The sequence below is a fragment of the Microbacterium sp. HMH0099 genome (assembly GCF_049384025.1).
In the GTDB taxonomy this organism is placed as follows: domain Bacteria; phylum Actinomycetota; class Actinomycetes; order Actinomycetales; family Microbacteriaceae; genus Microbacterium.
The window spans coordinates 271853-328190 of record NZ_JBMRJR010000002.1 but is presented as its reverse complement, the minus strand read 5'-3'; the positions used below and the strand labels follow the sequence as shown (position 1 = coordinate 328190).

Annotated in this window: 53 protein-coding genes and 1 tRNA gene (2 of these 54 cut by a window edge); 33 read left to right on the top strand and 21 right to left on the bottom strand. The window is 72.0% G+C overall.

Going from position 1 to position 56338, the window contains the following annotated elements:
• The 3 genes from gndA to ACO03V_RS05320 all read right to left on the bottom strand — a co-directional run.
• On the bottom strand, positions 1-1226 hold the 5' portion of the coding sequence (gene gndA, locus ACO03V_RS05330; RefSeq protein WP_387053559.1) for an NADP-dependent phosphogluconate dehydrogenase. 370 nt of this gene lie to the left of the window's left edge; the window shows 1226 of its 1596 coding nt (coding positions 1-1226); it begins with the start codon at positions 1224-1226; its stop codon lies beyond the left edge, outside the window.
• Between the two features lie 89 nt (positions 1227-1315).
• Complete coding sequence (locus ACO03V_RS05325) at positions 1316-1831, bottom strand: gluconokinase (protein WP_367726368.1); 516 nt, start codon at positions 1829-1831, stop codon at positions 1316-1318.
• Between the two features lie 64 nt (positions 1832-1895).
• Positions 1896-2591: a FadR/GntR family transcriptional regulator gene (locus ACO03V_RS05320; RefSeq protein WP_367726369.1), complete on the bottom strand. Its 696-nt coding sequence runs from the start codon at positions 2589-2591 to the stop codon at positions 1896-1898.
• Between the two features lie 146 nt (positions 2592-2737).
• Here ACO03V_RS05320 and ACO03V_RS05315 point away from each other — a divergent pair, with 146 nt between their 5' ends.
• From ACO03V_RS05315 to ACO03V_RS05305, 3 genes are read left to right on the top strand one after another with little or no spacing between them, the layout of a single operon-like run.
• Positions 2738-4126, top strand: coding sequence for a GntP family permease (locus tag ACO03V_RS05315; RefSeq protein ID WP_367726370.1), 1389 nt, complete (start codon positions 2738-2740; stop codon positions 4124-4126).
• Complete coding sequence (locus tag ACO03V_RS05310) at positions 4123-4902, top strand: SDR family oxidoreductase (RefSeq protein WP_423136868.1); 780 nt, start codon at positions 4123-4125, stop codon at positions 4900-4902. Before ACO03V_RS05315 ends, ACO03V_RS05310 begins: the two co-directional genes overlap by 4 nt.
• Positions 4903-4920: 18 nt before the next feature.
• Positions 4921-5922, top strand: coding sequence for a zinc-binding dehydrogenase (locus ACO03V_RS05305; protein WP_423136867.1), 1002 nt, complete (start codon positions 4921-4923; stop codon positions 5920-5922).
• 50 nt (positions 5923-5972) lie between these two features.
• Here ACO03V_RS05305 and ACO03V_RS05300 read toward each other — a convergent pair whose 3' ends face one another.
• Positions 5973-6884: an NAD(P)-dependent oxidoreductase gene (locus tag ACO03V_RS05300; protein WP_423136866.1), complete on the bottom strand. Its 912-nt coding sequence runs from the start codon at positions 6882-6884 to the stop codon at positions 5973-5975.
• A 111-nt stretch (positions 6885-6995) separates the two neighbouring features.
• On the opposite strand from ACO03V_RS05300, the gene ACO03V_RS05295 reads away from it, so the two are divergent.
• The 4 genes from ACO03V_RS05295 to ACO03V_RS05280 all read left to right on the top strand — a co-directional run bounded on the left by ACO03V_RS05295 (position 6996) and on the right by ACO03V_RS05280 (position 11304).
• A complete protein-coding gene (locus ACO03V_RS05295) occupies positions 6996-8051 on the top strand; it encodes a D-2-hydroxyacid dehydrogenase (protein WP_423136865.1) in 1056 nt (351 codons plus the stop codon).
• Positions 8052-8091: 40 nt separating this feature from the next.
• On the top strand, positions 8092-8886 hold the full coding sequence (locus ACO03V_RS05290; protein ID WP_423136864.1) for an IclR family transcriptional regulator: 795 nt from the start codon (positions 8092-8094) through the stop codon (positions 8884-8886).
• 230 nt (positions 8887-9116) lie between these two features.
• Positions 9117-10532, top strand: coding sequence for an MFS transporter (locus tag ACO03V_RS05285; protein WP_423136863.1), 1416 nt, complete (start codon positions 9117-9119; stop codon positions 10530-10532).
• 34 nt (positions 10533-10566) lie between these two features.
• Positions 10567-11304 (top strand): fumarylacetoacetate hydrolase family protein, encoded by a 738-nt coding sequence (locus ACO03V_RS05280; protein WP_423136862.1) that lies wholly within the window; start codon positions 10567-10569, stop codon positions 11302-11304.
• Between the two features lie 180 nt (positions 11305-11484).
• On the opposite strand, the gene ACO03V_RS05275 is transcribed toward ACO03V_RS05280, so the two are convergent.
• Positions 11485-11610, bottom strand: coding sequence for a hypothetical protein (locus ACO03V_RS05275; protein ID WP_367726378.1), 126 nt, complete (start codon positions 11608-11610; stop codon positions 11485-11487).
• A 305-nt stretch (positions 11611-11915) separates the two neighbouring features.
• Between ACO03V_RS05275 and ACO03V_RS05270 the strand changes: the two genes are divergently transcribed.
• Together ACO03V_RS05270 and pth are read left to right on the top strand one after the other, a co-directional pair.
• Positions 11916-12557 carry a 50S ribosomal protein L25/general stress protein Ctc gene (locus ACO03V_RS05270; RefSeq protein WP_367726380.1) on the top strand — a complete coding sequence of 214 codons (642 nt, stop codon included), beginning with the start codon at positions 11916-11918 and terminating at the stop codon, positions 12555-12557.
• Positions 12558-12667: 110 nt separating this feature from the next.
• Positions 12668-13252, top strand: a complete 585-nt coding sequence (gene pth / locus ACO03V_RS05265; protein ID WP_367726381.1) for an aminoacyl-tRNA hydrolase — start codon at positions 12668-12670, stop codon at positions 13250-13252.
• A 73-nt stretch (positions 13253-13325) separates the two neighbouring features.
• On the opposite strand, the gene ACO03V_RS05260 is transcribed toward pth, so the two are convergent.
• Positions 13326-13820, bottom strand: coding sequence for a hypothetical protein (locus ACO03V_RS05260; protein WP_423136861.1), 495 nt, complete (start codon positions 13818-13820; stop codon positions 13326-13328).
• Between the two features lie 172 nt (positions 13821-13992).
• Positions 13993-14490, bottom strand: coding sequence for a hypothetical protein (locus tag ACO03V_RS05255; RefSeq protein ID WP_423136860.1), 498 nt, complete (start codon positions 14488-14490; stop codon positions 13993-13995).
• Positions 14491-14644: 154 nt separating this feature from the next.
• On the opposite strand from ACO03V_RS05255, the gene mfd reads away from it, so the two are divergent.
• The gene (gene mfd / locus ACO03V_RS05250; RefSeq protein WP_423136859.1) at positions 14645-18235 is read left to right on the top strand and encodes a transcription-repair coupling factor; all 3591 of its coding nucleotides are present in this window, start codon (positions 14645-14647) and stop codon (positions 18233-18235) included.
• A 69-nt stretch (positions 18236-18304) separates the two neighbouring features.
• On the opposite strand, the gene ACO03V_RS05245 is transcribed toward mfd, so the two are convergent.
• The gene (locus tag ACO03V_RS05245) at positions 18305-20974 is read right to left on the bottom strand and encodes a phosphoenolpyruvate carboxylase (RefSeq protein WP_423136858.1); all 2670 of its coding nucleotides are present in this window, start codon (positions 20972-20974) and stop codon (positions 18305-18307) included.
• Between the two features lie 339 nt (positions 20975-21313).
• Between ACO03V_RS05245 and ACO03V_RS05240 the strand changes: the two genes are divergently transcribed.
• Together ACO03V_RS05240 and hisS are read left to right on the top strand one after the other, a co-directional pair.
• A complete protein-coding gene (locus ACO03V_RS05240; RefSeq protein ID WP_367727533.1) occupies positions 21314-21910 on the top strand; it encodes a MazG family protein in 597 nt (198 codons plus the stop codon).
• Between the two features lie 204 nt (positions 21911-22114).
• The gene (hisS, locus tag ACO03V_RS05235; protein WP_423137124.1) at positions 22115-23362 is read left to right on the top strand and encodes a histidine--tRNA ligase; all 1248 of its coding nucleotides are present in this window, start codon (positions 22115-22117) and stop codon (positions 23360-23362) included.
• Positions 23363-23567: 205 nt separating this feature from the next.
• Here the strand turns inward: hisS and ACO03V_RS05230 are convergent, their stop codons facing one another.
• Positions 23568-24425: a helix-turn-helix transcriptional regulator gene (locus ACO03V_RS05230; protein ID WP_423136857.1), complete on the bottom strand. Its 858-nt coding sequence runs from the start codon at positions 24423-24425 to the stop codon at positions 23568-23570.
• A gap of 122 nt (positions 24426-24547) precedes the next feature.
• Here ACO03V_RS05230 and ACO03V_RS05225 point away from each other — a divergent pair, with 122 nt between their 5' ends.
• The 10 genes from ACO03V_RS05225 to ACO03V_RS05180 all read left to right on the top strand — a co-directional run bounded on the left by ACO03V_RS05225 (position 24548) and on the right by ACO03V_RS05180 (position 34809).
• Positions 24548-25996 carry an MFS transporter gene (locus tag ACO03V_RS05225; protein ID WP_423136856.1) on the top strand — a complete coding sequence of 483 codons (1449 nt, stop codon included), beginning with the start codon at positions 24548-24550 and terminating at the stop codon, positions 25994-25996.
• Positions 25997-26375: 379 nt separating this feature from the next.
• The gene (locus ACO03V_RS05220) at positions 26376-27260 is read left to right on the top strand and encodes an SGNH/GDSL hydrolase family protein (RefSeq protein WP_423136855.1); all 885 of its coding nucleotides are present in this window, start codon (positions 26376-26378) and stop codon (positions 27258-27260) included.
• Between the two features lie 140 nt (positions 27261-27400).
• Positions 27401-28087, top strand: a complete 687-nt coding sequence (locus ACO03V_RS05215; RefSeq protein ID WP_423136854.1) for an O-methyltransferase — start codon at positions 27401-27403, stop codon at positions 28085-28087.
• 387 nt (positions 28088-28474) lie between these two features.
• Positions 28475-29755, top strand: coding sequence for a phosphopyruvate hydratase (gene eno, locus ACO03V_RS05210; protein WP_367726390.1), 1281 nt, complete (start codon positions 28475-28477; stop codon positions 29753-29755).
• Positions 29756-29931: 176 nt separating this feature from the next.
• Positions 29932-30492 (top strand): FtsB family cell division protein, encoded by a 561-nt coding sequence (locus ACO03V_RS05205; protein WP_423136853.1) that lies wholly within the window; start codon positions 29932-29934, stop codon positions 30490-30492.
• 74 nt (positions 30493-30566) lie between these two features.
• A complete protein-coding gene (locus tag ACO03V_RS05200) occupies positions 30567-31085 on the top strand; it encodes a DUF501 domain-containing protein (RefSeq protein ID WP_367726392.1) in 519 nt (172 codons plus the stop codon).
• Positions 31082-32506 (top strand): S8 family peptidase, encoded by a 1425-nt coding sequence (locus ACO03V_RS05195; protein WP_423136852.1) that lies wholly within the window; start codon positions 31082-31084, stop codon positions 32504-32506. The genes ACO03V_RS05200 and ACO03V_RS05195 overlap by 4 nt, the downstream gene beginning before the upstream one ends.
• An 8-nt stretch (positions 32507-32514) precedes the next feature.
• The gene (locus ACO03V_RS05190) at positions 32515-33912 is read left to right on the top strand and encodes an NAD(P)/FAD-dependent oxidoreductase (protein ID WP_423136851.1); all 1398 of its coding nucleotides are present in this window, start codon (positions 32515-32517) and stop codon (positions 33910-33912) included.
• A gap of 124 nt (positions 33913-34036) precedes the next feature.
• Positions 34037-34109: transfer RNA gene (locus tag ACO03V_RS05185), tRNA-Leu, on the top strand.
• A 130-nt stretch (positions 34110-34239) separates the two neighbouring features.
• Complete coding sequence (locus tag ACO03V_RS05180; protein ID WP_387053603.1) at positions 34240-34809, top strand: LemA family protein; 570 nt, start codon at positions 34240-34242, stop codon at positions 34807-34809.
• 149 nt (positions 34810-34958) lie between these two features.
• Here ACO03V_RS05180 and ACO03V_RS05175 read toward each other — a convergent pair whose 3' ends face one another.
• Entirely contained in the window at positions 34959-36212 is a 1254-nt protein-coding gene (locus ACO03V_RS05175; RefSeq protein ID WP_423136850.1) for a winged helix-turn-helix domain-containing protein, read from the bottom strand.
• Positions 36213-36542: 330 nt separating this feature from the next.
• Here ACO03V_RS05175 and ACO03V_RS05170 point away from each other — a divergent pair, with 330 nt between their 5' ends.
• Both ACO03V_RS05170 and ilvA read left to right on the top strand, forming a co-directional pair.
• Positions 36543-37733 (top strand): AI-2E family transporter, encoded by a 1191-nt coding sequence (locus tag ACO03V_RS05170; RefSeq protein ID WP_423136849.1) that lies wholly within the window; start codon positions 36543-36545, stop codon positions 37731-37733.
• Positions 37730-38959: a threonine ammonia-lyase gene (gene ilvA, locus ACO03V_RS05165; protein WP_367726398.1), complete on the top strand. Its 1230-nt coding sequence runs from the start codon at positions 37730-37732 to the stop codon at positions 38957-38959. Before ACO03V_RS05170 ends, ilvA begins: the two co-directional genes overlap by 4 nt.
• A gap of 138 nt (positions 38960-39097) precedes the next feature.
• On the opposite strand, the gene greA is transcribed toward ilvA, so the two are convergent.
• Complete coding sequence (greA, locus tag ACO03V_RS05160) at positions 39098-39589, bottom strand: transcription elongation factor GreA (RefSeq protein WP_367726399.1); 492 nt, start codon at positions 39587-39589, stop codon at positions 39098-39100.
• A 116-nt stretch (positions 39590-39705) separates the two neighbouring features.
• A complete protein-coding gene (locus ACO03V_RS05155; protein ID WP_367726400.1) occupies positions 39706-40101 on the bottom strand; it encodes a DUF4307 domain-containing protein in 396 nt (131 codons plus the stop codon).
• Positions 40102-40164: 63 nt separating this feature from the next.
• Between ACO03V_RS05155 and ACO03V_RS05150 the strand changes: the two genes are divergently transcribed.
• Complete coding sequence (locus tag ACO03V_RS05150) at positions 40165-40440, top strand: hypothetical protein (protein WP_367726401.1); 276 nt, start codon at positions 40165-40167, stop codon at positions 40438-40440.
• A 70-nt stretch (positions 40441-40510) separates the two neighbouring features.
• Here ACO03V_RS05150 and trhA read toward each other — a convergent pair whose 3' ends face one another.
• Positions 40511-41203, bottom strand: coding sequence for a PAQR family membrane homeostasis protein TrhA (gene trhA / locus ACO03V_RS05145; RefSeq protein WP_423137123.1), 693 nt, complete (start codon positions 41201-41203; stop codon positions 40511-40513).
• Positions 41204-41349: 146 nt separating this feature from the next.
• Here trhA and ACO03V_RS05140 point away from each other — a divergent pair, with 146 nt between their 5' ends.
• Together ACO03V_RS05140 and ACO03V_RS05135 are read left to right on the top strand one after the other, a co-directional pair.
• Positions 41350-42132: an isoprenyl transferase gene (locus ACO03V_RS05140; protein WP_367726402.1), complete on the top strand. Its 783-nt coding sequence runs from the start codon at positions 41350-41352 to the stop codon at positions 42130-42132.
• Positions 42133-42461: 329 nt separating this feature from the next.
• Positions 42462-43748, top strand: coding sequence for a PhoH family protein (locus ACO03V_RS05135; protein ID WP_367727536.1), 1287 nt, complete (start codon positions 42462-42464; stop codon positions 43746-43748).
• Positions 43749-44041: 293 nt separating this feature from the next.
• Here ACO03V_RS05135 and ACO03V_RS05130 read toward each other — a convergent pair whose 3' ends face one another.
• The 7 genes from ACO03V_RS05130 to xseA form a co-directional block, all read right to left on the bottom strand.
• Positions 44042-44698, bottom strand: a complete 657-nt coding sequence (locus ACO03V_RS05130; RefSeq protein ID WP_423136848.1) for a response regulator transcription factor — start codon at positions 44696-44698, stop codon at positions 44042-44044.
• The gene (locus ACO03V_RS05125) at positions 44695-46119 is read right to left on the bottom strand and encodes a sensor histidine kinase (RefSeq protein ID WP_423136847.1); all 1425 of its coding nucleotides are present in this window, start codon (positions 46117-46119) and stop codon (positions 44695-44697) included. Before ACO03V_RS05125 ends, ACO03V_RS05130 begins: the two co-directional genes overlap by 4 nt.
• Positions 46120-46208: 89 nt before the next feature.
• Complete coding sequence (locus tag ACO03V_RS05120) at positions 46209-47603, bottom strand: class II fumarate hydratase (protein WP_423136846.1); 1395 nt, start codon at positions 47601-47603, stop codon at positions 46209-46211.
• A gap of 34 nt (positions 47604-47637) precedes the next feature.
• Complete coding sequence (locus ACO03V_RS05115) at positions 47638-48267, bottom strand: carbonic anhydrase (protein ID WP_387053823.1); 630 nt, start codon at positions 48265-48267, stop codon at positions 47638-47640.
• Between the two features lie 35 nt (positions 48268-48302).
• Positions 48303-48935, bottom strand: a complete 633-nt coding sequence (locus ACO03V_RS05110; RefSeq protein WP_367726406.1) for a DUF4245 family protein — start codon at positions 48933-48935, stop codon at positions 48303-48305.
• Positions 48935-49171 (bottom strand): exodeoxyribonuclease VII small subunit, encoded by a 237-nt coding sequence (locus ACO03V_RS05105; protein ID WP_387053619.1) that lies wholly within the window; start codon positions 49169-49171, stop codon positions 48935-48937. Before ACO03V_RS05105 ends, ACO03V_RS05110 begins: the two co-directional genes overlap by 1 nt.
• 1 nt (position 49172) lies before the next feature.
• Positions 49173-50531: an exodeoxyribonuclease VII large subunit gene (xseA, locus tag ACO03V_RS05100; protein WP_423136845.1), complete on the bottom strand. Its 1359-nt coding sequence runs from the start codon at positions 50529-50531 to the stop codon at positions 49173-49175.
• Positions 50532-50591: 60 nt separating this feature from the next.
• Here xseA and ACO03V_RS05095 point away from each other — a divergent pair, with 60 nt between their 5' ends.
• The 5 genes from ACO03V_RS05095 (at position 50592) to ACO03V_RS05075 (ending at position 54209) form a co-directional block, all read left to right on the top strand.
• Positions 50592-51653, top strand: coding sequence for a 4-hydroxy-3-methylbut-2-enyl diphosphate reductase (locus ACO03V_RS05095; protein WP_367726409.1), 1062 nt, complete (start codon positions 50592-50594; stop codon positions 51651-51653).
• A complete protein-coding gene (locus ACO03V_RS05090) occupies positions 51650-52207 on the top strand; it encodes a DUF6264 family protein (RefSeq protein ID WP_387053625.1) in 558 nt (185 codons plus the stop codon). Before ACO03V_RS05095 ends, ACO03V_RS05090 begins: the two co-directional genes overlap by 4 nt.
• A gap of 73 nt (positions 52208-52280) precedes the next feature.
• On the top strand, positions 52281-52787 hold the full coding sequence (locus ACO03V_RS05085; RefSeq protein WP_387053626.1) for a sigma-70 family RNA polymerase sigma factor: 507 nt from the start codon (positions 52281-52283) through the stop codon (positions 52785-52787).
• Positions 52784-53470, top strand: coding sequence for an anti-sigma factor family protein (locus ACO03V_RS05080; RefSeq protein WP_423136844.1), 687 nt, complete (start codon positions 52784-52786; stop codon positions 53468-53470). Before ACO03V_RS05085 ends, ACO03V_RS05080 begins: the two co-directional genes overlap by 4 nt.
• 193 nt (positions 53471-53663) lie before the next feature.
• The gene (locus tag ACO03V_RS05075) at positions 53664-54209 is read left to right on the top strand and encodes an MOSC domain-containing protein (protein WP_423136843.1); all 546 of its coding nucleotides are present in this window, start codon (positions 53664-53666) and stop codon (positions 54207-54209) included.
• Positions 54210-54263: 54 nt separating this feature from the next.
• On the opposite strand, the gene fbaA is transcribed toward ACO03V_RS05075, so the two are convergent.
• Positions 54264-55292: a class II fructose-bisphosphate aldolase gene (gene fbaA, locus ACO03V_RS05070; protein WP_423136842.1), complete on the bottom strand. Its 1029-nt coding sequence runs from the start codon at positions 55290-55292 to the stop codon at positions 54264-54266.
• A 188-nt stretch (positions 55293-55480) separates the two neighbouring features.
• On the opposite strand from fbaA, the gene glpX reads away from it, so the two are divergent.
• Positions 55481-56338, top strand: partial view of a class II fructose-bisphosphatase gene (glpX, locus tag ACO03V_RS05065; protein ID WP_367726415.1) — the 5' portion only. 129 nt of this gene lie beyond the right edge of the window; 858 of the gene's 987 nt are visible here — the first part of the coding sequence; the start codon lies at positions 55481-55483; its stop codon lies beyond the right edge, outside the window.

The window sequence follows — 56338 nt, the reverse complement described above, 5'->3', positions numbered from 1 at the left end:
GACACGGCACCGAGGTCGATGTTCCAGTCGTACTGGGCCGCACCCGCGCGGATCTCGTCGAAGCCCTGCGAGTAGGCGACGATCTTCGAGGCGTAGAGCGCCAGGCGCACCTGCTCGATGAAGGCGTCGGCGTCCTCGCCCGAGAGCTGCTCGGTGCCGGACGGACCGGGCAGCTCGCGGGAGACCTCGCGCTGCTCGGGGTGGCTGGACAGCGACCGGGCGAAGGTGGCCTCGGCGATGCCCGAGACGGGGACGCCCAGGTCGAGGGCGGTCTGCACCGTCCACGCGCCGGTGCCCTTGGCGCCGGCTTGGTCGAGGATGACGTCGACGAGTGGCTTGCCGGTGTCGGCGTCGGTCTGCCGCAGCACCTCGGCGGTGATCTCGATGAGGTAGGACTCCAGCTCGCCGCGGTTCCACTCGGCGAACACGTCGGCGATCTCGGCCGGGGTCTTGCCCGTGGCGCGGCGGATGAGGTCGTACGCCTCGGCGATGAGCTGCATGTCGGCGTACTCGATGCCGTTGTGCACCATCTTCACGAAGTGGCCGGCGCCGTCGTGGCCGACGTGGGTGACGCACGGCTCGCCCTCGGCGACCGCGGCGATGGACTTCAGGATGGGTCCGAGCGTGGCCCAGGCCTCGTCGGAGCCGCCGGGCATGATCGAGGGGCCGAGCAGCGCGCCCTCCTCGCCGCCGGAGACGCCCATGCCGACGTAGTTGATGCCGGTGTCGCGCACGGCCTTCTCGCGGCGGATGGTGTCGGTGAAGAGGGCGTTGCCGCCGTCGACGATGATGTCGCCCGGCTCGAAGACCTTCACGAGCTCGTCGATGACGAAGTCGGTGGGGCGTCCGGCCTTGACCATGATGATCGCGGTGCGCGGCACGCTGAGCGACGCGGCGAAGTCCTCGTACGAGAACGAGGCGACGAACCCGGCCTCGGGGTGCGCGTCGACGAGGTGCTCGGTCTTGTCGCTGCTGCGGTTGAACACGGCGACGGTGTTGCCCTCGCGGCTGGCGAGGTTGCGGGCGAGGTTCGAGCCCATGACGGCCAGACCCACGACGCCGATGTTGGCCTGTCCGCTGCCGGAGCCCTCGGGCGCCGAGTCGGCCTCGGCGGTGGGGCGCTCCACCTCTTCGGGACCGGGTGCACCCTCGTGCACCTGAGCGGCCTGGTGGGGCGCCTGGTCCTGGTCGGTCGAGGGTCCGGTGGGAGAGGGGGTCGACGTCATTCGTTGCTCCGTGTTCGGGTGCGAGGAAGGGTGGGCGGGGTTCCGGGCGGGCCGCCTCCGCCACTGTATCGGCTCGGCCCGCGGCTGTTTCAGGACGCGTCGGACAGGTGCAGTCGGGCGACGATCTCGTCGACCTGCTCCCGCGGCGTCATGTCGAGGTCGACGCGGATGGCCTGCTCATCGGCGTCCGGGATCTCCAGGGTCTCGAACTGCGAGGTCAGCAGCGACGGCGGCATGTAATGACCCTGTCGGCGCAGGAGGCGTTCGAGCACGAGGGCGGGGTCGCCCATGAGGAGCACGAACGTCACGTCGTCGCGGCGGAGGACGTCGCGGTAGCTGCGCTTGAGGGCGGAGCACGTGATCACGCCGGGGCGCCCCGCGTCGATCTGCCCGTCGATCCAGGCGGCGACCCGGTCGAGCCAGGGCCAGCGGTCCTCGTCGCTGAGCGCGTGGCCGGCCGCCATCTTGGCCACGTTGGCCGCGGGATGCAGGTCGTCGCCCTCCTGGAACTCCCACCCGAGACGCCCGGCGAGCATCCCGGCGACGGTGGACTTGCCCGTTCCGGCGGGGCCCATGAACACGAGGACGGGAGGGGTGGATGCCATGGACTCTTCCTTCGTCGGGAGCGGCGGTGGGGTGGGGACGGGGCGGGCCGGCGATGCCGGCGGGTCAGAGGGTGAGGCGGACCTCGCTCAGCACCGCGGCGACGTAGAGGCGCGCGTGCTCCTCGGCGGCGTCGGCGTCGGCGCGGGCGATCGCGGAGGCGGCCGCGATGTGGTTGTCGAGCGCGTCAGGGTTGGGGACGCCGGGGGTCAGACCGTGCCAGGAGCGGCCCTCGATCGCGGCGGCGATGGGGGCGCGGGCCGCCGCGAGCATGAGGTTGCCGCTGGAGAGCAGGATGAGGTCGTGGAAGGCGATGTCGGCCGCCAGGTACTCGGGGGAGTTCCCCCGTCCCTCCGCTCCGAGGCGCGCGAGCTCGTCGGCGAGGCGGAGGATCTCGCCGCGCTGGACGTCGGTCGCGCGACGCGCGCTCAGCCGGGCCGCCACGGGCTCGATCGCCGCGCGGAGCTCCGTCGTGTTGACGATGAGCTGATCGCGTCGGCGGCCGGCCAGCTGCCAGCCGATCAGGCGGGTGTCCAGCGCTCTCCACTCGTCGGCCGGACGCACGGTGATGCCCACGCGACGGCGCTGCGCGAGCATGCCCATGGCCTCGAGGACGCGGACCGCCTCGCGGACGACCGTGCGGGAGACGCCGTACTCGGACTCGAGGGCGGCGAGGGTCAGGACCTGGCCGGCGGAGAGATCGCCGTCGACGATGCGGATGCCGATGGCATCCAGCACGGTGCCGTGCGACGCGCCTGCCATGACCCCTCCTTAGGTCGTTTGATACGACCATATCTTGTCAAAAATATGATCATTGTGTGAGGATTCTGCGGAACCCCCCTCGGCGATCGTGGATCGAGCCGAGTATGCCCGATGCCGCGCATCCCCCTGTTATCGACGGAGATCTCTTGGACGACTGGACTCAAACCCTCGGCACCGCGCCGTTGCTCGCCATCGCGGCGGGCGCGATCGCGCTGATCCTGGTGCTCATCATCTGGCTGAAGGTGCACGCGTTCCTCGCGCTCATCATCGTGTCGCTCGTCACGGCGTTCGTCGCCGGCATCCCCGTGTCGGCCATCGTGTCGACGCTCACCGGAGGATTTGGCGGCACCCTCGGCACGGTGGCCCTGCTCGTGGCCCTCGGCGCGATGCTCGGGCGCCTGATCGAGCACTCGGGAGGGGCGCAGTCGCTCGCCGAGACGTTCGTGCGTATCTTCGGCGAGAAGCGGGCGCCCTTCGCGCTCGGCATCGTCTCGCTGATCCTCGGGTTCCCGATGTTCTTCGACGCCGGGCTCGTCATGATGCTGCCGATCATCTTCGCCATCGCGCGCCGGGTGTCGGGGAACAACGTGCTGCTGTTCGGTCTGCCCGCCGCCGCCGCGTTCTCGGTCATGCACGTCTTCCTGCCGCCGCACCCCGGTCCCGTCAGCGCCACCGAGCTCTACGGCGCGAACCTCGGTCTCGTGCTGCTGGTCGGCCTCATCATCGCCTTCCCGATCTGGTACCTGTCCGGTTACCTCTGGGGCAAGTTCGTCGCGCGCCGCATCATCCTGCCCGTGCCGGCGCTCTTCGGCGACGTCGACGCCGACCAGCCCCACAACCCGCCGAAGCCGATCACCGTCATCGCGGTCCTCCTCCTGCCTATGCTGCTGATCTTCCTCAACACCGGTCTCACCACCCTCGGCTCGGCGGGGGTCGTCGACACCGAGAACACCGTCATCCAGGTGCTCGTCCTGCTCGGCAACTCGCCCGTCGCCCTCCTCATCACCGTGCTGGTCGCCACCGTCGTGTTCGGCTTCCGCCGCGGCGAGAACGGGACGGCCCTGGAGAAGGTCGTGGACTCCGCGCTCGGGCCCGTGTGCTCGGTCATCCTCATCACCGGCGCCGGCGGCATGTTCGGCGCGGTGCTCCGTGCCTCCGGCATCGGCGACGCGCTCGCCGACAGCCTGAGCGACCTCGGTCTCCCGGTCATCGTGGCGGCCTACATCATCGCGGTGATCCTGCGCCTGGCGCAGGGGTCGGCCACGGTGGCCCTCGTCACCGCCGCGGGTCTGGCGGCCCCGGCCGTCATGGCGGGCGACTTCTCGCCCCTGCAGGTCGTCGCGATCACCATCGCCACCGCTGCCGGCTCGGTCTTCGCCGGTCACGTCAACGACTCCGGCTTCTGGCTCGTCGGCCGCCTCATGGGCATGGACGTCAAGACGACGCTGAAGACGTGGACCGTCCAGCAGGCCATCGAGTCCGTGCTGGGCTTCGCCGCCGCGCTGCTCGTCTTCGCGATCGGAGCGGTCCTGTGACCGGCTCGAACGCCGACCTGTTCGACGTCGCCGACCGCCTGGCCCTCGTCACCGGGTCGTCCCGCGGCCTGGGCCGTGCGCTCGCGCTCACCCTGGCCCGCGGGGGCGCCCGCCTCATCGTGCACGGCCGCGACGCGGCCGCGGTCGAGCAGACCCGAGCCGAGGCCGAGGAGCTCTCGGGGCGCCCGGCGCAGGCGGTGACCTTCGACGTGACCGACGCCGCGGCCGTCGAGAGCGCCGTCGGCACGCTGCTCGCCGAGGTCGGCACTCCCGAGATCCTCGTCAACAACGCCGGCGTCCAGCGCCGTGCGCCCATCCACGAGTTCGCCGTCAGCGACTGGGACGACATCGTCGCGGCGAACCTGTCCGGCGTGTTCTACGTCTCGCGGTTCGTCACGCCCGCGATGGTCGCCCGCGGCTCGGGCAAGGTCGTCAACGTCGCCTCGGTGCAGTCGCGCCTCGCGCGCCAGACGATCGCGCCGTACTCGGCGACGAAGGGCGGCGTCGCCCAGCTGACCGCCGGGATGGCCGCGGATCTCGCTCGCCACGGCATCCAGGTCAACGCGCTCAGCCCCGGGTACTTCGCGACGGAGATGAACCGCGCCCTCGTGGAGGATCCCGAGTTCACGCGCTGGCTCGAGCAGCGCACGCCCGCCGCCCGGTGGGGCAATTTCGACGAGCTCCGCGGGGCGCTGCTCTTCCTCGCCTCGGACGCGTCGAGCTTCGTCTCGGGGCAGAACATCTTCGTCGACGGCGGGATGACGGCGGTCGTCTGACCGCGGAGAGGAACCATGATGCAGTCACTGGTGATCGAGAAGGCGCTCACCGCCGCCGTTCGCGAGGTCGACGTCCCCGAACCGGGGGAGGGGCAGGTGCGTCTGCGCGTGGAGTACGTCGGCATCTGCGGATCCGACCTGCACTACTACTTCGAGGGCGCCAACGGCGCGTTCGTCGTGCGGGAGCCGCTCGTCCCCGGGCACGAGCTGTCCGGGCGGGTCGACCTCGACCCCTCTGGCGCCCTGGCCGCGGGCACCCCGGTGACGGTGCACCCCGCGCGCTTCGGCACGCCCCGCGAGGGCATCGAAGACGCTCCCCACCTCTGGCCCGGCGGCTCCTACCTCGGCAGCGCCTCGACCTGGCCGCACACCCAGGGCGCGGCATCCGAGTACCTGATCGTCGAGGCGGACATGGTGCGGGTCCTCCCCGCGGACCTCCCCGTGCGCCGCGCCGTCCTGGCGGAGCCGCTGGCCGTCGCGCTGCACGCGCTCGGCAAGGCCGGCGACGTCGCGGGGCGGGACGTCCTGGTCACCGGGTCCGGGCCCATCGGTCTCATGGCGGTGGCGGCCGCCGTCGCCGCCGGCGCCCGCGTCACCGCGACCGACGTCCTCGCGGGGCCCCTCGAACGGGCCACCGCCCTCGGAGCGGCGGCGACGATCGACGTCTCCACCGACGCGGTCGAACCGAACGCGTACGCCGTCGTCCTCGAATGCTCGGGCGTGCCCGTGTCGATCTCGACCGCCTTGAAGGCCGTGCGGCCCGGCGGCACCGTCGTCCAGGTCGGCATGCTGCCCGACGACCCGCGCCCGGTGAACCTCGCGCCCTTCATCTCGAAGGAGGTGCGCTACCTCGGCGCCTTCCGCTTCCACCAGGAGATCGACCGCGCGGTGCAGCTCCTCGCCGAGACCCCCGGCATCGAGGCGGCCCTCACGCACGAGTTCCCGGTGACGGATGCCGAGGAGGCCTTCGCCACCGCCCGCGACTCGCAGCGCTCGGGCAAGGTCGTCTTCGCCCTCTGACGCAGAACGCCCCGGTCCTCGCCGTGCGAGCACCGGGGCGTTCCGCGCATTCAGTCCGCGCTGCGCTCGGCGGTGAAGCGCCGGGTCACGGCGATGTCGCGCTCGCCGAGGTCCCGTTCGACGATCTCGTCGAAGGCGGCACGGAGCGCAGGCAGCAGCGCGGGCCGCGTGTCCGTCGCCGCGGCGATGTCGGCGGCGAAGCGCAGGTCCTTCACCATGTAGCTCGCGATCCCGCTCGGGGAGTCGTCGCCCGCGACGAGCTTGTCGCGCCGGCTCTCCAGCAGGTTCGAGCCCGCGTAGCCGCCGGCCAGGAGCTCCCAGAGCGCGGCGGGATCGACGTCGGAGCGTGCGGCGAGCTCGGTCGCCTCGCCCAGGGCCAGGATCGTCGCGGCGACCACCATCTGATTGCACGCCTTCGCCACCGCGCCCGCGCCGAGGGGCCCGAGGCGCACGGGGCGGCCGCAGGGGGCCAGCAGCGCGGCCGCCCGCTCGGTGTCAGCGGGCTCGCCGCCGAGCATGATCGACAGGGTGCCCGCTCTCGCGCCGTCCTCCCCGCCCGAGACGGGGCAGTCGACGACCCGGATGCCGTCGGGAAGGCGTCCCGCGAGATCGCGCACGCCGACGGGGGAGACGGTGGAGCCGATCATCAGGAGGAAGTCGCGGCCGTCGATGCCGGCGAGGAGACCGTCGGGACCGTCGAGATGCTCCTCGAGCTGGGGAAGATCGGGCAGCATCACGAGGACGGCGTCGGTGCCCGCGGCCAGCTCACGAGCGGTCTGGGCCCACAGTGCTCCCGCCTCGCTGAGGGCGGGGCGCTCGCGCCGGGCGTGGACCGTCACGGAACCGCGCGCCGTCAGCAGATGCCGCGCCATCGGCTCGCCCATGGCGCCGAGGCCCCAGACGCCGAGACGGATGCTGTCCGCGGGGGAGGAGGGGCCGGTCTCTTCATCGAGCGGGGTCATGGCGCGATCCTATCGGCTGGACAACAGGTTGAACAGGGTTCACTATGGTGAACGGTATTCGAGACAGTCCGCGAGTGGTCGGCGATCCCGCGGCGGAGGGAAGAGACGACGATGTCGACGACGAAGAGCCTACGCGCGGTGGTCGCGGTCCCCTTGAGCGAGGAGCACTGCCGCCTCATCGAACGGCTGGAGCCGCGGGTCGAGGTCGTCCGCGACGCCGCTCTCCTGCCCCCCATGCGCGGCCCCGCTGACTGGTCGGGGGATCCGGCGCACGTGCGCACCGCGGAGGAGCAGCGCGCCTTCGACGCCCTGGTCGACTCGGCCGAGGCGCTCTTCGGCATCCCCGACGTCGATCCCGCTGCCCTCGCGCGCACGGTCGCCGCGAACCCTCGTCTGCGCTGGGTCATGACGACGGCCGCGGGGGGAGGCGGGCAGGTCAAGGCCGCGGGCCTCGATCGCGCGGCTCTGGACCGGGTGGTCTTCACCACCAGCGCCGGTGTGCACGGCGGACCGCTCGCCGAGTTCGCGGTCTTCGGGGTGCTCTCCGGGGCGAAGGACCTCCCGCGGCTCGCGCGTCAGCAGGCCGAGAAGAGCTGGACCGACCGCTGGGAGATGCGCCAGGTCGACGAGATGACCGTGCTGATCGTCGGGCTCGGCGGCATCGGCGCCGAGTGCGCGCGGCGCTTCCACGCCCTCGGGGCCCGCGTCTGGGGGACCACGCGCTCCGGCGCTCCCGTCGAGGGCGTCGACCGGCTCATCCCCCTCGACGACCTCGTCGCGGCGGTGGCCGAGGTGGACGCCGTCGTCGTCACCCTGCCGGGGACCGATCAGACGCACCACCTGATCAGCGCCGAGGTGCTCGCCGCCGTCAAGCCGGGCGTCATCGTGGCCAGTGTCGGGCGGGGGACGGTCATCGACGAGGAGGCCCTCCTCGGCGCCCTCGACGACGGGCGGGTGTCCTTCGCCGCCCTGGACGTGTTCGAGGTCGAGCCGCTCCCGGCGGAGTCGCCGCTCTGGCGGCATCCGAACGTCCTCGTCAGCCCGCACACGGCCGCGCTCAGCAGCAAGGAGGAGGAGCGCATCGCGCGCCGTTTCGCCGAGAACGCCACGCGCCTCCTCGACGGCGAGCCGATGCGGGCCGTTGTCGATACGGTCGAGTTCTACTGACTCGGCCGCTGCGGCGGCGTCGACGGAACGGGAGGTCGCGGTGAGCGACGACGACGACAGCGCGGTCGCGCGCGATCCGGCTCCGGCGGTGGGCCGCGGCATCCGTCTTCTGGGTCTGCTCGCCGAGGCGGGACGGGCGCTGACGCTCACCGAGCTCGCGGCGGGCCTCGGCCTGGCGAAGTCGTCGACGGCGAACCTGTGCCTCTCGCTCGAGGCGGGACGCATGATCGAGCGGGTTCCGCTCGGCTATCGCCTCGGGATCCGCACCGCCGAGCTCGGGGGTGCGTTCGCGGCGCAGTTCAACCAGGTCCGCGAGTTCTACGCCGTGTGCGAGACGTCCCCCGTCCTGGCGACCGAGCTCGTGCAGGTCGCGGTGCTCGACGACGCCGACGCGCTCTACCTCGCGCGGTACGAGGGGTCGCGGTCGGTGCGGCTGGGGACGCCCCTCGGGTCCCGCCTGCCCGCGGCGCTGTCGGCCACGGGACGCGCCCTGCTCATGACCCGGGACGACGACGACGTGCGGGCGCTGCTCGGTGGGGGCCGTCCGCTGCCGCAGCTCACCGAGCACAGCACGGTCGACGTCGACGCGGTCATCGCCAAGCTGCACGCCGCGCGGGAGCGCGGCTGGTCCGTCGACGAGGAGGAGTCGTTCCGCGGCATCGTCGGGGTGGCCGTTCCCCTCGAAGGCTGGGCGCCCGGCGATCCGCAGCTCGCGCTGGGGGTCGGCATCCCGGTCGCGGATGCCACCGGCGAGCGCATCGCGCGGGTCGGCGCCGCGCTGCGCGAGGCGGCCCGGGCCCTCACGAACCCGTTCAGCGCGGCCCGCGGGGCCTGAGCGCCGTCCCTCCGGCCATCCGTGGGCGGCGCGCAGGTGCCCGTCGACCGGCCCGACGGCCGTCGATATGCCCTCCGACCGAACGCCCGGCGTCCCGTCCGATCGCTGACCCGCCCGGCGTTCGGCGTGCGCGGCGCGGAGACCGCGGCCAGATTATGTTCAACATATTGAACCGTGTCCATTGGGTTGGTACAGTCACCTCGTCGCAAGACCCCAGCCGATCGAAGGAGATGGCCGTGACCACCGCATCCACACCGACGCCGCAGCCGACGGATGACCCCGAATACGCGGCCAATCTGCGCCGCGCGACCCTCGCCTCGAGCATCGGCAGCGCCCTGGAGTACTTCGACTTCGCGTTGTACGGGCTGTCCACGGCGCTGATCTTCAACGTCCTCTTCTTCCCACAGGACGACCCCGCCCTCGCCACGGTGGCCGCCTTCGCGACCTACGGCGTCGGCTTCCTGGCCCGGCCGTTCGGCGGTCTGTTCTTCGGCGTCCTCGGCGACAAGCTCGGACGCAAGTGGGTGCTCGTCATCACGATCCTGCTCATGGGCGGCGCGTCCACGGCGATCGGGCTGCTGCCGACGTACTCGGCCATCGGGGTCGCGGCGCCCATCCTCCTCGTCATCATGCGCCTGCTGCAGGGCTTCGGCGCCGGCGCCGAGCAGGCCGGCGCGACCGTGCTCATGGCCGAGTACGCCCCCGTGAAGCGTCGCGGTTTCTTCGCCGCTCTGCCCTTCATCGGCATCCAGGCCGGCACCCTTCTGGCCGCGGTCGTCTTCGCCCTCATCTCGCTGCTGCCCGAGGACCAGCTGCTCACGTGGGGCTGGCGCGTCCCGTTCCTGGCGTCGTTCATGCTCATCCTCATCGCCTTGTTCATCCGCGTGCGCCTGCGCGAGACGCCGACCTTCATCGAGCTCGAGAAGAGCGAGCAGATCGCCGAACGCCCGGTCCGCGACATCTTCACGCGCGGTCTGCCGGGCGTCATCGTCGGCATCGGCCTGCGCATGGCCGAGAACGGCGGGTCGTACATGTTCAACACGCTCGCGCTGACGTTCTTCGTCGCCTCGGTCGGCGGTCAGGCGGACCGCAGCCTGCTCACCTGGGGCGTCACCCTCGGGTCCCTCATCGGCATCTTCTCGGTGCCGCTGACCGGCGCGCTGTCGGACCGGATGGGCCGTCGGACGGTCTACCGCGCCGGCGCGGTGTTCATGCTGGTCTTCACCTTCCCCGCGTGGTGGCTCATCTCGCTCGGAAGCTACCCGGTCACGATCGCCGTCGTCGCCGTCGGAATTGGCGTGGCCGTCAACTCCATGCTCGGCCCGCAGTGCGCGATGCTGCCCGAGCTGTTCGGCAACCGCCACCGCTACCTCGGCGTCGCGATGGCGCGCGAGATCTCCGCGGTGCTCGCGGGCGGACTGGCCGGTGTCCTCGGCGCGTACATCATCGCCGTGAGCGGGGCGAACTGGCTGCTGCTGGCGATCTACATGGCCACGCTCGCCCTCATCACGACCGCGTCGACCTTCCTCGTCCCCGAGACCCTCCGGCGCGACCTGACGCGCACCGACGACGCGATCAAGGTGTCGCGCGAGGAGGCCGGCGAGGGCGTGGACGCCACCACCGTGACCGTTCGGACGATCCGGTGAGCGCGCCGGCTCCGGAGCGATCGGCGGCGGTCCCGTGCTGATCGGGCGGGTGGACACGGATGCCGGGACCCTGACGGTGCGTCTCGACGACGACGGCGGGTTCGTGCCGATCGAGGATCCGTACGCGGCGTTCGCGGCCGGACGCGCGGCCCAGGACGTCGGAGACGCGGTGCAGGGGACGCTCGTCGCCCCGGCGATGCCGACCGTGATCGTGGGGATCGCGCAGAACGGCCCGGCTCACGCGTCCCCCGTGCAGGCCTGGCTGAAGAGTCCGCGGACCGTGATCGGCCCCTCGGCGCACGTCGCTCTCCGACGGGATGCCGGGACGACGGTGGCCGAGGCGGAGGTCGCGGTCGTGATCGGTCGGGACACGACCGGCCTGACCGCCGAGAACGCCCACGAGTACGTGCTCGGCCTCACCGCGGTGAACGACCTGTCCAGCCCCGACCGGACGGCGTCGGACCCCCGCAACTTCGAGTCGAAGGCGGGTGTCGGCTACACCCCGCTCGGTCCCGTGATCGACACCGCGGTCTCGATCGACGACGACCTGGCGATGGCCCTCGTCGTGGACGGGGTGCGCGTGGCCGAGACGTCGGCGGCGCGGTTGCCGAGCGGCATCCGGGGAACCCTGGCCTACGTGGCGCGGTGGCTCCCGCTCGGTCCGGGGGACGTGGTGATGACGGGTGCACCGTTCTCGGCGGCCCCGATCGCGCCGGGCGCCGTGGTCGAGGTCGTCGTCGGAGGGATGACGCTGCGCACGCTCACGTCCTGACCCCCGCCGGGGACTCCCGAGCCGTGACTTGTCGCAGATGTACGCGAAAGCGGTGCTGGGGCGTGCATTCGCGCCGAGTCAGCGCGGGGCACCTCAGCCGTGACTTGTCGCAGATGTACGCGAAAGCGGGGCCACGGCGTGCATTCGCGCCGAGTCAGCGCGGGGGAGTGGGGTCGGGCGTCAGTGCTTCTTGTACGCGGCCGTGCGGCCGAGGGAGACGAGGGCGCCGATCAGGCCGATGCCGCCGAGGGTCGCGATCGCGCCGACGACGACGATCATGACGTGGGAGAAGAAGCCGCTGTCCATGGAGGTCCTCCGGTAGGGAATGCCCGTCGATCCTACCGGGGTCGCGCGCCGCGGCCGCGCCGGAGCGGGCGGAGCGGGGTCGGGTCGAAGTCCGCCCCCGGTCGCTGGTAGACTCGGGGCGAACTTCGGCGAGGGACTCCTCGTCGTGCGCCCCGGGCGGGGTGCCGACGGTGTCCGTGATCGACGCGGTGATGCAGGCTCCCGGCTTTCCTCACGCGCTCGCGTTCGAGTCGAATCCAGACCACATACGTGCGGGCCTCGCCCGTCCACCAAGCTGCGGGCCGCGCGCCCGCGAGGAGAACATCATGTCGGAAGACAACAAGGTCGTCGCCGAGGTCCGCGAGAACTTCGGCAAGGGCTTCGCCCGCCGTCTGCGCGCCGCGGGCAAGATCCCCGCCGTCATCTACGGTCACGGCACCGACCCGCAGCACGTCGCGCTGCCGGGCCACCAGGTCGCGCTGCTCATCCGCCGCGCCAACGCGCTGCTCGACCTCGACATCGCCGGCAAGAGCCAGCTCGTCCTGGTCAAGGACGTGCAGAAGGACCCGGTGCACCAGATCATCGAGCACATCGACCTGCTCGTCGTCCGCCAGGGCGAGAAGGTCGCCGTCGACGTCCCCGTCGTCGTCACGGGCGAGCCCTTCGCCGGCACGATCGCCACGCTCGAGAACACGACCGTCGCGCTCGAGGTCGAGGCCACCCACATCCCGCAGAACATCGAGGTGTCGGTCGAGGGTGCCGAGGACGGCACGCAGATCACCGCCGGCCAGCTCGACCTGCCCCGCGGCGCCGTCCTGACGGGCGACGCCGAGCAGCTCATCGTGGCCGTCTCGATCCCGCTCGCGACCATCGCCGCGGACGAGGAGATCGCCGAGGCCGACGCCGAGGTCGCCGAGGAGCAGTCCGAAGAGGCCGAGTCCGCCGCCGAGGGCGACGACGAGAACTGACGTCGTCCGGCCGCGCGAGCGGTCGACCGCGTCGAGGGGGTGCCTACGGGCGCCCCCTTTCCGTTTCCGCCGGTCGGCGGTCCCGCGGAGGATCGAGGAGGATGGATGCCATGGCACAGACGTGGTTGATCGTGGGTCTGGGCAACCCGGGCCCGCGATACGAGGCGACGAGGCACAACGTCGGGCAGATGGTGATGGACGAGCTCGCCGCGCGCCGCAGCGAGACGTTCCGCGCGCACAAGGCGAACGCCCGCGTCGTCGAGACGTGGCTACGGCCCGGCGCGGACAAGATGGTCCTCGCCAAGCCGAACAGCTTCATGAACGTCTCCGGCGGACCGGTCGCCGGCCTGGCGAAGTTCTACGGGGTCGACCCGGAGCGCGTGATCGTCGTCCACGACGAGCTGGACATCCCGTTCGACACGATCAAGCTGAAGACCGGCGGCGGTCACGGCGGCCACAACGGGGTCCGTGATGTGGCGAAGGCGCTCGGCACCCCCGAGTTCCCCCGCGTCCGTGTCGGCATCGGTCGTCCCGCGGGCCGTCAGGACCCGGCCGACTGGGTCCTGGACCCGTTCGGCGCGACCGAGCGGCCGAACCTGCCCATCCTCGTCTCGGATGCCGCGGACGCGGTCGAGCAGGTGGTGTCCGAGGGTCTGCTGGCCGCTCAGCAGCGTTTCCACGCGCCGCGCGCCTGACGACGCACCTCCTCTACGACACGAGGACGCCCTCGACCGATCGGCCGGGGGCGTCCTCGTGTCGTGGCGTCCGTCACATGTTCCCGAGGTACGGCCCGGCGCCGACGGCCACGCCGATCGACGTGAAGGTCAGCACCGCGCCGATGCCGATCACGGCCACGATGATCGCGGCGATGCCCCAGCCGCGACCGCGGTTCTTGACGGCGGCGATGATGCCCTGGATGAGGCCCCACAGCGCCAGCGCGCCCCACACGAGGAAAGCGACGAGGGTGAGGATGCCGCCGACGACGGCGGCATTCTGACCCTCGGGCGGGATCGTGTTCGGGTCCACCTGGGTCGTACCCGTGATGTCGACGTACTGGGCCAGCGACCCGCTCTGCATCCCGCCGACGAAGCCGAGGATCGAGCCGATCACGGCGCCCGCGAGAGCGGCCAGGAAGGCGATCAGGCCGAGTCCGCGCCCGCCTTTGGTGTGTGCCGGCTGCGCGTAGTCGTTGACGGGCGGGGCGTACTGCGGGGCGCCGGAGCGCGCGTCGTAGGGCTCGGGGGCGGGTGGGGGAGTGCTCATGGCGGTCCTCCTTCGTCTCGGCGGCGCACGCGCGCCAGGTGAGGTGAGTCTAGGGACGCGGGTCACTGCGGATCCGGGGGTGGACGAGGGCCCGCGCGGAGCGGTAGCGCCCGGTCGATGCCGCCGGTCAGATCGGACTGCCCCCGCCGGCGGAGACGGTCGATGCCGCCGGTCAGATCGGACTGCCCCCGCCGGCGGAGACGGTCGCGGCGCCCGCGAACAGCGCCAGCGCCACGCACACGGAGAAGACGAGCGGGCCGAGGACGGAGAGCACGATGGCCGTGATCCCGGCGCCGCGTCCCAGCCCGCGGGCGGTCGCGACGATGCCCACCACGAGGGCTGCGACCCCCAGCACCGTCGCCGCCCAGAACGACGCCTCGGCGACCAGCACGAGATCGCGGACGGGGGAGAGGACGCGCCAGTCGACGCTCGTCCCGCCGCGGGCGAGGAACTCGCCCCCCGCCCCGCGCGCCACCCGGAACGAGGCGAGACCGGCGACCGCGGGAGCGAGGACGCCCGCCACGAGGGCCAGCACCAGCGCGATGCGGCCGAGCGGCCGGCGGCGCCGCCGCGTCTCCGGCGGTCCGACGAGCGTGCCGGTCGGCGGCGGCACGTGCGGGGCGGCGAACGAGACGCCGTCGGACGGGCCGGGCGCGTGCGGTGCGGACATGCGGTTCAGCCTACGAGAGCCCCGCGCGTCCCCGACAGCGGCGAGGCCCGGCCGCGCGATCCCCGGCGCACGCAGCCGACGGAACGCTGCCCGTCCGGCCAGGGAGGCGGCGGTCCCGGCCTCCGTGTCGTACCCCCGGCGTAGACTCCTTCGAGTGACAGTTCCCGGGATAGTTCGCGCCCTCGAGCAGGCTGAGTCGTACCGGGAAGCCGCCTCCGCGGCATCCGCCGACCTGTCCCTCTCCCTCGTCGACGGGCTGGACGCCCCCGTCATCGCCGGCCTCCTGGAGCGCCGCTGTGCCGCGGGCGCCCCCGGGGCGGTGCTGGTCGTCGCTCCGACGGGCCGCCGCGCTGAGGCGCTCGGACCGGCCCTGGAGGCGGTGCTCCCCGGCGCGCAGGTGCTGCACTTCCCCGCGTGGGAGACGCTGCCGCACGAGCGGCTCAGCCCGAGCCCCGAGACCGTCGGCCGTCGCCTCGACGTCCTGCGGCGGATCGCCGCGTGGGACGGGCAGGCGCCCCTCGTCATCACCGCGTCGGTGCGCAGCGCCCTGCAGCCGCTCGCGGGCGGCCTCGGCGACGTCGCGCCGATCGACCTCGCCGTCGGCGCGCGCGGCCAGGAGCTCGAGGACGTCCTCACCCGCCTCGTCGAGCTCGCGTACCACCGCGTCGACATGGTGTCGCGTCGCGGGGAGTTCGCGGTGCGCGGTGGCATCCTCGACGTCTTCCCGCCGGTCGCCGACCACCCTTACCGCATCGAGTTCTTCGGCGACGAGGTCGACCAGATCCGCGCGTTCTCCGTCGCCGACCAGCGCTCCCTCCCCGGCGAGGTCACGGCGGTGTCGCTCGTGCCCAGCCGCGAGCTGCTGCTCACCCCCGCGGTGCGCGCGCGCGCCGCCGAGCTGCGCGACGGCTACCCGGGTCTGCGTCAGCTGCTGGAGAAGATGGCCGAGGGCATCCCCGCCGAGGGCATGGAGTCGCTCATCCCGGTGCTCGTCGACCGCATCGTCACCCTCGCCGACTACCTCCCCGGCGGCAGCGCCGTGGCCCTCGTCGACCCCGAGCGCTCCCGCGCCCGCGCCACCACCCTCGGCGACACGAACCGCGAGTTCCTGGAGGCGGCGTGGTCCGCGGCGACCGCCGGTGCGGACACGCCCGTCGACCTCGGTGCCGGCGACTTCGTGACCCTCGCGGACCTGCACGAGATCGCCTCGGGGCGCGGCGGCGTGTGGTGGCAGCTGAGCGCGTTCGACTCCGGGGCGGCGGATGCCGAGGACGAGGGCCTCATCGCCGGCGACGACGCCGCGCACCGCATCAAGGCCGACCCGGTCCCGTCGTTCCAGGGCAACGTCGAGGGCGCCACCGCCCACGTCGGCACGCTCCTGGCCGAGGGGTGGTCGGTCGTCGTCACGGCATCCGGCCCCGGGATGGTCGACCGCGCGCGGGACGTCCTCGCCGAGCGCGAGATCGCCGCCCGCCGCGTGGACACCGTCCTCACCCCGCCCGAGCCCGGCGTCGCGCACGTCGTGTGCGCCTCGCTGGAGCGCGGCTTCGAACTGACCGAGGCGAAGTTCGCCGTCATCACCGAGACCGAGTTCTACGGCCGGTCCGTCGGCACCGACAACCGCGGCGCGAAGAAGCTCGCCTCCCGCCGCCGCAACGTCGTCGACCCGCTGCAGCTGAAGCCCGGCGACGTCGTCGTGCACGCGACGCACGGCATCGGCAAGTTCATCGAGCTGACGCAGCGGGAGGTGTCCAGCGGCGGGCGCAACGCCGTCAAGACGACGAAGGAGTACCTCGTCCTCGAGTACGCGCCCTCCAAGCGCGGCTACCCGGGCGACAAGCTGTTCGTCCCCACCGACCAGCTCGACCTGCTGTCGAAGTACGTCGGCGGCGAGATGCCGACGCTGTCGAAGATGGGCGGCAGCGACTGGGCCGCCGCCAAGGGCCGTGCGCGCAAGGCCGTCCGCGACATCGCGGTCGAGCTGGTGAAGCTGTACTCGGCGCGGATGGCATCCAAGGGGTACGCCTTCGGCCCCGACACCCCGTGGCAGCGCGAGCTGGAGGAGGCGTTCCCGTTCGCGGAGACGCAGGACCAGCTCCAGACGATCGACGAGATCAAGGCCGACATGGAGAAGCCGATCCCGATGGACCGGCTGCTGTCCGGCGACGTCGGCTTCGGCAAGACGGAGGTGGCCGTCCGCGCCGCGTTCAAGGCGATCCAGGACGGCAAGCAGGTCGCGATGCTCGTGCCGACGACGCTGCTCGTCAAGCAGCACCTCGAGACCTTCGCCGAACGGTTCGCCGGCTTCCCGGTGACGGTGCGGCCGCTCTCGCGCTTCCAGAGCGACAAGGAGGCCAAGGCCACGCTCGCGGGTCTCACCGACGGCACCGTCGACATGGTCATCGGCACGCACCGCATCCTGACCGAGAAGGTGATCTTCAAGGACCTCGGCCTGATGATCATCGACGAGGAGCAGCGCTTCGGCGTCGAGCACAAGGACGCGCTGAAGAAGCTGAAGACGAACGTCGACATCCTCGCCATGAGCGCCACCCCGATCCCGCGCACGCTCGAGATGGCGGTCACCGGCATCCGGGAGATGTCGACGCTGGCCACCCCGCCCGAGGACCGGCACCCGATCCTGTCGTACGTCGGCCCGAACAACGACAAGCAGATCGCGGCGGCGATCCGTCGCGAGCTGCTGCGCGAGGGCCAGGTCTTCTACGTGCACAACCGCGTCTCGTCGATCCAGCGGGTCGCGGCGCACCTCGCCGAGCTCGTCCCCGAGGCGCGGATCGTCGTCGCCCACGGGCAGATGGGCGAGCACGCGCTGGAGCAGGTCGTCGACGACTTCTGGGAGCGGCGGGCGGACGTGCTCGTGTCGACCACCATCATCGAGACCGGTCTCGACATCTCCAACGCCAACACGATCATCATCGACCGCGCCGACAAGTATGGCCTGTCGCAGCTGCACCAGCTGCGCGGGCGCGTGGGCCGCGGTCGTGACCGGGCGTACGCGTACTTCCTGTACGACGAGATGAAGCCGCTGTCCGAGACCGCGGCGGACCGCCTCGAGACGATCGCGGTCAACAACGACCTCGGCAGCGGCATGCAGGTCGCGTTGAAGGACCTCGAGCTGCGCGGCGCCGGCAACCTGCTCGGCGCCGAGCAGGCCGGACACATCGCGGGCGTCGGCTTCGACCTGTACCTGCGCATGATCGGCGAGGCCGTCGCGACTTTTCGCGGCGACGACGTCGAGGGTCCGACCGAGCTGCGTCTGGAGCTGCCGGTCGACGCCCGCCTGCCCGAGTTCTACATCGACAGCGAGCGCCTGCGGCTGGAGGCGTACCAGAAGCTGTCCGCCGCGGCATCCGCCACCGCCAAGGACGACGCGATCGACCTCGTCGTCGAGGAGCTGCGCGACCGTTACGGTGAGCCGCCCGCCGAGGTGGAGGGGCTCGTCGCGGTCGCCCGCCTGCGTCGCCGTGCCGCGCAGGCCGGACTCGCCGACGTCGTGGCAATGGGACCGAACCTCCGCGTCGCCCCGGCGAACCTGCCGGACTCCATGCGGGTGCGCCTGCAGCGGCTGTACCCCAAGGCCAAGCTCGTCGCGGGCGGCGACGCCATGGTCGTGCCCCTGCCGCAGGACGCCGGCGACGCGAACCTGATCGACTGGGTCCGTCAGCTGCTCGACGCCCTCTGGCCGCTGCCGCAGCCGGCGTCGGCAGAGGTGTCGACCGCGTCCTGACCGCCCCGCGGAGACGACGGAGCGCCGGCACCCGAGGGGGCCGGCGCTCCATCGTGGGAGGGATGCCGCTCAGCCGGTGTTCTGCAGTCCCGCGGCCACACCGCTGACCGACAGCAGCAGGAGCCGCTGATGCTCGGCGTCGGGGGTGGCATCCGGGGTCGTGTCGCGCAGGGCCCGCAGGGCGCGGAGCTGCAGGAGCGACAGGGCGTCGACGTACGGGCTGCGCATCTTCACCGCGCGCTGCAGCACCGGCTTGTTGCCCAGCAGGTCGCCGCCCGTGATGCGCTCGACCCACGAACGGGTGAGGAGCATCTCGTCCATCACCAGCGCGGCCAGGTCGTCGCGGTCGCCGAGCGCGAGGTAGCGGCGGGCGATGCGCTCGTCGGCCTTGGCCAGGCTCATGGCGACGTTGTCGATCATCGTGCGGAACAGCGGCCACTGCTCGTACGCGTCACGCAGGCGCTGCTCGTCACCGACGGCGTCGAGCGCCGTTCCGAGGCCGAACCACCCCGCGAGGTTGATGCGGGCCTGCGTCCACGAGAACACCCACGGGATCGCCCGCAGGTCCTCCAGCGACTCCACCGACAGCCCGCGGCGGGCCGGCCGCGAGCCGAGCGCGAGGTGGCCCAGCTCCTCCATCGGGGTGACCGTGGCGAACCACGGCGCGAAGCCGGGCGCCTTGACCAGGGCGAAGAAGCGCTCGCGCGAGGCGACGTCCATCGTGCTCGCGACGTCCGCGAAGGCCTCCGCGGCTCCGCGGTTGCGCCGCTCGATGGAGGGGGAGGATGCCGTGAGCACCGCGGCCGCGACCTGATCGATGTGGCGCATGGCGATGTCCGGGTCGCCGTAGCGCGCGAAGATGACCTCGCCCTGCTCGGTGAGCTTGAACCGGCCGTCGACCGAGTGCGGCGGCTGCGCGAGGATCGCCGAGTTGGCGGGACCGCCGCCGCGCCCGAGGGCGCCGCCGCGACCGTGGAAGAGCGTCAGCTCGATGCCCTCGGCCTCGGCCCACGTCGAGATCTTCGCCTGCGCCTCGTACAGCGCGAGGTTGGCGGCGACCGGACCGACGTCCTTCGAGGAGTCCGAGTAGCCCAGCATCACCTCGAGGCGCCGGCCGGTGGCATCCAGTCGGCTGACGAAGGCGGGGTGCGCGACGATCTCGGCCAGGATGCCGGGGGCGGCCTGGAGGTCCGCGAACGTCTCGAACAGCGGGATGACGTCGAGTACCGGCGGAGCGACCCCTGGACCCATCGCGTAGGAGGCGAGCTCGTGGACGTTGGCGAGGTCCTCCGCGGACTGCGTGAACGACACGATGTAGCGGCCGGCCGCGCGCGGACCGAAACGCTCCTGCACGTAGGCGACGGAGCGGAAGACCTCGAGGACCTCTTCGGTCTGCTCGCTGCGCTCACCGCCCGTGCGCAGCTCGTCGAGCACCTTGCGGTGCACGGCCGAGTGCTGGCGCACCTCGAGCTCGGTCAGGTGGAATCCGTAGGTCTCCACCTGCCAGAGCAGCTGCTGCAGGGCGCCGTAGGCCTGGCGGGCGGCGCCGCCGGCGACGAGCGACTCCTGGACGACGCGGAGGTCCGCGAGCAGGTGCTCGGGGTCGCGGTAGGCGAGGTCGGCGTCGCGCGTGCGGGTCGCCGCGATCTTGCGGGCGACCAGCAGCAGGATCCGGCGGTGCGGCTCGTCGGGGGAGCGCTCGGCGATCTCTGCCGCGGCGTCCTCGTCAGCGGCGCGGAGACGGTGCCACAGCGACACGAGCTCGTCGCTGGGCGGCGTCGCCGAGGCATCCAGGGTCAGTCCGCGACCGATGCGCTGCGCCGTGCGCTCGAGACCCAGGAGCACGTGCTCGCTCGCGATGGCGGCGGCCTTGCGGGTGACGGATGCCGTGACGAAGGGGTTGCCGTCGCGGTCGCCGCCCACCCAGGAGCCGACGCGCACGAAGGGGCGGACGATCGGCGCGCGGGCACCGGCGTCCTCGCCCTGGAGGACGTCGTCGATGCGGCGGTAGACGTGGGGGACCGCGGTGTAGAGCGTCTCGTCGAAGACGGCCATCACCGAGCGGACCTCGTCGACGGGGGACGGCTTGTCGCGCCGCAGCGGGGCGGTGCGCCACAGCGTGTCCACCTCCTCGAGCATGCGGCGCTGGGCGCGGCGGCGCTCGGCGCTCTCGTCCGCGGCGGCCTCGTGCTCGCCCAGCAGCTCGGACAGGCGGCGGATGCTCGTCGAGATCGCGCGGCGCCGGGCCTCGGTGGGGTGGGCGGTGAAGACGGGGTGGAAGCGCAGCGACTGCAGGCGGTGCAGCGCCGTCTCCTCGCCGACCTCGCTGATCAGGCGCTCGTACGCCGCGGCGATGGTGTCGGGCGCGCCGTCGCGGGAGGACCGGTCGCCCCGCTCGCGGAGGATCCGGACGCGCTGGTGCTCCTCGACGAGGTTGACGAGGTGGAAGTAGGCGGTGAATGCCCGCGCCACCTCGTCGGCCCGCTCGATGGAGAAGCCGTCGGCGATGGCGGCGGCCCGCTCGAACGCCTCCGATGTCTCATCGGTGTAGGCCTGGATCGTCGCGGTCCGCAGCCGCTCGACGTCGTCGTACAGTCCGGGGGAGCCGCTCTCTCGCAGCACACGGCCGAGCAGGGAGCCGAGCAGGCGCACGTCGGCGCGCATCTGCTCGGGAAGCTCTTGGCCGGCTTCGAAGCGGCCCACGAGGTCGATCGCCTCGGTCGGGGTCAGTTCACGCACACGCCACAGAATATCGGCGTCGCGGGACCGCTCATCGCCGTGTGACGGGCGGTGTATGCCGCGGCGGGGTGGGGTGGTGCCGTCACTGTCGTGCCGGCCGCGGCGCCGGACTCCGGAGTCTCGCCGGCCGCGGCGCGGCGTGGTCGCGGGTTTCCGCGGGTCGGACGGGGCGGGTGGTCGGGGATTCCGGAGTTAGGCGAGCGCGCGGGCGGCCGCCGCCGGCCGGGCGGGGGATACTCGGGTCAGCGGCGCCGCCCGGGCCCGCGAGAGCCGTCGGGCGCGACCGCCCGGAGAGGAGCAGCCGTGAGCGTCGACGCCCTGCGCGAGGCCGCCGAGACCATGCGCGTCGTCCGGGAGCGCTGCGCCTGGACCCGCACCATCGACCACCGCGCTCTGGTGCCCTACCTCGTCGAGGAGAGCGCCGAGGTCATCGACGCGGTCGAGGCCGGCACCCGCGACGACCTCCGCGAGGAGCTCGGCGATCTCCTGTGGCAGGTCCTCTTCCACGCGGAGATCGCGGCGGGCGACCCGGACGACCCGTTCGACATCGACGATGTGGCGCGCGGGTTGACCGAGAAGATGACGCGGCGTCATCCGCACGTGTTCGGTGACGCCGTGGCATCCACTCCCGAAGAGGTCCTCGTGCACTGGAACGCGGCGAAGGCCGCCGAGAAGCGCGAGCGGACGAGCGTGCTCGACGGTGTCAGCGACCACATGCCCGCGCTCGCCCTCGCGCAGAAGGTCCTCGGCAAGGCCGCGCAGGTCGGCGTCGCGGCGCCGTCGCACCGTCTCGCCGATCCGGCGACCGAGGAGGAGCTCGGCGACGCGCTCCTCACGCTCGTGCAGCTCGCCCGGGACCGCGGCTGGGATGCCGAGCGCGCCCTCCGCGGCCGCCTCCGCGCCGTCCGCGACGACGTCCGCGCCGCCGAGGCCTGACCCCCGCACGGTTCGTAGCACTCCGCTGCCGCGATCGCACGTTCGGCGCGAGGTCACACGTTCTGGCGCCCTCGGTGCGTGCGATCTCGCGCCGAACGTGTGACCTCGGCCCCCGGCCGCCCCCGCCGCCGACCGCCCCCGCACGGCCCGGCGTCCGGGGGCTGGAACAATGGGACCGTGGCATCCGTGAACCCGCCGCGCGGCATGCGCGACTTCCTCCCCGCCGACAAGGCCCGCCGCGAGCGCGTGCTCGCCGTCATCCGCGAGCGTTACCGCGTCCACGGCTTCGACGAGATCGAGACCCCGGTCATGGAGGACTACGACCGCCTCCACGCGGGCATCGGCGGCGACAACGAGAAGCTCTCGTTCAGCATCCTGAAGCGGGGGATGGATGCCGACGGCATCCGCGCCGCCGCCGACGACCCCGCCGCCCTGGCCGATCTGGGGCTGCGGTACGACCTCACGGTCCCGCTCGCCCGGTTCTACGCGACGAACCGCGCGCAGCTGCCGACGGTGTTCCGCTCGATTCAGATCGCCCCGGTCTGGCGTGCCGAGCGTCCCCAGAAGGGGCGGTACCGCCAGTTCGTGCAGTGCGACATCGACATCATCGGCGACGCCTCCGCGCGGGCCGAGGCCGAGCTGATGACGGCCAGCCTCGACGTGCTCGATGCGCTGGGTCTGGAGGGCGGCTCGATCCGCGTCAACGACCGTCGCGTCCTCGACGCGATGCTCGACGTGTTCGGCTTCGTACCGGAGGAGCGTCCGGGCGTGCTCATCACGATCGACAAGCTCGACAAGATCGGGGCCTCGGGCGTCGTCGCGGAGCTGCGCGACCGCGGGGCCGGCGCCACGGCCGTCGACGCCTTCGCGGAGTACCTCGACCGGCCCGCCACCACCCCCCGCTTCGACGACGACGGCATCCGCGGGGCGCTTCCCGCCGGCATCCCGGACGAGGTCATCGCCCACCTCGTCGCGCTCGGCGAGACGGTCGCCGCGGTGCGCGGTGCCGACGCGCCGCTGGTGTTCGACCCGTTCCTCGTCCGCGGCATGGGCTACTACACGGGCACGATCTTCGAGCTCGCCCACCCGAGCGTCGAGTACTCGCTCGGCGGCGGCGGACGCTACGACGGCATGATCGGCCGTTTCCTCGGGCAGCAGGTCCCGGCGGTCGGCTTCTCGATCGGGTTCGAGCGCATCGTGGACCTGCTTCAGGATGCCGCCGGCTCCGACGACCGCGCCGTCGTGCTGGTCCACGACCGCGACGTCCCGCTGGCGCAGCTGCTGCGGCTGAAGGCCGGGCTCGTCGCCGACGGGGTGCGGGTCCGCCTGGAGCAGCGGCCGAAGAACCTCAAGGCGCTGCTCGAGCGCTCCGCGGCCGACGGTTACACGTCGTTCGCGACGGTCCGGACCGACACCGACGCCGCGTCGCTGGAGGTCAAGCCGCTGGCCTGAGTCCGGCCCTGGCTGCCCGTTCGCGGGTGCCCGGCTGTTCCGTCGTGCGGAGTTCCGGGGCGACACGCCGGGCCGGTGGCATCCTGTATCGGCGTGTCGGGCCCTGGGTCCGCAGGACGGTTCCGGGGATCGTGCCTGGGGCACGGCCGGGGTCCTCAGGACGGTTCCGGGCGGGACCGGACCGGGACGGTGGACAGGGCGACGCTCAGGCGACGGCGGTGATCGGCGACTGCTCGGGCTGCAGCGCGGCGAGCCGTTCGAGGCGCGTGCCGGTCGCGGCGTCGAGGGGACTGAACCAGACGACGCGGCCCCCGAGGCCCTCGTCGATCCACAGGCTGGACATCTCGAGATGCAGCTCGCCGACGCGGTCGTTCACGAGGTGCTTTTGGGTGGCGCGCTCGCTGCCGACGTCGCCGAGCCGCCACAGCTCGGCGAAACGCGGCGAATCCGTCTCGAGGTCCGCGATGAGACGCTGCCAGGACGGCTCCTCGTGATGACGGCCGTACCCCGCGCGCAGGCGGGCGGCGATGCGGCGCTGGGCGCGGTCGAGGTCCTGGTGGGCGCGCTGCCACGCGTCGTCCGTGAAGAGCAGCACCGCGCAGTTCCGGCGCTCGACGGGGACGGCGTCGAGGTCGTCGAAGAGGTACCGGTAGGAGCGGTTGTACGCGCGGATGTCGAAACGCGCCGTCTGGACCGCCGCGGGGTAGGGGAGGAGCTTCTCGAGCAGGTCGAGGTGCGTCGCGGCGGTGCAGGGGCGGGTCTCGCGGTCCGGGACCGGCAGACCGGCGAGGGCCAGGAGGTGGTCGCGCTCGTCGTCGGTGAGGCGCAGCGCCCGCGCGATGGCGGTCACGACCTGTCCGGACGCGGCGATCGGGCGGCCCTGCTCGAGCCAGGTGTACCAGGTCAGTCCGACGCCGGCGAGCTGCGCCACCTCTTCGCGGCGGAGGCCGGCGACGCGCCGACGCGTGCCCTCGGGCAGGCCGACGTCGACGGGCTGCAGACGTGCCCGGCGGCTGCGGAGGAAGGCGGCGAACTCCCCGCGCGCCTCGTCGGAACGACCCATCTCGACCTCCCCGCCCGATCCTAGAACGGCCCCCGGCGGCCCGTGCGACGGTGGGGAGTGCTGTCAGTACCAGGATGAGCGCACTCCTGGTACCAGGATGCGGCGGCCTCCATGCTGGCACCATGACCACCTCCTCGCACCCCGGTACCGGCACCGTGCCGGTCCCGCCCGCGCCCGCCCTCGACGCGGTGCCGACCTGGCGCTACCTGGGGTTCCTCCTCGGCCCGGGGGTCGGCACGTTCGCCTTCAATGCCGTGACCGTCATCCTCCCGACGCTGCGGGACCGTTTCGGCGCCGACGACGTCACCCTCGAGCTCGTGATCGCCGCCTACGGCATCCCGTTCGCCGTCCTCCTGGTGCTGGGCGGGCGGCTCGGCGACCGCTTCGGTCGCCACCGTCTGTTCGTCGGCGGCATGCTGCTCTTCCTCGTCTCGGCGGTCGCGTGCGCTCTTGCGCCGACCGTGGAGACGCTCGTCGCGGCCCGTCTCGTACAGGGCGTGGGGGCCGCGCTCTGCACACCGCAGGTGCTCGGCACGATCCAGGCCACCTCGCGGGGCGCCGCGCGCACGCGGGCGATCGCCGCCTTCGGGGCGAGCGGCGGCATCGGCGCGGCGGTGGGGCAGGTTCTCGGCGGGGCGCTCGCCGCCGCATCGCTCGGACCCGTCGACGGATGGCGCGGAGTGTTCGTCGTCGTGGCACTGACCGCGGTCGCGGCCATCGTCCTCGCGCCGCTCGCACCGCGCAGCCGCGCGCACGAGCACGTCGCCATTGACCTCGTCGGCACGGCCGCGCTGGCTCTCGGCATCCTTGCCGCCTCCGTCGCGCTGACGTTCGGTCCCGCGTGGGGCTGGTCGTGGCCGGTGCTGGTCGCGCTGGCGGTGGCGGTCGTCGCGCTCATCGGGATGTGGCGGCACCAGGATGCCGTCGAGCGCTCCGGACGCACCCCCCTTCTTCCGCCGAGCCTTCTCCGGCTGCGCCCGTTGCAGCTCGGCCTGCTCGCCGCTGCCCTGTTCTTCGCCGGATACTCGGCGCTGCTGTACGTCTTCCCGCGCGCCGTCGAGGCCGGGGGACTTACGTCGCTGCAGGCGGGGATGGCCCTGCTGCCGTTCGCCGTGGTGTTCGCGGTCGTGTCGCTGTCGGTCGCCCGCGTGCAGGCCCGGTGGGGGGATGCGACTCTCGTCCTGGGGGTGTCGCTGCAGATCGTCGCGCTCCTCGGGATGGCGAGCACGCTTCTCGTCGCGTGGGTTCCGGCGATCGGGCTCTGGCTGCAGCCGGCCCTCGTCGTGCTCGGGGTCGGTCAGGCGCTGATCTTCTCGCCGCTGACGCAGCTGGTCGTCCGCGAGGTGCCGGTCGAGGCGGCGGGCCTGTCCGGCGGGATGTTCAGCACCGCCCAGCAGCTCGCGCTGTCGTTCGGGGTCATCGTCATCGGCGGCGTCGTCTCGGTGACGGGCGTTGCCGCCCGCGACGAGCTGCTCGCCGGGCTCGCCCTGGACGTCGTCTTCGCCCTCGCCGTCCTCATCCTCGCCCTCGTCCTGCGTGCGCGCGGGGGACGGGTGCCGACGACGTCCTAGCCCCGCAACCCGTGCCGTTGCGGCGGAGTTCCTTCGCCGGGCGGCTCGTACCGTCGTGCGGAGTTCGGGGGCGACACGCCGAGCCGGTGGCATCCTGGCCGGCGTGTCGGGTGAGGGCTCCGCAGGACGGTTTCGGGGGTGAGGCCGGCTGTCCTCGTGCCGTCGTGCGGAATTCCGGCGCGACACGCCGGGCCGGTGGCATCCTGTATCGGCGTGTCGGGTGGGAACTCCGCAGGACGGTTCTGGGGAATAGGCCCGAGCGGGGCCGTCGGGCCGCAGGACGGCACCCGGGCCGAGGCCACGCCGCCCCGGGACACGGGATGCCGGACGGTCAGGCCGCGGCCACCGCCCGTTCACCGCGACGAGGTGTGATCGACGGGTGCTCGTCCGCCGGTCCCTCGCCGTGACGGCGTCGACGGCGGCCCTGCTCGGGGCGACCGCCGTCGGGGTCCGCACGCTGCTCTCACGTCAGGCCGCCGTCGCCCGCCGCCGCATCGGCAAGCCGCTCGGGGAGGACGCCCTCGACGCCGACCGGGTCTGGCGGCGGAAGAAGCACGCGGGCGTCCCCGTCGACCTGCTGCTGCTCGGCGACTCGATCGCCGCGGGCCTGGGCGCCGGGCACCGCCGCGACACCCTCGGCGCACGCCTCGCGAAAGGGATCGCACGGGACGCGCGCCGTCCCGTCCGGCTGCGCACGGCGGCCGTGGTCGGTTCCGAGACCTCCGCCCTCGCCGCGCAGCTCGGCACGCTCCCGGAGGACTACCGCGCCGACATCGCCGTGATCGTCGTCGGCGGCAACGACGTGACCCATCGCATCCCGGTCTCCCGCTCCGCCCAGCAGCTGGAGGATGCCGTCCGGGCTCTCGTCCGTCAGGGAACCCCCGTGGTGGTCGGGGCGTGCCCCGACCTCGGCACCCTTCGCGCGATCCCGCAGCCGCTGCGCGCCCTGGCCGCCCGCGCCTCGCGGCAGCTCGCCGCCGCGCAGACGGTCGCCGCGCGGCGGGCCGGTGCCCGTGTCGTCGCCCTCGCCCGCGCCGTCGGACCGGTGTTCGCCGAACGTCCGCACGAGATGTTCAGCGTGGACCGCTTCCACCCCAGCGCCCTCGGCTACCGCCGCACCGCGGACGCCCTCCTGCCCGCCGTCCTCGCCGCGCTCGCCGCCGCCCCGTCCGCCGCTGCCCCGTCCGCCCCGGGGTCCGCCCTGCCCCGTCGAGAGCACGCGACCTCGACGAGTGCACACGCTCGGGTCGAACGGAACGCGTGATCTCGACGAGATCACGTGATCTCGCGGCCCCGGCGGGCCTGGCGCGGCCCCGGCGGGCCTTATGCGGCCCTCGGGGGCCCGGCGCGGCCCCGGCGCGAAGCGGCTTGACCGGGAGGGACGGGCGCCGACAGGGTGGGGGCATGGCCGATCCCACCGTCGAGACCGTCCGCCGCGTCGACGCCTACCTCACCGACACGCTCGTCGGCCGGGATGCCTCGCTCGACGCGGTGATCGCCGCCCAGCACGAGGCGGGCATGCCGGCGATCGAGGTCGCTCCGGTCAGCGGCAAAATGCTGCACCTGCTGACGAGGATCTCGGGTGCCCGTCGCGTCCTCGAGATCGGCACGCTCGGCGGGTACTCGACCATCTGGCTCGCCCGGGCCCTGCCGGAGGGCGGGCGGGTCGTCTCGATCGAGGCCGAGCCGGCGAACGCCGAGGTCGCGCGCCGCAATGTGGAGAACGCGGGCGTCACCGATCGTGTGGAGGTCCGGGTGGGACGCGGGACCGACGTCCTCCCGACCCTGCAGGGCGGCGCACCCTTCGACCTCGTTTTCATCGACGCCGACAAGGAGTCGAACACGACCTACCTCGACTGGGCCGCCCGTCTCGGTCGCCCGGGCACGGTCGTCGTCCTCGACAACATCGGCCGGAACGGGGAGGTGGCGGATCCGGATGCCACCGACTCCAAGGTCCAGGGGACCCGTCGCGGCCTCGCGATGCTGGGTGAAGACCCCCGCTTCGACGCCACCGCGCTGCAGACGCTCGACCGCAAGGGCTGGGACGGCATCGCCGTGGCGATCGTCGTCGCGGCCGGACCCCGGGCCTGACCCTCCGCGCGTCCCCCTGCACCCGAGTGGCCCCGGGGCCATTTCCCGCGCCCCGGGGCCACTTCGGCTCCGCGCCTCGGCGCCGCGCCCGCCCCGTCGCCGCACCCTCCGCGCGTCCCCCTGCACCAGAGTGGCCCCGGGGCCATCTCCCGCGCCTCGGGGCCACTTCGGCTCCGCGCCTCGGCGTCGCGCCCGCCCCGTCGCCGCACCTCCCGCGCGTCACCCCCGCACCAAAGTGGCCCCGGGGCCATCTCCCGCGCCCCGGGGCCACTTCGGCTCCGCGGCCCGCCCCACCCGGCTCCACACCCGTCGACCGCGATCAGTAGACTCGTCGCGGACCGACGTCGCTCCGCCCCCTCCCACTCAAGAACCAACGAGGAGTCCTTCGTGGCACTTATCGAGGCTGTCAACGCGCGCGAGATTCTCGACTCGCGCGGAAACCCGACCGTCGAGGTGGAGGTGCTCCTCGACGACGGCATCGTCCAGCGTGCGGCCGTCCCCTCCGGCGCGTCCACCGGTGCCTTCGAGGCCTACGAGCTGCGCGACGGCGACAAGAGCCGCTACAGCGGCAAGGGCGTCCTGAAGGCCGTCGCCGCGGTCGTCGACGAGCTCGGCCCCGCGATCGAGGGCGTCGAGGCCAGCGAGCAGCGCATCATCGACGAGATCCTCATCGAGACCGACGGCACCGACAACAAGTCGCGCACCGGCGCCAACGCCATCCTCGGCGTCTCGCTGGCCGTGGCCAAGGCCGCCGCCGACAGCGCCGACCTGCCGCTGTTCCGCTACCTCGGCGGCCCGAACGCGCACCTCCTGCCCGTCCCGCTGTTCAACGTCATCAACGGCGGCGAGCACGCCGACAACGGCATCGACTTCCAGGAGTTCTTCCTCGCCCCTATCGGCGCCGACACCTACGGCGAGTCCCTTCGCTGGGGCACCGAGGTCTACCACGTCCTCAAGGGCGAGCTGAAGTCCGCGGGCTACAACACCGGTCTCGGCGACGAGGGCGGTTTCGCCCCCGACCTGCCCAGCAACCGCGAGGGCCTCGACTTCCTCATCCGCGCGATCGAGAAGGCCGGCTTCACCCCCGGCACGGACATCGCCGTGGGCCTGGACGTCGCCGCCACCGAGTTCTTCAAGGACGGCGTCTACACCGTCGAGGGCAAGGAGTGGAGCGTCGACACGCTCGTCGACTACTTCGCCGACCTCGTCGCGAACTTCCCGATCGTCACCATCGAGGACGCCCTCGCCGAGGACGACTGGGACGGCTGGAAGAAGCTGACGGATGCCATCGGCTCCAAGGTCCAGCTCGTCGGCGACGACCTCTTCGTCACCAACCCCAAGCGCCTGCAGCAGGGCATCGACCTGGGCGTCGCCAACTCGCTGCTGGTCAAGGTGAACCAGATCGGCACCCTGTCCGAGACCCTGGACGCCATCTCCCTCGCCACCCGTTCGGGCTACACCTCGATGCTGTCGCACCGCTCGGGCGAGACCGAGGACACCACGATCGCCGACCTCGCCGTCGCCGTGAACGCCGGCCAGATCAAGACCGGTGCGCCCGCGCGCAGCGAGCGCGTCGCCAAGTACAACCAGCTGCTCCGCATCGAAGAGGACCTCGGCGACGCCGCGGTCTTCGCGGGCCGCTCGGCGTTCCCCCGCTTCAAGGGCTGATCGCACCTCGCGGACGAGAGGGGGGAGCCGTTTCGGCTCCTCCCTTTTCGCTTTCCTGAGGGGATGCCGCCCTCCCGGCGCGTCCACGAGAGCGATGTCGGCCGCCACGTACACTCGACTCTCGCCCCCGCCGCGGACGACGCGTCGGCGCGGGCGATCGCGGAGAGGAGACGCCGATGGACCGACCGACGCTTCCGCCGCGACGTCCCGCCGTGGCATCCCCGTCCCGCCCCGCCCCGAAGAGGCGCACGTTGCCCGCGCGCCGGGTCGACGCCCGCGAATGGCTCGGCGGCAACCGCGTCTCGGGCTTCGTCGTCATCATGCTGGGGCTCGTCGTCCTCGGGACGTTCGTGCTCGTTCCCACTGTCGGCACCTACATGGACCAGCGGCAGCAGATCCAGGCGCTGCAGAGCGCGGTCGCGGTGAGCCAGTCCGAGGTGGACGACCTGCAGGCGCAGCGGGACCGCTGGAGCGACCCCGCGTACATCACGACGCAGGCGCGCGAGCGGCTGTACTACACGATGCCCGGCGAGGTCGTGTACCTCATCGAGAACGATCTGCCCGCGTCCGCGACCCCGCAGGAGCAGGGCGACGTCAGCGACGAGGTCGGGCAGACGCAGACCGACTGGATGGCGCAGCTCGTCCGCTCGGTGACGGCGGCCGGCGCCGCCCAGACGGCGGTCGTCCCGACGATCGGCGTTCCCGATCCGGCGCCGACGGAGCAGCCCGCCCCCTGAGCCTCGGCCGCCGCGCGGGACCCTGCGCGCACACCCGGTGTCCGCTCGGCGGGCGCCCGGTACCCTGGACAGCGATGAGCACGCCGCCTTTCGCCCCTGCATCCGACGCCGACCTCGCCGTTCTCGGCGAGCAGCTGGGCCGTGTCCCGCGCGGAGTCGTCGGGATCGCCGCGCGATGCGTCTGCGGCAACCCGACGGTGGTCGCGACCTCGCCGCGACTGGACGACGGCAGCCCCTTCCCGACCTTCTACTACCTCACGCACCCCGCGGCGACCGCGGCGATGTCGGTGCTCGAGGCCGGTCATGTCATGAAGGAGTTCACCGACGAGCTCGAGAGCGACGACGAGGTCCGCGCCGCGTACGTGTCGGCGCACGAGGCCTACCTGCGCGACCGCGCGACGTATGGCGAGCCTGAGGAGATCGCCGGCATCTCGGCCGGCGGCATGCCCACGCGCGTGAAGTGCCTGCACGCGCTGGCCGGTCATTCCCTGGCCGCCGGTCCCGGGGTGAACCCCATCGGCGACCGCGCCCTGGCGCGCGGCACCTGGTCGCCCGAGCGCTGCGCGTGCGAGTCGCCCGGAGCGAGCGGATGAGACGCCTGCGCGCGGCGGCGGCATCCCTCGTCCTCTCGACGATGATGCTCGGCGCCGTCGCCCTGCCGGCCTCCGCGACCCCCCTCGAAGCACGGGCGGCGTCGGCCTCCGCGACCCCCCTCGCCGCCGGGGTCGTGCCGGCCGCGGAGGTCCCGTCCTCGACGCCGACGGCCGAGCCGAACCCCGTCCCGTCGGATCCGACCGATCCGGTGCGCGCGGCGGAGTACTGGCTCGACCAGTACGGCGTGAAGGAGGCGTGGAAGACCACGCGCGGGGCCGGGCAGAAGATCGCGATCATCGACACCGGCATCGGACGCGGGCCGATCGAGTTCTCCGGCGCCGTCGCCGGCGGGACGGACGTGTCGGGCGTGGGCGGGTCGGACGGGCGTTCGCCGGTCGGCGCCGTCGACGCGAACCACGGCAGCTGGGTCGGCTCCCTCGCCGCCGGCCGGGGCACCGGTGACGGCCGCGGGATGATCGGCGTCGCGCCGGAGGCGCAGCTGCTGTCGATCTCCGTCGGCTTCGGGGCGTCGACGTCCAAGCCGTTCACCGAGCAGATCGCCGAGGCGATGCGCTGGGCCGTCGACGAGGGCGCCACCGTCATCAACCTCTCCCTGACGACGAACACCCTCGACTGGGACCGCAGCTGGGACGACGCCTTCCTCTACGCCTTCGACCACGACGTGGTGGTCGTGGTCGCGGCGGGCAACCGCGGCAGCGGCACGGACCGCGTGGGCGCCCCGGCGACCATCCCCGGCGTGCTGGCGGTCGGGGGAGTGAACCCCGCCGGCGTCGCGAGCAACGACGCGTCGACCCAGGGCATCACGATCGGCATCTCGGCGCCCAGCGAGCGCCTCCTCGGCGTCTCCGCGGACGGCACGCTCGTGCAGTGGAACGGCACGAGCGGTGCGGCCCCCATCGTCGCGGGCATCGCGGCGCTGGTGCGCGCCGCGCATCCCGGAATGGATGCCGACAACGTCCTGAACCGCCTGATCCGGACGACCACGCCCGCCGCGGCCGGTCAGGCCGGTCAGCAGGACCCCCTGTACGGCTATGGACTGGTCAACGCGGCCGCGGCGGTGTCGGCATCCGTCCCCACCGTCTCGGAGAACCCCCTCGGCGATCTGGCGGACTGGATCCGTCTGTATCGTCGCGCCGACGCCCCCGCCCCGACCGAGACGCCGAGCGCCGCGCCCGTCGAGGTGCCGGCGCTGCCGCCGGTCGACGCGGCTCCCGAGGCCGGTTCGCCTCTGCTCCCCAGTCGCGATACCGTTCTCTACGGGTCCTTGCCGCTCGGGGGTGCCACTCTCGCCGCTATAATGATTGCGCTCGGCGTCAGTGCTGCTGCCCGGCGAATTCGAAAGGCCCGCGACTCGCGAGAGCCGAGCCGCACCACCACCAGGGAGTTCCTCTCATCGTGACCAGCACTGTGCCCAGAATCCTTATTGTCGGCGGAGGCTACGCGGGCTTCTACACCGCGTGGAAGCTCGAGAAGCAGCTCCGTCGTGGCGAGGCCGAGGTCACCATCGTCGACCCGCTGCCGTACATGACCTACCAGCCCTTCCTCCCCGAGGTCGCCGCCGGTGAGATCGAGCCCCGCCACGTCGTGGTCGGCCTGCGCCGCCACCTGAAGCGCACCAAGGTCGTCGCCGGCAAGGTCACGGGCATCAACCACGCGACCAAGACCGCGACCGTCACCCCCATCGCGGGCGACGAGACCTGGACCGAGCAGTACGACCAGATCGTCGTCACCGCCGGCGCCGTCTCGCGCACCTTCCCGATCCCCGGTATCGCCGACAATGCGATCGGTCTGAAGACGATCGAGGAGGCCGTCGCCATCCGCGACCGCCTGACCTCCAACTTCGACAAGGCGTCCGTGCTCCCGGCCGGTCCCGAGCGCGACCGTCTGCTGACCGTCGTCGTCGTCGGCGGCGGCTTCGCGGGCATCGAGGTGTTCGCCGAGCTGCGCGCCTACGCGTCGTCGCTGGTGAAGTTCTACCCGAGCATCGCCTTCGAGGACACGCACTTCCACCTCATCGAGGCCATGGGCCGCATCATGCCCGAGGTCTCGCAGAAGACGAGCGAGTGGGTGCTCGCCGACCTCGCGAAGAAGGGTGCCTTCGTGCACCTCGACACGCAGGTCAAGGGCGCCGTGGACGGCATCGTCGAGCTGTCGACCGGTGAGCAGCTGCCCACCGACCTCATCATCTGGACCGCCGGCGTCATGGCGAACCCGACCGTCGTCCGCGGCAGCGACCTGCCCGTCGAGGAGCGCGGTCGCATCCGCACCCGCCCCGACCTGCGCGTCGGCACCGACGAGGACATCGTCGAGGGCGCCTGGGCCGCCGGCGACGTCTCGGCCGTCCCCGACCTGTCCGGAGGCGGCGTGGGCGGTTTCTGCGTCCCCAACGCCCAGCACGCGGTCCGCCAGGGCAAGCTCATGGCGAAGAACATCACCGCCGTGCTGCGCGGCGAGGAGCCCAAGCAGTACTTCCACAAGAACCTCGGCGCCGTCGCGGGCCTGGGGCTGTACAACGGTGCCTTCCAGTCCGGCAAGATCGCCCTCACCGGCTTCATCGCCTGGCTCGCGCACCGCGGCTACCACGGCCTGGCCATGCCGACGTTCGAGCGCAAGTTCCGCGTCATCGGCGACTGGATGCAGAACCTCTTCCACGGCCGCGAGACCGTGTCGCTCGAGGCCGTCCAGCAGCCGCGTGCTGCGTTCGAGGAGTTCGCCGCCCGCCCGCGTCCCGCGGCTCCTGCGGCCGACGCTCCGGCTCCCGCGTCCACCGAGGCGAAGCCCGCCGCCGTCGCGGCCGCGAAGTAACCCACCGCGTCTCGAGACCCCCGTACCGTCCCCGGTGCGGGGGTCTCGTCGTCCCCGGATGCCACTGCTCGCGGCATCCCTCCCTCCCCGGTTCCGCGGCGTCGGCGCGCTACGGTGGGGGAGGGCCCCCGTAGCCCAATGGCAGAGGCAGGCGACTTAAAATCGCTTCAGTGTCAGTTCGAGTCTGACCGGGGGTACGTCTTCATCGCCGGGGCGGAACAGCTCCGCGGGCGGTGCGTATCCACTGGGAGTCGGCTCGCCCCTCCGTGCGGCATCGTGCCCCGCCGTTAGACTGAAACGCAATCTCGCGAACGAAGTGGGGACCTTATGTGGGAGTGGCTCGTCCCGGTGATCGTCGTCGTCGGCATCCTGGTGATCGCCGGCATCTACCTCTGGGCGACCTACAACTCGCTCGTCGCGCTGAACGTGCGCGTCGACGAGGCGTGGAGCGACATCACCGTCCAGCTCAAGAGACGAGCGGACCTCCTGCCGAATCTCATCGAGACGGTGAAGGGGTACGCCGCCCACGAGAAGGCCGTGTTCGAGAACGTCACACGGGCCCGTGCCGAGACGCTGTCCGCGCAGGGACCGGCCGAGGCGGGGGTCGCCGAGGGCCACATGCAGCAGGCGCTGAAGTCGCTGTTCGCCGTCGCGGAGGCGTACCCGCAGCTTCAGGCGAGCCAGAACTTCCTGCACCTGCAGCAGTCCATCGTCGACACCGAGGACAAGATCCAGGCGTCGCGCCGGTTCTACAACGGTGGCGTCCGGGAGCTCAACACCAAGATCAAGGTGTTCCCCAACAACCTGTTCGCACGTCAGCTCGGTTTCAGCGAGCGGGAGTTCTTCGAGGTCGTCGACGGTGCCGCGATCTCCGAGCCGCCGCGCGTCCAGTTCTGACGTCTTCTCACGACGCCCCTCCGGCCCGCGCCGGAGGGGCGTCGTCGTGTGCGGGCTGCGGCCGGCTGGAGCGGGGCTGCGGCGGGGCCCCGGTGGGCGTCGTCGCGTGCGGGCTGGGGCGGGCTCCGGTGGGCGCCCTCGTGTCGACGTCAGATCGTGGATCGCGGCTCCGCGAGGGCTGCGTGGTCGTGCCGGGCCGCGCCCAGCTCCGCGGCGACGGCATCCGTGGCATCCCCCCAGCGCGACACCGTGATCGCCTCCAGGCCCTGCCACCGCGCCGCCTCCCGGAGCTCGCTCGCGAGGCGCCCGGCCGCGCCGGCGGGGGCATCCGGCTCCCACCACGCCGACTGCACGCGCAGCGTGGACGCGGCACGATCGGCCTTCAAGTCGACACGTCCTACGACGTCGTCGCCGACGAGGACCGGCAGCGAGTAATAGCCGTACCGACGCTGCGGTGCGGGCGTGTAGATCTCGATGCGGTACGTGAAGTCGAACAGGCGCTCGGCACGGTCGCGGAACCACACCACGGGGTCGAACGGCGACAGGATCGCCGCGGCATCCATCCTCCTGGGACGGGCCGCGTCGCGGTGGAGCCAGGACTTCGCGGGGCGGCCGGCCGTCTGCCATCCCTCGACGGTGACGGGTAGGAGCTCCCCGGAGTCGACGAGGTCGCGGATGCCCGCCAGCACCGTCGGGCGGTCGCGGATGCGCCAGTAGTCGGCGAGGTCCGCCGCGGTCGCGACGCCGTAGGCGGCGGCGGCCCGCCGGACGAGCTCTCGAATGGCCTCGTCGCGGGGGACCGGGTCCGCAAGGGCGGACGCGGGCAGGACTTCCGCGGCCAGGGCGTAGCGACGCTCGAAGCCGCGGCGCCCGGCGATCGCGACATCGCCGAACAGCCACAGGCGCTCCAGACCGTTCTTGACGTGATCCCAGTCCCACCAGGGCCCCCGCGAAGCTTTTCGGGCATCGTGGTCGATCTCCGCCGGGCGCAGCGGGCCGCGCTCGGCGAGCTCGGCGCGGAGCCAGTCGAGAAGATCCGCGTGGGCGACGGCCCAGTCGTCGTTCCCGTACTTCTCGCGCGCCGCATCGCGGCGGAACTGCAGCAGCGGCCAGTCGTCGGCCTCGACGAAGGACGCCACGTGCGCCCATGACTCCACCCAGCGCGGGCGACGCGTGAAGACGAGGCGGTCGAGCAGACCGGTGTCATAGGCGCCGAGGCGGGAGAACAGTGGCATGTAGTGCGAGCGGGCGAAGACGTTGACCGAGTCGATCTGCAGGATCCGCATCCGCTGCAGGGCGCCCGTGATCTGCCGCGTGCCCGGGGTCTCCGGTCGCGGCCGGGCGAAGCCCTGTGCGGCGAGGGCGATGCGACGGGCTTCGGCTCGGCTCAGGCTCGACGGCATGCTCGCCAGCGTAGCCACGCCCTCCGACATCCCGCGTCCGTCGATCTCCGGCGGCCGTTCTGCAGGACCGGAGACTCGGATGCCGCCCCACCCGGCACACCACCCGCCACCTGCCCCACGGGTCCTGCAAACTGCCCGCGACCCGCGGCATCCCTGCCGTTCTGCAGGACCGGCCGTTCGGATGCCGCCCCACCCGGCACACCACCCGCCGCCTGCCCCACGGGTCCTGCCGAATCGCCCGCCGCACCCCCGCCGCCCCCGACCGAGCCCGCTCCCGCCGCACTCTCGCGCCCGCCATCGGCCACCCCCGCACGGCGGTAGGCTGAGCGGATGACCGGCCCCGAGCCCGAGCCCCGCGCACCCCTGCGCGACCTCCTTCGCCGCCGCACCGTCTCGAGCGATCTCACCCCGCCCGTTCCCGAGGCGCTCCGGCAGGCGACCGCCTACTCGTGGCGGCTGCTCGTCATCGCGGCGGCGCTCGGCGTCGTGGTCTTCCTGGTCATCCAGCTCAAGCTCCTCGTCATCCCTCTCCTCGTCGCGATCCTCATCACGGCGCTCGTGTGGCCGGCGTTCTCCTTCCTCCTCCGGCACAGCTGGCCGCGCTGGCTGGCCATCGTCGTCACGGTGCTCGGGACGATCGCGGTCATCTCGGGCCTCCTCTGGCTCGCGGTGTGGCAGATCACGCAGCAGTTCGGCTCGGTGCGGGAACGGACGGTGGATGCCGTCACGCAGTTCCGTCAGTACCTGATCGACGGTCCGCTGCACCTGAGCTCGGCGCAGATCGACCAGGGCCTCGGTCAGGGCCTCACGTTCCTGCAGCAGCAGGGCGGCGCGCTGTGGACCGGCGCCCTCGCGATCGGGACCACGCTGGGTCACGTCGGCGCCGGGCTCCTGCTGACGCTGTTCATCCTGCTGTGCCTACTCGCGGACGGCGGCGGCATCTGGAGCTGGACCACCCGGCTGTTCCCGCGGGTGTCGCGCCCGGCGGTGGACGGCGCGGGCCGTGCCGGCTGGCGGACGGTCAAGACGTACGCCCGGACGCAGCTGCTCGTCGCGACGATCGACGCGATCGGCATCGGCGTCAGCGCGTTCCTCCTGGGCGTCCCGCTCGCCGTCCCGATCGGCGTGCTCGTGTTCCTCGGCGCGTTCGTGCCGTTCGTCGGCGCGATCGTCACCGGCGCCGTCGCCGTGTTCATCGCCCTCGTGTACAACGGGCCGCTCATCGCGCTGTTCATGCTCATCGCCGTGCTCGTCGTGCAGCAGGTCGAGAGCCACATCCTGCAGCCCATCCTCATGGGCTCGGCGGTCAAGGTGCACCCGCTCGCCGTGGTGCTCGTCGTGGCCGGCGGCGCGATGATCGGCGGCATCGCCGGCGCGCTGTTCGCGGTGCCGCTCGCGGCGTTCGTCAACGTCGTCGCGGTGTACCTGAGCACCCACGCGTGGGAGCGGCGCGGCTCCGTCGAGGCGTCCCCCGACCTGATCTGGCAGACCGTTCCCCGGGAACGCAGGAAGAAGTCATGACCGACACGCCCACCCTGGCCGAGTTCGAGGATGCCGCGAACGAGCTGCGCGGCATCATCACGCGCACGCCCCTCGACGAGTCGCTGCACCTCACCGACCTCCTCGGCGTCCCCGTCAACCTCAAGCTCGAGAACCTGCAGCGGACCGGGTCGTTCAAGATCCGCGGCGCGACCTACCGCCTCTCGCGTCTGACCGAGGAGGAGCGGGCACGCGGCGTCGTCGCGGCCTCGGCCGGAAACCACGCGCAGGGCGTCGCCCTGGCCGCGCAGCAGCTGGGTATCGCGGCCACCATCTTCATGCCCCTGGGCGTCCCCGTCCCCAAGCTCCTCGCGACGCGCGGCTACGGGGCCGAGGTCGTCCTGGAGGGCGCGACCGTCGAGACGCCGCTGCGCCTGGCCGCGGAGTTCGCGGAGCGCACCGGCGCGGTGCTCATCCACCCCTTCGACCATCGCGACATCGTCGTCGGCCAGGGCACGCTCGGCCTCGAGCTGATCGAGGACATGCCCGACCTCGAGACGGTGATCGTCGGCATCGGCGGCGGAGGACTGGCCGCCGGTGTCGCGGCCGCCGTCAAGACGCGCGCCGCCGCCGAGGGCCGCGAGGTCCGTGTCATCGGGGTGCAGGCGCACAACTCCGCCGCCTACCCGTCGTCGCTCGCGGCCGGTTATCCGATGCAGGTGCCGACGACGCCGACCATCGCCGACGGCATCGCCGTCGCCCGCCCCGGCGACCTCCCCTTCGAGCTCATCCGGCAGTACGTCGACGAGGTCGTCACCGTCACCGAGGACGACATCGCCCGCGCGCTCCTCGTGCTGCTCGAGCGCGCGAAGCAGGTCGTGGAGCCGGCGGGGGCGGTCGGCGTCGCGGCGATCCTCGCGGGCAAGATCCAGGCGTCCGGTCCGACGGTCACGATCCTGTCCGGCGGCAACATCGACCCGCTGCTGCTGCAGCGCGTCGTGGCCCACGGGCTGGCGGCATCCGGTCGCTACATGTCGTTGCGGATCCCGCTCCCGGATCGTCCCGGGCAGCTCGCTCGCGTCTCGGAGCTGCTGGCCCAGGTCGGTGCGAACGTCATCGAGGTGCTGCACACCCGTCACGGACAGGGTCTGCAGATCAGCGAGGTCATCCTGCAGCTGTCCGTCGAGACCCGCGGGGCGGAGCACCGCGACCTCGTCATGCACACCCTCGCCGAGGCGGGTTTCGTCGCCACGGTGGTTCCGGACTGACGAAGGGATGCCGCGCCGGCGGCATCCGTCCGGGATCCCGGCCCCGGTCCTCAGGGTCCGCCTTCGCTGGCGGAGTCCCGGCAGGAACACATCGAGCCGCCCACCCCGCGGACGGGGGAGCGGCTCGACGACGGGGTCTTACTGGCCGGTGTAGGTCTCGACCTTCACGACCTCGACCTGGATCTGCTTGCCGTTGGGGGCGGTGTACGAGACCTTCTCGCCCTCCTTGGCTCCGAGGATGGCGGCGCCGAGCGGCGACGCCTCGCTGTAGACGTCGAGCTCGCTGTCGGCCGCGATCTCGCGGTTGCCGAGCAGGAAGGTCTCTTCGCCGCCGGCGATGAGGGCGGTGACGACCGTGCCGGACTCGACGACGCCGTGGCTCTCGGGGGCCTCGCCGACCTTGGCGTCCTTCAGCAGCTGCTGAAGGGTGCGGATGCGCGCCTCCTGCTTGCCCTGCTCGTCCTTGGCGGCGTGGTAGCCGCCGTTCTCCTTGAGGTCGCCCTCCTCGCGCGCCGCCTCGATGCGCTTGGCGATCTCCTCGCGGCCCGTGGTCGAGAGGTGCTCGAGCTCGTGCGCGAGACGGTCGTAGGCATCCTGGGTCAGGAAGGTCACCTGGGCGTCACTGGACACGATGGTCTCCTTGGTTCGATCGGGCGGGGAGTAGAGCTCCTCCGCGCGGCGGGACACGACGGCGGATATGTCGAACGCCCCGGCTCCAGCCAGGGCGTGCGTCGTGAAGTTCGAGCCTACGGCACCCAGCAAGTGTTGACAAAACCCGTCGTCGCCAGCGCGAGAGTGGGGATCTCCTCGGTGAACGCGCGGCTGTGGTCGGGGGACGCGGGGTACTCGACGACCCGCCAGCCGACGGTGCCGTGCTCCTCGTCCTGCGCCTCGATCGCGCACGCGACGGGCTCGCCCACGGGGGAGGTGATCTGGAAGGTGAGCGTCACGAGACCGTCGTCGACCACGTTGTACCCGGTGTCGGTCGCCGTCACGGACGAGATGCTGTTGGACACGACGGACCAGCCGAGCAGCGCCGTCGCGGTCACCGCCACGACGCCGACGATCGTCCAGAGCACCGCGCGTCGGCGGGGCGACCGCGTGCGACCGTAACGCTCGTCGAGCATCGCCTGCGTCGTCATGATCTCCCCGGGCTTTAGGCTGGACTTCCAGGCTACGCTCTCCCGTCCGGACCGAAGGACCTCATGCTCTTCCCGATCGCGATCCTCGCGGCCACCCCCACTCCCGCTGTCACCCCCGACGAGTCGATCGTCACGCCCGGGCCGCTCGGCTTCGCCGCGATCGCCTTCATCGGCGTCGCCGTGTTCCTGCTCGTCTGGGACATGCTGCGCCGGATCCGTCGCGGCCGGTACCGCGAGGAGGTCAACGCCCAGCTCGACGAGGAGGAGCGGGCGCGCGCCGAGGCGCAGGGCTCGACCGTCGTCGACGACGACACCGAGCCGGGCGCGCCTCGCCGGTAGGCGGAGGGATGCCACCCGGTGGCATCCATCCCGACGCGGGCCGAGCCGCATCGTCCCCGTCGGCGCGCGCTCAGCCGCGGTGGTAGGCGGGGGCGAGGGCGATGAGCAGGCACGCCGTCCAATGGCAGAGGAACGCCAGGACGGTGCACACGTGGAAGATCTCGTGGAACCCGAAGTGCCCGGGCCAGGGGTTCGGACGCTTGACGGCGTAGACGACGGCGCCCGCCGTGTAGAGCAGTCCGCCGACGACGACGAGGACCATCATCGCGACGTTCGCGTCGAGGAGGTCCACCAGGTACATCACGGCGGCCCAGCCCAGCGCGAGGTACAGCGCCACGTAGAGCCAGCGCGGGGCGTTGATCCAGAAGACCCGGAACAGGATGCCGAGGATCGCGCCGCCCCACACGATGGACAGCAGCAGCACCGTCTTCTGCGTGGGCAGGGCGAGAACCGCCAGCGGCGTGTAGGTGCCGGCGATCAGCAGCAGGATGTTCGCGTGGTCGATGCGCTTGAGCACCGCTCGCGTGCGCGGCTTCCAGTCGAAGCGGTGATAGAGCGCCGAGTTGCCGAACAGCAGCAGCGACGTGGCCATGAACACCGCCGACGCCCACTTGGCGGGCGCGCCCTGGGCGAGGGTGATGAGGACGATCCCGGCGGCGATGGCGACGGGGAAGGTACCGGCGTGGATCCAGCCGCGCCACGTGGGCTTGATCTCGCGCTGCGCGCCGACGGCGGCTGCCTCGAGGAGGGGCAGCTGCGGCATGTCGGGGCCGTCATCCGGGGTGGTGCGCGTCACATCCCCGACCTTACGTCGCAGCCCATGCCAGGGTCGGCACATGGGGAGATCTTCATCGATTGCCCAGGTGTGGAGGAACAGAGAAGAGATGGTGGGCGCGGTAGCGTAGGCGGGTGGCGCGCGCGCGGAGGAACGAGGGTCGGGGCCCCCTGTACCGTCTCTACATCCAGCGCCTGCGACGCCGCATGCCGGCGACCGTCCCGCACCATGTCGCGATGATGATCGACGGCAACCGGCGCTGGGCCCGCGAGCTGGGGTTCGACAGCGCCGCACACGGTCACCGGGCGGGCGCGGCGAAGATGCACGAGTTCCTGCGGTGGTGCGACGACCTCGGCATCCGCGTGGTCTCGCTGTACCTGCTGTCGCACGACAACCTGCGCAAGCGCGACACCCGCGAGCTCGACGACCTGCTGGACATCATCGCCCAGCTGGCGAAGGAGCTCTCGCACGAGCCCGACTGGCGCGTGCAGCACGTCGGGCGGTCCGAGGGCCTGCCGGCGCCGCTCGCCGACGTCCTGCACGAGGCGACCGAGCGCACGCGTCAGCACACCGGGCTGCACGTCAATCTCGCGGTCGGCTACGGCGGTCGGAGCGAGATCGTGGATGCCGTCCGCGCCATCATCGCGAAGCACGACCAGTCCGGCGGGTCGCTCGAAGAGCTGGCCGCCAGCCTGACGCCGGAGCAGATCGGCGAGCACCTCTACACGGGCGGTCAGGCCGACCCGGACCTCGTCATCCGCACGTCGGGGGAGCAGCGGCTCAGCGACTTCCTGCTGTGGCAGTCGGCGCATTCGGAGTTCTACTTCGTGGAGGCGCTCGGCCCCGACCTGCGCGAGGTCGATTTCCTCCGCGCGATCCGCGACTACGCCACACGCGACCGCCGCTTCGGCCAGTAGCCGCGACCGCCGGCCGCCCCGCGAAGCGCCTCGCCCGACGCCGAGGATCGCGCCGCCGTGCCGTGATCGTCACGGAGCGTTCACGCGACCGTCGAATTCCTCCGGCGTGTTAACGACCCGCGGCGGTCTCCGCGGGCCTTACGGTGATCACATCGGACAGGGAGTCCGGTCGAGTCGGCCATCGGATCGCGACTCGTGACCCACAGGTCGACTCGTGACAACCGGGTGAGCACCCGGGTCGGGAGTGGGTTGTGAACGCACGAGCTTCATACGACCAGCGTCACGTCGTCGAGAACACCGCAGAATCGGATGCCGCCGTCGACCCGGCGCTGCGCACCTACGTCCTGGACACCTCGGTGCTCCTGAGCGATCCCCGTGCGTACTTCCGCTTCGCCGAGAACTCGGTCGTCATCCCCGTCGTCGTCATCACCGAGTTGGAGAAGAAGCGGCACGATCCCGAGATCGGCTACTTCGCGCGGCAGGCGCTGCGTCACCTCGACGAGCTCCGGATCGAGTACGGCCGCCTCGACTTTCCCGTGCCCGTCGGCGACGACGGCACCCTGCGGGTCGAGCTGAACAACACCGACCCGTCCGTGCTCCCCTCCGGGATGCGTCTCGGCGACAACGACAGCCGCATCCTCGCCGTCGCCATGAACATCGCCCGCGAGGGCGCCGAGGTGACCGTCGTGTCCAAGGACCTGCCGATGCGCGTCAAAGCGGCGTCGCTGGGCCTGGCCACCGAGGAGTACCTCGCCGAGCAGGCGATGGACTCCGGCTGGACCGGCATCGCCACGATCGACGTCTCGGGCGACGAGCTCAGCGACCTGTACGAGACCGAGGTCGCCGCGAGCGAGGTCGTCGCTGGCCTCCCCGTGAACACCGGGCTCATCATCCACTCCGAGCGGGGCTCGGCGCTCGGCCGCGTCACCGGCCGCGGCGAGTTCCGGCTCGTCCGCGGCGACCGGGATGCGTTCGGCCTGCACGGCCGCTCCGCCGAGCAGCGGGTGGCGCTCGATCTGCTGCTCGACCCGGAGGTCGGCATCGTGTCGCTCGGCGGTCGCGCGGGCACGGGCAAGTCGGCCCTCGCACTGTGCGCCGCTCTGGAGGCGGTCCTCGAGCGCCAGCAGCAGAAGAAGATCATCGTGTTCCGTCCGCTGTTCGCCGTCGGCGGTCAGGAGCTGGGCTTCCTCCCCGGCGACCAGGCCGAGAAGATGAACCCGTGGGGTCAGGCGGTCTTCGACACGCTCGGATCGGTCGTCTCGTCCAACGTCCTGGAGGAGGTGCTGGCGCGGGGTCTCCTCGAGGTGCTGCCGCTCACGCACATCCGCGGTCGGTCGCTGCACGATTCGTTCGTCATCGTGGACGAGGCGCAGTCGCTCGAGCGCAACGTGCTCCTGACGGTGCTGAGCCGCATCGGCCAGAACTCGAAGGTCGTCCTCACGCACGACGTCGGTCAGCGCGACAACCTGCGGGTCGGGCGTCACGACGGTGTCGCCTCGGTCATCGAGACCCTCAAGGGCCACGCGCTCTTCGGGCATGTCACCCTCACCCGCTCGGAGCGGTCCGCGATTGCGGCGCTCGTCACCGAGCTGCTGGAGGCCGGCGAGCTCTCGTAACAGGGACGAATGAAGGGACCTGGATGCCGCGGCATCCGGGTCCCTTCTTCTTTCACCCCTACATGAGAGCTTTCTCACCTGAGGCTCCCGCTGTTCTCACCCTTATCCGTCAGAGTTGAGTCATCGGCGAGGGAGACCTCGTCACCGCCTCGGCGGTTCCCCCCAAGGAGAAGCAGAGATCCCGCCCGATACGGCAGGTCACCGGCTTTTCGGGTAAGTCGGCAGACCACCCGGGCACCGGATCTCTCCCCAGCCCCCGGTTCCCCCACCGGGGGCTTCTGGGTTGTCGGACGTCACTCCCAGCGGTAACCGGCTCCGCGGACCGTGACGATCCGCGACGGGCCGAACTTCGCACGCAGGTACCGCACGTACACGTCGACGATGTTCGAGCCCGGGTCGAAGTCCATGCCCCACACGCGGCTGAGCAGCTGCTCCCGGCTGAGCACCTGGCCGGCATGGCGGACGAACTGCTCGGACAGCGCGAACTCCCGGGCGCTGAGGTCGATCTCCCGACCGTCCACCGTGGCACGGCGGGCGAGGACGTCGAGGGTCACATCGCCGTGTGAGACGTTGATCGTGCCGACGGGGACGCTCTCCCGCAGCCGCGAGCGGACGCGCGCGAGCAGCTCGTCGAACTTGAAGGGCTTGGCCATGTAGTCGTTCGCGCCGGCGTCCAGGCCGTCGACGGTGTCACGCGTGCTCGTGCGGGCGGTGAGCATGATGACCGGGATCGCCGAGCCCTGTCCGCGGAGGCAGCGCAGCACCTCGAAGCCGTCCATGCTCGGCAGTCCCACGTCCAGAAGGAGAAGGTCGACGTCGCCCGAGAGCGCGCGGTCGAGGGCGTCGGCGCCGTCGTCGATGATGACGGTCTGATAGCCGGCGGCCTCGAGTCCCTTCGCCACGAAAGCGGAGATGCGCTCCTCGTCCTCGGCGATGAGGATGCGTGTCATCCGGTGGCCTCTCTCTGCATGACGACGTCTCCGGCACGCACGGGCGTAGGGAGGTCGGCGGGGGTGTGTCCGGGGTCCAAGGGGATGTGCAGCGTGACGGTCGCTCCGCCGCCGGGGGTGTCGGCGACCGTGCAGTGGCCGTCGTGCGCCTTGGCGATCGCGTCCACGATCGACAGGCCCAGGCCCGACCCCTCGACGCCGCGGCGGCCGGTCACGCGGTCGAAGCGGCGGAAGATCCGGTGGCGCGCGGCCGGCGGGATGCCGGGGCCGTGATCGCGGACCCAGAGGTGCGCGGTGGTGCCGTCGGTGCTGCTTCCGATCTCGATCGGGGTGTCCGCGGGAGTGTGCTTGGCGGCGTTGTCGGCGAGCTGCAGCCACGCCTGCACGAGGCGGTCGTGATCGCCGGTGAGACGCCCGCGCCCCCGGGCCTCGACCACCCAGGAATGCCGCGGGATCGCGCTCACGAGCTCGCCGACGCGGTCCGTGAGGGCGCCGACGTCGACGATCCCGGTCGACAGCGTGCCCGTCTCGACCGTCGCGAGCGCGTCGATGTCGTCGACGAGACGGGAGAGGCGGTCGAGCTCGGCGATGCCGAGGTCCCGGGTCTCCGCCACGTCGCGCGGATCGGCCGGGTCCATCATCTCCAGGTGCCCGCGCACGATCGTGATGGGGGTCTTGAGCTCGTGGCGCACGTCGTCGAGCAGCTGCCGCTGCGCGTCGACGGACATCTCCAGGCGGTCGAGCATGGAGTTGACGGATGCCGTGAAGTCGGACAGCTCGTCGTTCCCGCGGGCGCGCAGGCGCATGCCCAGGTCGGCGATCGTGATGGCGTCCGTGGTGTCGCGCAGCTGGCGGAGCGGCGAGAACAGCCGACCGGTGAGGAACCAGGAGGCGATTCCCAGGGCGAGGAGGACGCCGGTCGCCGCGAGCGCATAGGTCGTGATCGACAGGGTCACGAGTTCCATGCGCTGGTCGAGCGAGATCCCCTGCACGACGTGCACGTCCCCGACGCCGGCCGAGGCCCACAGCACCGTGCCGGCGGAGCTCGGCAGGCGTCCCGACGTCGCCCCGTCGCGCAGCGCCGCATCGAGGGCGGCGACGAACACCTCGTCGGTGGCCAGGGAGAGTCCGGGCGGCGCCGCCGTCGCTCCGACGACCCGTCCGTCCTGGACGGCCAGGGTGCTGTCGGTACGGCCGGGGATGGCCGAGCGGGCGAGCTCGGCGGCGACCTCGCCCTCGTCGAGCTGGGCCTGCGCGCGGGAGGCGAAGCCGTCGAGCTGTCGCTGCGCGTTCGCGACGACCCGTTCGCTCTGCACGGCGAAGGTGACGCCGCCGGCGATGATGAGCCCGAGCAGGGCGACCGCGAGGATCGCGAGCAGAACGCGCACGCGCGCCGAGACGGGTCTCGGGATGCGGCTCATGCTCCGATTATCGCGCGCCGGATCGCGGAACGCGGACGGCCCCGGACCCGCGTCGTGGAGAGGCGGGACCGGGGCCGTCGGAAGCGGGCTCAGCCCGGGTGGGTCATCGAGAGCAGGTCGAGCTTGAGGTCGAGCACCTCTTCGGTGATCTCGCCGCGCTCGACGTAGCCGAGGTCGATGACGGCCTCGCGGACGGTGATGCCCTTAGCGACGGAGTGCTTGGCGATCTTGGCGGCGGCCTCGTAGCCGATGACCTTGTTCAGCGGCGTCACGATAGACGGCGACATGCCGGCGAACGCCTCGGCGCGCGCGACGTTGGCCTCGAGCCCGTCGACGGTCTTGTCGGCGAGGACGCGCATCGCGTTCGACAGCAGGCGGATCGACTCCAGCAGCGCGGTGCCCATCACCGGGATGGCGACGTTCAGCTCGAACGAGCCGGACGCGCCGGCCCACGCGACCGTGGCGTCGTTGCCGATGACGCGGGCGCACACCATGAGGGTCGCCTCGGGGACGACGGGGTTGACCTTGCCCGGCATGATCGAGGAGCCCGGCTGCAGGTCCGGGATGTGCAGCTCGCCGAGGCCCGTGTTGGGGCCGGAGCCCATCCAGCGGATGTCGTTGTTGATCTTCGTGAGCGACACCGCGATGGTGCGCAGGGCACCGGATGCCTCGACGAGACCGTCCCGGTTGGCCTGGGCCTCGAAGTGGTCCTTGGCCTCGGTGATCGGCAGCTCGGTGTCGTTCGCGAGGATCTCGATGACCTTCTGCGGGAAGCCCAGCGGGGTGTTGATGCCCGTGCCGACGGCCGTGCCGCCCAGGGGGACCTCGCCGACGCGGGGGAGCACGGCCTGCACGCGCTCGATGCCGAGGCGCATCTGACGCGCGTAGCCGCCGAACTCCTGACCGAGCGTCACCGGGGTGGCATCCATCAGGTGGGTGCGGCCCGACTTGACGATGCCCTTCCATGCCTCGGCCTTGGCCTCGAGTGCGACGCTGAGGTGGTCGAGGGCGGGGATGAGGTCGTCGATGAGCGCCTGCGTGACCGCGATGTGCACCGAGGTCGGGAAGACGTCGTTCGACGACTGCGACGCGTTGACGTGGTCGTTCGGGTGCACCGGCGCGCCGAGGATCCCGGTCGCGAGCGTGGCGAGCACCTCGTTCATGTTCATGTTCGAGGAGGTGCCGCTGCCGGTCTGGTACGTGTCGACCGGGAAGTGCACGTCGTGCGCACCGGTGATGACCTCGTCGGCGGCCTGCGCGATGGCGTCGGCGATGCCGGCGTCGAGGGTGCCGAGCTCCTTGTTGGCGAGCGCGGCGGCCTTCTTGATGCGGGCGAGCGCCGCGATCTGGGTCGACTCGAGACCCGTGCCGGAGATCGGAAAGTTCTCGACCGCGCGCTGCGTCTGCGCGGCGTAGAGGGCGTCCTTCGGCACACGCACTTCACCCATGGTGTCGTGCTCGATGCGGTACTCGATGTCGGTCACGTCGTTGTTCTCCTGATCGCCGGTGGTGGTTCGGTTAGGCGGGGTCGGCGGCGCGGGGCTCGTCCACGTCGCCGATGGCAACGATGGGGACGGCTTCCCCTTCGTCGAGTCGGTAGTTGGCGCCCACGACGGCGACGCGCCCGGCGGCGACCGCCTCGCTGATGAGCTCGGAGGCGCGCAGCAGCTCGCCGACGGTATAGCGCAGGTGCTCGCGGCCCACCAGCTCGGGGTTCGGGCGCTCGGGGGTGCGTCCCTCGGCGGCCTCGGCGCGCTGCACGCGGCGGACCGAGGGCACGATCGGCGCGATCTGCCGCCAGATGTAGGCGGGGAGGGTCGGCGCGTCCATGCCCGTGCTGTCGATGGCGGCGCCGACGGCACCGCACGCGTCGTGAGCGAGGACCACGATGAGCGGAACCTCCAGCACGCCGACGGCGTACTCGAGGCTGCCGATGACGGAGTCCGAGATCACCTGGCCGGCGTTGCGCACGACGAACAGGTCGCCCAGGCCCTCGTCGAAGATGATCTCGGCGGCCAGTCGCGAGTCCGAGCAGCCGAACAGCGCGGCGTTGGGGCGCTGGTAGGTGGCGAGCTCCGTACGGCGCTCGACGTCCTGTCGGGGATGGCGGGGCGTGCCGGAGACGAACCGGCGGTTCCCTTCGAGCATCTCGGACCAGGCCTCGCGCGGCGTCAGACGAGCGTTCACGGCACCTCTCTCAGTTCTCGGATCTGGGGGACGACACTGGATGCCGCCTCGGCGGCGGTCTCTTCGGCGGCGTCGCCGTAGATCAGGACGTAGTCCTCGCCCGCCGGGGTGCCCAGCGCGTAGGAGATGTTGCCGGAGCGCTCGGGATCGCTCGGACGGTAGACGTTCCACTCGATGCCCGAGATGTCGATCGTCTCGGAGCTGCGGGCCCCGTCGAGCACCTGGGCGGCCCAAGCCTCGTCGGCGTCCAGGCCCTGCGCGATCCGGAGGAAGCCCGACTCGCCGGAGCGCACGTAGACCATGGTCCACGCCTCGGTGCCGCCCTGACCCTCGACCTGCGCCTGGTTGACGCGCCAGCCCTCGGGGAGTGCGGGGGCCAGGGCGGGGCGGCCGATGTCGTCGGACAGGTCCGCGGCCAGTGCGGCCACATCGGGCTGCGGCCGCTCGGCGATCTCGCCGCGTGGGACGCCGACGACCACCACGAACACGATGCCGACCGTCGCGAGCAGCGCGGCGATGAGGTTGCGGAACGTCTTGCTGGAGCGGTAGCGCCGGGAGGCCTCGGCCTTGCGCGCGGCGGTCTCGTCCGGGGTCTCCGGGCGGCCGAGCTCGGCGACGATGCGGGCCATCAGCCGGCCTCGCCCTCGCCGCGGGCGGCGTCGAGGCGGCGCTTGGCTCCGAGCAGCCACTCCTCGCAGCGCGCGAACAGCTCCTCGCCGCGCTCCCACAGGGCCAGCGACTGCTCGAGCGTCGGCGCGCCCTGTTCCAGCTCGGCGACGACGCGGACGAGCTCGTCGCGGGCCTGCTCGAACGACAGGGTCGCGACATCCACCGGGCCGGGGGTCGTCGCGCTCATGGCATCCATTCTAGGCGTCCCCCTCCGACGCGCCGCCGCCGGGTGCCTCGGCGTCGAGCGAAGGTGCGGGCGCATCGGGGGAGGGCGCGGAACCGGTCGTCGCCGTGGAGGGGCCCCGCGAGACGGCGCGCAGGGCGCCGTTCTCGACGCGCACGGTGAGGGCGGTGCCGTCCGGTGCCTGGGCGGCGTCGCGCACGATCGCCCCGTCCGCGAGCTGGGCGATGGCGTACCCCCGCGCCAGCGTCGCGCGCGGGGAGAGCGCGCGCAGCGCCGCGCCGAGCTCGCTGGTCCGGCGTCGCTCGGCCTCCAGCCGGCGGTCGACGATGTCGCGTCCGCGGTTGGAGAGCATCCACAGCTCCTGCGCCCGCGCGGTCAGCATCGTGTGCGGGGTGCGCAACGACGGCCGGGAACGGATCTGCTCCAGCTGGGCGATGTCGTGCAGCACGCGCTGGGTGAGGCGCCCCGTCAGCCGGGCGCGGAGCTGCCCGACGAGGGCCCGCTGCTCGCTGACGTCCGGCACCACCCGCTTGGCCGCGTCGGTCGGCGTCGAGGCGCGCACGTCGGCGACCTCGTCCAGCAGGGGGCGGTCGTTCTCGTGCCCGATGGCGCTGACGACGGGCGTGGATGCCGCGGCGACCGCGCGCACGAGACGTTCGTCGCTGAAGCCGAGCAGGGTCTGCGGATCGCCGCCGCCGCGGGCGATGACGATGACGTCCACATCGGGATCGGCATCCAGGGCCTTGAGGGCCGCGATGGTCTCGGGGACGCACCGGTCGCCCTGGACCGCGGCGTACTTCGTCCGGAAGCGCACCCGGGGCCACCGCAGCTCGGCGTTGCGGTGCACGTCCTTCTCGGCATCCGAGTTCTCGCCCGTGATGAGGCCGATGCAGTGGGGGAGGAACGGCAGCCGCTTCTTGCGAGCGGCGTCGAACAGTCCCTCGCCGCGCAGCTGCACGCGCAGGCGCTCCAGACGCTCCAACTGCTCGCCGAGGCCGACGTGGCGCATCGACGACACCGAGAAGGAGAAGTCGCCCGTGCGCGGGAAGTAGTCGGCCTTGACGCACGCGACGACGTGGTCGCCCACGGCGAAGTCCTTCGGCAGGCGGGCGAGGGTGCTCGACCAGATGCGGAACGCGACCGTCGAATCCGTTCCCAGGTCCTTCATCCGGCCGAAGACGTTCCCTCCGCGGCGGTTGAACGACGTGATCTCCCCCTCGACCCACACCGAGCCCCACCGCTCGATGAACCCGCGGATGGTGTCGTTCAGTCGCGAGACCGAGGTCGGGGCGTCCGTCCGCGAGTCCCGGGGGTGCACGGAGTCGGCGGGCGGGGCCTCGCCGGGGACGGTCTCGGGCTGGAACGAGGTCATGGAGCTTTCGTGATGGGTCGATACGGCCGGCGTCCAGGGGCGCCCCGGTAGAATCGAGGGGTGAGCTCACCTGTCGTGCAACTGCCCGTTCCCCGTATCCCGGGTCGACGCGGGCGGCTCCAGGATATCCCCGTCCAGGGCAAGAAGAAGGTGCTGCTGGCCGCCCCCCGCGGGTACTGCGCGGGGGTGGACCGGGCCGTCATCGCGGTGGAGAAGGCGCTGGAGCGCTACGGCGCCCCGGTGTACGTGCGCAAGCAGATCGTGCACAACATCCACGTCGTGACGGAGCTGGAGAAGAAGGGCGCGATCTTCGTCGAGGAGGTCGACGAGGTCCCCGCCGGCGCGCACGTCGTCTTCAGCGCGCACGGCGTCTCGCCGGCCGTCGTCTCCGCCGCCGCCGACCGGGGCCTGCAGGCCATCGACGCGACGTGCCCGCTGGTGACGAAGGTGCACCGCGAGGCCGTGCGGTTCGCCCGCGACGACTTCGAGATCCTGCTGATCGGTCACGAGGGGCACGAGGAGGTCGAGGGCACCGCGGGTGAGGCGCCCGACCACGTCACGGTCGTCAACTCGCCCGACGACGCCGACACCGTCGAGGTGCGCGACCCGTCGAAGGTCGTGTGGCTGTCGCAGACCACGCTCTCCGTCGACGAGACCATGGAGACCGTGCGCCGCCTGCGCGAGCGCTTCCCCCAGCTGCAGGACCCGCCCTCCGACGACATCTGCTACGCCACGCAGAACCGTCAGGTGGCCATCAAGAAGGTCGCCGTCGGCGCCGACCTCGTCATCGTCGTCGGGTCCGCCAACAGCTCCAACAGCGTCCGTCTCGTCGAGGTCGCGCTGGAGTACGGCGCGAAGGCCGCATACCGCGTGGACTACATCGACGAGGTCAAGCAGGAGTGGCTCGAGGGCGTCGAGACCGTCGGCGTGACCAGCGGCGCCTCCGTCCCCGAGGTGCTCGTGACCGAGGTGCTCGAAGAGCTCGCCGGCGCCGGGTATCGCGACGTCGAAGAGGTCCGCACCGCGGAGGAGGACCTGCTGTTCTCCCTCCCGAAAGAGCTGCGCCAGGACGCGTCGGGCAAGCGCGATCAGCGCGCCCTCGGCGGCCGGGGCCGCGCGTGAGCGACATCGACCCGCGTCCCCGCCCGCAGTACGGGGAGTACGCGACCCCCGAGGAGCAGCAGGCCCGCATCCAGCGCCCCGAGGTCACGGAGGCGCTCGAGGCAGGACAGGCCCCGCAGCCCGAGAAGCCCGCGCCCGTCGCGTCGGCGGCATCGCCGGCCGCCCCGCTCGGCCGGGGCGCGCGCATCGACCGCGGCGTGACGTTCGGTCTGCTGATCTACGGCCTCATCACGGTGATCACGACCATCCCGCAGCTGCTGGACTTCCCGACGACTGCAGAGACGCTCGCCGAGCGCATGGGCGCGACGGACACCTCGTTCACCAACCTCGGCGCCGGGTTCGTCCTCGGCGCCGTGGCCGCGGCGATCTACGGCATCGGATGGTTGGCGACGGCGGCCCTCACCTGGCGGCGGCTGAAGCGCGGCCGCATCAGCTTCTGGGTCCCGCTCGCCGGGTTCGCCGTCACGACCTTCCTCGCGAGCATCGTCATCATGTTCGCCCTCCTCGGCGACCCGGGGTTCATCGCGTCGCTGTCGGGCGCCTTCGGCGTCTGAACCGGACGGGGCGGCATCCCGTGTCCTCTGTATGGCGAGAAGCGCTCGGACGACAGGACGCGGGGAGGACGGCATGGCCCGTGACGACCACGCGCGCCTGACCGCGCTCTACGACGCCCACGCCGCCCCCGTCTGGCGCTACGTCGTCAGCCTGACCGGCGACCACGCCGGGGCGGACGACGTCGTGCAGGAGACCCTGCTGCGGGCGTGGCGCACCCCGCGCGTCCTGGCCGACGACCCGTCGAGACTGCGCTCGTGGATGCTGACCGTCGCCCGCAATCTCGTCATCGACGAGGCGCGCAGTGCGCGCAGACGTCACGAGCATCCCGTCGACGAGCTGCCCGAGACCGCCCGGGACGACGACACGGATGCCATGTTCGACGCCCTCCTCGTCGAGGAGGCGCTCGCGACGCTGACGCCGGACCACCGGGCGGTCATCGTGTCCGCGTACTACGGCGGCCGCAGTGTGGCGCAGGCCGCGGAGGAGCTCGGCATCCCGGCGGGCACCGTGAAGTCGCGCCTGCACTACGCGGTGCGAGCGCTGCGGCTGGCCCTGCAGGAGCGGGGGGTGACGCGATGAACGGCGAGCACGAGCGGCTGGCCGACTGGGACGGCGCCTACGTCCTCGGCGCCCTCTCGTCCGTCGAGCGTGCCGAGTACGAGGCGCACCTGGAGACCTGCGAGCGCTGCCGTGCGGCGGTCGCCGAGCTCGCCCCCACGGCGGGCCTGCTCTCGCGGCTGCCGGCCGAACGCGCGCGTGCTGTCGAGTCGACCGTGCCCCCGGCGCCGGACGTCGCGTTGCGCGGCCGCGTGGTGTCGACAGCGCGCCGCCGGCGCGTGCGGGCACGGGCCCTGTGGGCGGGGGCCGTCGCGGCGGCCGCGCTGGTCATCGCCGTCCCGAGCGTGGTCGCCGCGAACCTGCCGCAGCCGGCCGGAGCCGTCTACGCGTTGGACGACGTCGCGGGAGCGCCGCTGGAGGCATCCGTCAAGCTCACCTCCGTCGACTGGGGGACGAGGATCGACCTGGTCTGCGAGTACACGGGCGAGGTGCTGGACGCGCCGCCCGGAGGCTGGCCGTACGCGCTCGCGGTGACCGCCGACGACGGCGCCACCACGGTGCTGTCGACCTGGCGGGCCGGACCGGGGTCGACGACGGAGCTCAGCGCCGGCACCGACCTCGCCTCGGGGCGGATCGAGTCCGTCGAGATCCGAACGCTCGACGGCGGCCTCGTCGTCATGCGCACGGAGCTCGCCGGGTCCTGACCTGCGGGGCGGTGTATCCCACTTCGTGCAGGGTTGGGGGCTGCTGGTCGCACATCGTGGGACACGCTGAGCGGTGTGCGGCAGGGCGTGTCCCACTTCGTGCAGGGTTGGGAGCTGCTGGTCGCACATAGTGGGACACCGCTGCCGGCTGGCGGCGTCGGGAGCGGGGCGCGGAAGGTCGTAGCATGCTGGCATGCCGAGCCTCCTCGCCGTCTGCGCCGTCCACGCCCTGCGTCCCGACTCCGGCTCGGTCGGGGTGACGGCGATCGACAAGCGTCCGCTCGACGGGCCGGTCCGGATCGGCCCGCTCGGCGTCCGTGCCGACGTGCAGGCGAGCCGCAAACACCACGGCGGACGCGACAAGGCCGTCTACGCCTACGCGCAGGAGGACGCCGACTTCTGGTCCGCCGAGCTGGGTCGAGAGCTGCCGCCGGGGTGGTTCGGTGAGAACCTGCGCGTCGACGGCCTGGACGTCAATGCCGCGCGCATCGGCGAGGTGTGGCGCATCGGCGGCACGGTCGAGGTCGAGGTGACCATGCCCCGCACGCCCTGTGCGACCTTCGCCCGATGGGTGGGCGGATCCGCGGGGCGGGGATGGGTGAAGCGCTTCTCCGACGAGGGACGTCTCGGCGCCTATCTGCGCGTGCGTCGTGCGGGGGAGGTCAGGGCGGGGGATGCCATCGAGCTCGTGTCCTCGCCGGGGGAGGCGCAGACCGTGCTCGAGATGTACCGCTCCTAGGCGCACCGACGACGAACGCCCCGGCCGGAGCCGGGGCGTTCGAAGAAGGGGACGTCAGCTCTGGGACTGGCCGTAGGAGCCGAGCTGCTTCGTGGCCTCGACCACGCGGACGGCCATGGCCGACTCGGCGACCTTGCCCCAGGCGCGGGGGTCGTACTGCTTCTTGTTGCCGACCTCGCCGTCGAGCTTCAGCACGCCCTCGTAGTTCGAGAACATGTAGCCCGCGATCGAACGGGTGAAGGCGTACTGCGTGTCGGTGTCGATGTTCATCTTGACGACGCCGTTGGCGACGGCGAGGGCGATCTCCTCGTCGGTCGAGCCGCTGCCGCCGTGGAAGACGAGGTCGAGGGGCTTCGGACCGGTGCCGAACTTGGCGGCGATGCCCTCCTGGATCTCGCCGAGGAGCTCGGGGCGGAGCTTGACGCCGCCGGGCTTGTAGACGCCGTGCACGTTGCCGAAGGTGAGGGCCGAGATGTAGCGGCCGTTCTCGCCCAGGCCGAGGCGCTCGACGGCCTTCGTGACGTCGGCGACGGTCGTGTATAGGGCCTCGTTGGAGCCCTCGTGCTGGACGCCGTCCTCTTCGCCGCCGACGACGCCGACCTCGATCTCGAGGATCGCGTTGATGTTCTTCATGCGGGGGAGCAGCTCCGCCGCGATGTCGATGTTCTCGTCGAGGGGAACGGCCGAGCCGTCCCACATGTGCGACTGGAAGATCGGGTTGCGGCCGGCCTTCACTTCTTCCTCCGAGGCCTCCAGCAGCGGCAGGACGAAGCCGGGGAGGGCGTCCTTCGGGCAGTGGTCGGTGTGGAGCGCGACGGTGATCGGGTAGTTCTTCGCGACCTCGGTCACGTACTTGGCGAAGGCGAGGGCGCCGGTCGCGCGGGCCTTGACGGTGTGGCCGGCGAAGTAGTCCGCGCCGCCGGTGGTGACCTGGAGGATGCCGTCGGAGCCGGCCTCGGTCAGGCCCTGGAGCACCGAGTTGATGGTCTGCGAGCTCGAGACGTTGATCGCGGGGTACGCGAAGCTGCCGGCCTTGGCGCGGTCCAGCATCTCGGCGTACTGCTCAGGGGTGGCGACGGGCATGGAGGTGCTCCTTGGTCGTGATCGGGACACGGTCACTCTAGCGAAGCAGCCAGGAAGTGCCGCTCGCGACGTCCCCACCGCCCTGTTTTTCCGGCGCTTCTGCTCGAACGGAAAGAACGGCGATTCCTTCACGTCTCAGGCCGCAAAATCTCGGGGATCTGACCGCCACTCTGGCTAGGGTGGGCGTCATGGTGAGCCTGACCTCCGACATGTCCCCCCTGCACCCCGACCGGAACCTGGCTCTCGAGCTGGTGCGCGCGACCGAAGCCGCCGCCATCCGTGCGGTGCCGTTCATCGGCCGCGGCGCGAAGGAGGCCGCGGACGGTGCAGCCGTCGACGCCATGCGGGCGTTCTTCACCACCGTCAACTTCGACGGCACGATCGTCATCGGCGAGGGCGAGAAGGACGACGCCCCCATGCTCTTCAACGGGGAGCAGGTCGGCAATGGCCGCGGCCCCAAGTGCGACGTGGCGGTCGACCCGATCGACGGCACGTCGCTGACCGCGGCCGGACGGCAGAACGCCCTCTCGGTCATCGCCGTGTCGGATCACGGGACGATGCTGGACGCTTCGACCGTCTTCTACATGGACAAGATCGTCACCGGACCGGCGGGTGTGGGCGTCGTCGACATCCGCCTCCCGATCGGTGAGAACATCCGGCGCCTGGCCGACGCCCTCGGCAAGCCGGTCGATGAGATCGTGGTGTCGGTGCTGAACCGTCCGCGTCACGAGAACCTCATCCGCGAGATCCGCGAGGCGGGGGCCGGTACGCGGCTCATGAGCGACGGCGACGTCGCCGGCGGCATCAACGCCGCGCGGCACAACGCCCGTACCGACATGTGCGTCGGCATCGGCGGCAGCCCGGAGGGCATCGTCACCGCCTGCGCGATCAAGGCGCTGGGCGGACACATCCAGGGCATCCTCTCGCCGCGCGACGACGAGGAACGGCAGCGCGGTCTCGACGCGGGTCTCAAGTTCGACGAGGTCTACGAGGCGGACGACCTCGTGCGCGGCAAGAACACGATCTTCGTCGCGACGGGAGTGACC

Bases quoted from the DNA above. Each gene is read 5' to 3' on its own strand.
- ACO03V_RS05325 (WP_367726368.1), bottom strand. From the start codon at position 1,831: ATGGCATCCACCCCTCCCGTCCTCGTGTTCATGGGCCCCGCCGGAACG.
- ACO03V_RS05320 (WP_367726369.1), bottom strand. From the start codon at position 2,591: ATGGCAGGCGCGTCGCACGGCACCGTGCTGGATGCCATCGGCATCCGC.
- ACO03V_RS05305 (WP_423136867.1), top strand. From the start codon at position 4,921: ATGCAGTCACTGGTGATCGAGAAGGCGCTCACCGCCGCCGTTCGCGAG.
- ACO03V_RS05300 (WP_423136866.1), bottom strand. From the start codon at position 6,884: ATGACCCCGCTCGATGAAGAGACCGGCCCCTCCTCCCCCGCGGACAGC.
- ACO03V_RS05295 (WP_423136865.1), top strand. From the start codon at position 6,996: ATGTCGACGACGAAGAGCCTACGCGCGGTGGTCGCGGTCCCCTTGAGC.
- ACO03V_RS05285 (WP_423136863.1), top strand. From the start codon at position 9,117: ATGGCCGTGACCACCGCATCCACACCGACGCCGCAGCCGACGGATGAC.
- ACO03V_RS05275 (WP_367726378.1), bottom strand. From the start codon at position 11,610: ATGGACAGCGGCTTCTTCTCCCACGTCATGATCGTCGTCGTCGGCGCG.
- ACO03V_RS05270 (WP_367726380.1), top strand. From the start codon at position 11,916: ATGTCGGAAGACAACAAGGTCGTCGCCGAGGTCCGCGAGAACTTCGGC.
- pth (WP_367726381.1), top strand. From the start codon at position 12,668: ATGGCACAGACGTGGTTGATCGTGGGTCTGGGCAACCCGGGCCCGCGA.
- ACO03V_RS05260 (WP_423136861.1), bottom strand. From the start codon at position 13,820: ATGAGCACTCCCCCACCCGCCCCCGAGCCCTACGACGCGCGCTCCGGC.
- ACO03V_RS05255 (WP_423136860.1), bottom strand. From the start codon at position 14,490: ATGTCCGCACCGCACGCGCCCGGCCCGTCCGACGGCGTCTCGTTCGCC.
- ACO03V_RS05240 (WP_367727533.1), top strand. From the start codon at position 21,314: ATGCGCGTCGTCCGGGAGCGCTGCGCCTGGACCCGCACCATCGACCAC.
- hisS (WP_423137124.1), top strand. From the start codon at position 22,115: ATGCGCGACTTCCTCCCCGCCGACAAGGCCCGCCGCGAGCGCGTGCTC.
- ACO03V_RS05230 (WP_423136857.1), bottom strand. From the start codon at position 24,425: ATGGGTCGTTCCGACGAGGCGCGCGGGGAGTTCGCCGCCTTCCTCCGC.
- ACO03V_RS05225 (WP_423136856.1), top strand. From the start codon at position 24,548: ATGACCACCTCCTCGCACCCCGGTACCGGCACCGTGCCGGTCCCGCCC.
- ACO03V_RS05215 (WP_423136854.1), top strand. From the start codon at position 27,401: ATGGCCGATCCCACCGTCGAGACCGTCCGCCGCGTCGACGCCTACCTC.
- ACO03V_RS05205 (WP_423136853.1), top strand. From the start codon at position 29,932: ATGGACCGACCGACGCTTCCGCCGCGACGTCCCGCCGTGGCATCCCCG.
- ACO03V_RS05200 (WP_367726392.1), top strand. From the start codon at position 30,567: ATGAGCACGCCGCCTTTCGCCCCTGCATCCGACGCCGACCTCGCCGTT.
- ACO03V_RS05195 (WP_423136852.1), top strand. From the start codon at position 31,082: ATGAGACGCCTGCGCGCGGCGGCGGCATCCCTCGTCCTCTCGACGATG.
- ACO03V_RS05180 (WP_387053603.1), top strand. From the start codon at position 34,240: ATGTGGGAGTGGCTCGTCCCGGTGATCGTCGTCGTCGGCATCCTGGTG.
- ACO03V_RS05175 (WP_423136850.1), bottom strand. From the start codon at position 36,212: ATGCCGTCGAGCCTGAGCCGAGCCGAAGCCCGTCGCATCGCCCTCGCC.
- ACO03V_RS05170 (WP_423136849.1), top strand. From the start codon at position 36,543: ATGACCGGCCCCGAGCCCGAGCCCCGCGCACCCCTGCGCGACCTCCTT.
- ilvA (WP_367726398.1), top strand. From the start codon at position 37,730: ATGACCGACACGCCCACCCTGGCCGAGTTCGAGGATGCCGCGAACGAG.
- ACO03V_RS05155 (WP_367726400.1), bottom strand. From the start codon at position 40,101: ATGACGACGCAGGCGATGCTCGACGAGCGTTACGGTCGCACGCGGTCG.
- ACO03V_RS05150 (WP_367726401.1), top strand. From the start codon at position 40,165: ATGCTCTTCCCGATCGCGATCCTCGCGGCCACCCCCACTCCCGCTGTC.
- trhA (WP_423137123.1), bottom strand. From the start codon at position 41,203: ATGCCGCAGCTGCCCCTCCTCGAGGCAGCCGCCGTCGGCGCGCAGCGC.
- ACO03V_RS05130 (WP_423136848.1), bottom strand. From the start codon at position 44,698: ATGACACGCATCCTCATCGCCGAGGACGAGGAGCGCATCTCCGCTTTC.
- ACO03V_RS05125 (WP_423136847.1), bottom strand. From the start codon at position 46,119: ATGAGCCGCATCCCGAGACCCGTCTCGGCGCGCGTGCGCGTTCTGCTC.
- ACO03V_RS05115 (WP_387053823.1), bottom strand. From the start codon at position 48,267: ATGCTCGAAGGGAACCGCCGGTTCGTCTCCGGCACGCCCCGCCATCCC.
- ACO03V_RS05110 (WP_367726406.1), bottom strand. From the start codon at position 48,935: ATGGCCCGCATCGTCGCCGAGCTCGGCCGCCCGGAGACCCCGGACGAG.
- ACO03V_RS05105 (WP_387053619.1), bottom strand. From the start codon at position 49,171: ATGGATGCCATGAGCGCGACGACCCCCGGCCCGGTGGATGTCGCGACC.
- xseA (WP_423136845.1), bottom strand. From the start codon at position 50,531: ATGACCTCGTTCCAGCCCGAGACCGTCCCCGGCGAGGCCCCGCCCGCC.
- ACO03V_RS05085 (WP_387053626.1), top strand. From the start codon at position 52,281: ATGGCCCGTGACGACCACGCGCGCCTGACCGCGCTCTACGACGCCCAC.
- ACO03V_RS05080 (WP_423136844.1), top strand. From the start codon at position 52,784: ATGAACGGCGAGCACGAGCGGCTGGCCGACTGGGACGGCGCCTACGTC.
- ACO03V_RS05075 (WP_423136843.1), top strand. From the start codon at position 53,664: ATGCCGAGCCTCCTCGCCGTCTGCGCCGTCCACGCCCTGCGTCCCGAC.
- fbaA (WP_423136842.1), bottom strand. From the start codon at position 55,292: ATGCCCGTCGCCACCCCTGAGCAGTACGCCGAGATGCTGGACCGCGCC.